At 69.1% G+C, this 57,671-nt stretch carries 24 protein-coding genes (2 of these 24 only partly in view); 13 read left to right on the top strand and 11 right to left on the bottom strand.

The genetic code is table 11. The features are described from left to right. The 6 genes in view from NX1_RS01465 to NX1_RS01440 are tightly spaced (at most 12 nt apart) and all read left to right on the top strand, a layout consistent with a single transcriptional unit that may run on beyond the window. A protein-coding gene (locus NX1_RS01465; protein WP_068052381.1) for an MlaD family protein crosses the window boundary here: on the top strand, positions 1-353 show its 3' portion. Its footprint begins 670 nt before the window's first position; 353 of the gene's 1,023 nt are visible here — the last part of the coding sequence; its start codon lies beyond the left edge, outside the window; it ends in the stop codon at positions 351-353. Next, positions 353-1,363, top strand: a complete 1,011-nt coding sequence (locus NX1_RS01460) for an MCE family protein (RefSeq protein ID WP_068052377.1) — start codon at positions 353-355, stop codon at positions 1,361-1,363. Before NX1_RS01465 ends, NX1_RS01460 begins: the two co-directional genes overlap by 1 nt. Further along, positions 1,363-2,463: an MCE family protein gene (locus NX1_RS01455; protein WP_068052367.1), complete on the top strand. Its 1,101-nt coding sequence runs from the start codon at positions 1,363-1,365 to the stop codon at positions 2,461-2,463. Before NX1_RS01460 ends, NX1_RS01455 begins: the two co-directional genes overlap by 1 nt. Further along, the gene (locus NX1_RS01450; protein WP_068052364.1) at positions 2,460-3,572 is read left to right on the top strand and encodes an MCE family protein; all 1,113 of its coding nucleotides are present in this window, start codon (positions 2,460-2,462) and stop codon (positions 3,570-3,572) included. Before NX1_RS01455 ends, NX1_RS01450 begins: the two co-directional genes overlap by 4 nt. Beyond that, on the top strand, positions 3,569-4,747 hold the full coding sequence (locus NX1_RS01445; RefSeq protein ID WP_068052361.1) for an MCE family protein: 1,179 nt from the start codon (positions 3,569-3,571) through the stop codon (positions 4,745-4,747). Before NX1_RS01450 ends, NX1_RS01445 begins: the two co-directional genes overlap by 4 nt. A 12-nt stretch (positions 4,748-4,759) precedes the next feature. After that, positions 4,760-5,461: an Rv1363c family protein gene (locus tag NX1_RS01440; RefSeq protein ID WP_245668260.1), complete on the top strand. Its 702-nt coding sequence runs from the start codon at positions 4,760-4,762 to the stop codon at positions 5,459-5,461. Between the two features lie 19 nt (positions 5,462-5,480). On the opposite strand, the gene NX1_RS01435 is transcribed toward NX1_RS01440, so the two are convergent. Both NX1_RS01435 and NX1_RS01430 read right to left on the bottom strand, forming a co-directional pair. Further along, the gene (locus NX1_RS01435) at positions 5,481-6,743 is read right to left on the bottom strand and encodes a TetR/AcrR family transcriptional regulator (RefSeq protein WP_068052354.1); all 1,263 of its coding nucleotides are present in this window, start codon (positions 6,741-6,743) and stop codon (positions 5,481-5,483) included. Between the two features lie 188 nt (positions 6,744-6,931). Continuing rightward, a complete protein-coding gene (locus NX1_RS01430; RefSeq protein WP_068052352.1) occupies positions 6,932-8,179 on the bottom strand; it encodes a TetR/AcrR family transcriptional regulator in 1,248 nt (415 codons plus the stop codon). A 467-nt stretch (positions 8,180-8,646) separates the two neighbouring features. On the opposite strand from NX1_RS01430, the gene NX1_RS01425 reads away from it, so the two are divergent. Together NX1_RS01425 and NX1_RS01420 are read left to right on the top strand one after the other, a co-directional pair. Further along, positions 8,647-8,991, top strand: a complete 345-nt coding sequence (locus NX1_RS01425) for a type II toxin-antitoxin system RelE/ParE family toxin (protein WP_245668273.1) — start codon at positions 8,647-8,649, stop codon at positions 8,989-8,991. Between the two features lie 2 nt (positions 8,992-8,993). Next, positions 8,994-9,308, top strand: a complete 315-nt coding sequence (locus NX1_RS01420) for a helix-turn-helix domain-containing protein (protein ID WP_373864850.1) — start codon at positions 8,994-8,996, stop codon at positions 9,306-9,308. A 95-nt stretch (positions 9,309-9,403) separates the two neighbouring features. On the opposite strand, the gene NX1_RS01415 is transcribed toward NX1_RS01420, so the two are convergent. The 6 genes from NX1_RS01415 to NX1_RS01390 are packed head-to-tail and all read right to left on the bottom strand — an operon-like array spanning position 9,404 to position 17,512. Then, a complete protein-coding gene (locus NX1_RS01415) occupies positions 9,404-11,347 on the bottom strand; it encodes an acetoacetate--CoA ligase (protein WP_068052342.1) in 1,944 nt (647 codons plus the stop codon). A gap of 28 nt (positions 11,348-11,375) precedes the next feature. Beyond that, a complete protein-coding gene (locus NX1_RS01410) occupies positions 11,376-12,191 on the bottom strand; it encodes an HpcH/HpaI aldolase/citrate lyase family protein (RefSeq protein ID WP_068052340.1) in 816 nt (271 codons plus the stop codon). Next, positions 12,188-12,670: a MaoC family dehydratase gene (locus tag NX1_RS01405; protein ID WP_068052338.1), complete on the bottom strand. Its 483-nt coding sequence runs from the start codon at positions 12,668-12,670 to the stop codon at positions 12,188-12,190. Before NX1_RS01405 ends, NX1_RS01410 begins: the two co-directional genes overlap by 4 nt. Beyond that, the gene (locus NX1_RS01400) at positions 12,667-13,827 is read right to left on the bottom strand and encodes an acyl-CoA dehydrogenase family protein (protein WP_068052333.1); all 1,161 of its coding nucleotides are present in this window, start codon (positions 13,825-13,827) and stop codon (positions 12,667-12,669) included. The genes NX1_RS01405 and NX1_RS01400 overlap by 4 nt, the downstream gene beginning before the upstream one ends. Next, positions 13,824-15,911: an acetyl/propionyl/methylcrotonyl-CoA carboxylase subunit alpha gene (locus NX1_RS01395; RefSeq protein ID WP_084500858.1), complete on the bottom strand. Its 2,088-nt coding sequence runs from the start codon at positions 15,909-15,911 to the stop codon at positions 13,824-13,826. The genes NX1_RS01400 and NX1_RS01395 overlap by 4 nt, the downstream gene beginning before the upstream one ends. Positions 15,912-15,916: 5 nt before the next feature. After that, entirely contained in the window at positions 15,917-17,512 is a 1,596-nt protein-coding gene (locus NX1_RS01390; RefSeq protein ID WP_068052330.1) for a carboxyl transferase domain-containing protein, read from the bottom strand. Positions 17,513-17,601: 89 nt separating this feature from the next. Here NX1_RS01390 and NX1_RS01385 point away from each other — a divergent pair, with 89 nt between their 5' ends. Then, complete coding sequence (locus NX1_RS01385; protein WP_068052327.1) at positions 17,602-18,204, top strand: SACE_7040 family transcriptional regulator; 603 nt, start codon at positions 17,602-17,604, stop codon at positions 18,202-18,204. A gap of 26 nt (positions 18,205-18,230) precedes the next feature. Here the strand turns inward: NX1_RS01385 and NX1_RS01380 are convergent, their stop codons facing one another. Both NX1_RS01380 and NX1_RS01375 read right to left on the bottom strand, forming a co-directional pair. Then, on the bottom strand, positions 18,231-18,977 hold the full coding sequence (locus NX1_RS01380; RefSeq protein ID WP_068052324.1) for a 3-hydroxybutyrate dehydrogenase: 747 nt from the start codon (positions 18,975-18,977) through the stop codon (positions 18,231-18,233). After that, a complete protein-coding gene (locus NX1_RS01375) occupies positions 18,974-20,338 on the bottom strand; it encodes an MFS transporter (RefSeq protein ID WP_068052867.1) in 1,365 nt (454 codons plus the stop codon). Before NX1_RS01375 ends, NX1_RS01380 begins: the two co-directional genes overlap by 4 nt. A 140-nt stretch (positions 20,339-20,478) precedes the next feature. Here NX1_RS01375 and NX1_RS01370 point away from each other — a divergent pair, with 140 nt between their 5' ends. Continuing rightward, positions 20,479-21,405, top strand: coding sequence for a LysR family transcriptional regulator (locus NX1_RS01370; protein WP_245668259.1), 927 nt, complete (start codon positions 20,479-20,481; stop codon positions 21,403-21,405). Positions 21,406-21,481: 76 nt separating this feature from the next. On the opposite strand, the gene NX1_RS01365 is transcribed toward NX1_RS01370, so the two are convergent. Further along, complete coding sequence (locus NX1_RS01365) at positions 21,482-22,345, bottom strand: RpnC/YadD family protein (protein ID WP_068052317.1); 864 nt, start codon at positions 22,343-22,345, stop codon at positions 21,482-21,484. 211 nt (positions 22,346-22,556) lie between these two features. Here NX1_RS01365 and NX1_RS01360 point away from each other — a divergent pair, with 211 nt between their 5' ends. The 3 genes from NX1_RS01360 to NX1_RS01350 form a co-directional block, all read left to right on the top strand. Beyond that, on the top strand, positions 22,557-22,982 hold the full coding sequence (locus NX1_RS01360) for a PPOX class F420-dependent oxidoreductase (protein ID WP_068052312.1): 426 nt from the start codon (positions 22,557-22,559) through the stop codon (positions 22,980-22,982). A 134-nt stretch (positions 22,983-23,116) separates the two neighbouring features. After that, positions 23,117-23,890, top strand: a complete 774-nt coding sequence (gene cobM / locus NX1_RS01355) for a precorrin-4 C(11)-methyltransferase (RefSeq protein ID WP_068052309.1) — start codon at positions 23,117-23,119, stop codon at positions 23,888-23,890. 675 nt (positions 23,891-24,565) lie between these two features. Continuing rightward, on the top strand, positions 24,566-57,671 hold the 5' portion of the coding sequence (locus NX1_RS01350; RefSeq protein ID WP_068052307.1) for a non-ribosomal peptide synthetase. Its footprint extends 4,127 nt past the window's final position; the window shows 33,106 of its 37,233 coding nt (coding positions 1-33,106); it begins with the start codon at positions 24,566-24,568; its stop codon lies beyond the right edge, outside the window.

Below are 57,671 nucleotides of genomic sequence, written 5' to 3'. Positions count from 1 at the left end.
CGCTGGTCGAGGCGCTCTACGCCGAGGGCGAGTCGCTGAAGCAGTCCGTCGATCTGGTGGCCAACTCGACCGATTCCCTGGTCTCGCTGATCGCGCAGGTGCAGCCCGACCTGGCCAGGGCGCAGGACGACGCGACCACCGGCATCGCCATGCTGCTGCTCAACGGCGCCGCGCTGGACAAGGCCGCGGTGCAGTTCCCCGACCTCCTCAACGCGCTGGCCCGCTTCACCGGATACGGCACGTACGGCAACGCCTACATCTGCCGGTTGGACGTCTCGCTGTGGGGCGTGCTGCTCCCGCCGGGGCTGTTCTCACAGGTCGGCGGCAATTCCCAGTCGGAGGTCTGCCGATGATGGCACGGATTCGGTTGCCGAGGTATTCGAAGAACCGCTACCTCTGGCTCGGCGTGATCGCGGCGGGCTTCGTGGCGCTGCTGCTGGTCGGCTCGAGTGTGGTGTCCGGGGCGCGGCTGGCGGACAAGACGGTCAAGGCCGAGTTCGCCCAGGCGGCGGGGCTGCGGCCGGGCGCGACCGTCGACGTCTCCGGCATCGAGGTCGGTCAGGTGCGCGCGGTCCGGCTGGCCGGCGACAAGGTGGTGGTGGATCTGCGGGTCCGTCGCGACCTGCGGCTCGGACCGGACGCGCGGGCCGCGATCAAGATGTCGACCATCCTGGGCAGGCTGCACATCGAACTCACGCCGGGGGACGGAAAGGGTCTGCCGGACAACGTCATCCGGCTGTCGAACACGTCCGTGCCGTACAACCTCGGCAAGGTGATCCAGGACCCGCAGTACAAGTCGTCGTTCGAGCGGATCGAGCGGATCGACCCGAGCAAGCTGCGCCAAGCGCTGGACGTGCTCGACCAGCAGATGGGCGACTCGCCGCAGCTGACCGTCGCCGCGCTGGACAGCATCGGCGCGCTGGCCAAGGTGATCAACGATCGCCGCGACGAGGTCGACGCGCTGTTGAAGAGCATGGATCAGGTCTCGCAGCTGGTCGCCGACAACCAGAACAGCGTGCTGCTGCTGCTCACCCGTGGCGAGGCGATCGGCAACGCGGTGGCGTTGCGGCAGGACCTGCTGCGGCAGCTGCTCGACAACGTGGCGGCGCTGTCGGCGCTGTTGCAGGAGATGGGCATCGAGAACAACGACCAGCTCGGCCCGCTCATCCAGAACCTGAACACCATGACCGAGGGCCTGGAGAAGAACCGGGAGAACCTGGATCGGCTGTACGAGATCATGCCGGTCGCGGTGCGGCAATTCAACAACGCGCTCGGCAACGGGCCGTACGGCGATGTCTGGGCGCCGTGGATCTTCCCGGACAACTGGCTTTGTTTCGCACAAGCGGTACCGGGGTGCAACTGATGAGGATTCGTGCGGTCTTGAAACTGGTCGCGGTGTGCGTCGCCGCGGCCGTTGGCAGCGGCTGTTCGCTGCTGCCGGAGAGCGTGAGTTCGCTGCCCGACCAATATCTCGGCGAACACCTTCGGATCAGCGCCGATTTCGAGAATGTCGCCGGTCTCTACGCGGGCAACGAGGTGGCCGTTCTCGGTGTTCCGGTCGGCCGGGTCGACACGGTGACCGCCCGTGGCAGCTACGTCGAGGTCACCATGTCCATCGAGAAGGACGTCAAGGTGCCCGCCGACGCCATCGCGGCGCTCGTTTCACCGCAGCTGATTACCAACCGGCACGTTGAGCTGGCCCCCGCCTACACCGGCGACGGGCCGACGCTCGCCGACGGCGCGCACATCCCGCTCGCCCGTACCAGGACGCCGGTCGAATTGGACCGGATCCTGGAGAATTTCGACCAGCTGGGCGCGGCGTTGAAGGGCGACAGCGAGAACGGGCCGATGGCGAGCCGGGTGCTGTTCCCGCTGCTCGAGGGCAACGGCGACCGGCTGCGCGAGACGCTGGACGCGCTCTCCGCTGCCTTCGAGGTGTCGTTCGCCAACAGGGACCAGATCGCCAACACGATCATCAAGCTCAACGAGATCACCCAGGTGATCGCCTCCAACGATCAGACCGTGCGCGATTTCAGCGGCAGACTGACCGAGCTGGTGGCGCTGATGGGGGAGCAGTCACCCGGCCTGCACGCGGTGCTCACCCAGCTCAACGATTTCGTGAACAACACCGCGACGGTGGTCGGGCAGAACCAGGATCAGCTGGCAGGCGCGCTGACCCGTTTCGTCGCGATCACCGAGCAGATGCGCGCCAACGCGCGTCAGCTCACCGAAATCGTCGACGTCACACCGCTGTTCTTCCAGAACATCAGCAACACGATGAGTCGCGAGCACCGCGCCGTCCGACTGCACGGCCTGCTCGACAAGATCGTGCTGGACGGTGAGGCGCTCGCGCTGTTCTGCGAGCGGATTCAGCTGCGGCTCGACGGTTGCCGGACCGGGAAGATCCAGGACATGGGACCGGATTTCGGTCTCACCGCCGCACTGCTGGGGATCGCGAAATGAGGGCGAAGGCGGTGCTGCGACGCACCATCGCGGCCGGGCTGGTCGCCGCGAGCGTCGGCACGGCGACCGGCTGCGCGGTGACCGTGGACAACGTCCCGCTGCCCAAACCCGGCATCGGCGCGCCCGGCTACAAGATCAACGCCGCGTTCCGCGACGCGCTCAATCTGCCCGATCGCGCGCACGTGAAGATCGGCGGCACCGACATCGGCGTCGTCACCGGCATCAGCACCACGAACTTCATCGCCGACGTGGAAATGGAGATCCGCGAGGACATCCGGCTGCCGCGCGGCACCACCGCGGAGCTACGGCAGGCCACCCCGCTCGGCGACATCTTCGTCGCCATGACCCTGCCCGCCGCGCGGGACGGCGCGGAGATGCTGCGTCCAGGCGACACCATCGGCACCGAGCACACCTCGGCGGGCGCCTCGGTGGAGCAGTTGATGGTCTCGATATCCATGCTGCTCAACGGCGGCGGCCTCAATCAGGCCGCCAAGATCACCTCCGAGATGAATTCGATGTTCGCCGGGCGAGCGCCGCAGCTCGCGCATCTGCTGACCGAATTGAGCAGCGCCATCGACGCACTCAACCGCAGGACAGCGGACATCGACAGCGTGCTGTCCGGCGTCAACGTGCTCACCGGCGAATTGGCCGCGCGCAAGGCCGAACTCGGTGAGGCGGCCGACACCTTCCCCGCGCTGCTCGGCCTGTTCGCCGAGAACAACAGGGACATCTCGGCATTGATCAGCAAGGTATCGGTGACGATGGCCGCGCTCGGCGATTTCACCGAGACCACGGGTCCCGAATTCGTCAGCCTTTTCGACAGCATTCAGCGGCTGATGTCCGGATTCACCCAGATGGGGGACGAGCTCGGCCAAGCGCTCGAGCGCTTCGATCGGATGTATCCCTCGATCATGGCCTCCTTCGACGGGCCGAATCTGTCGGTCGCGGCGACGGTTTCGTATCTGAGCGTGGGCGCGCTGACCGATCCGCGCGGCAGCCGGTGGCCGGAAGTGGGCGATGTGCCCGCCTTCATCGGCAGCCTCGCGCAGGTCATCGAGAAGGTGATCGGCAGGCTGAACAGCCCGCCGCGTACGGAGGGCGGCCGATGAGCATCCCACTCTGGAATTATTTGGTACGCGAGCGAATCGCGGTCGCCAATATCGGCCTGGTGCTCGTGCTGATCTTCGGCTCGGCATATCTGGGCGCGCAGGTGCTGCGCTTCGACCCGCTGCCGAACACTTACCTCGTCACCGTGGAATTGCAGACCTCGGGCGGATTGCTGGCCAACAACGACGTCACTCTCCGCGGCACCAGGATCGGGCGGGTGCGCGAGGTCAAGGTTGCGGATATCGGGATAGCGGCCGTCGCCGAAATCCAGTCCTCGGCGCGCGTTCCCGTCGGCGGAACCGTCGCGGTCGGCCGCCTGTCCGCGGCGGGGGAGCAGTACCTGGATTTCCGGCCCGACTCCGACACCGGACCGTATCTCGGCGACGGTGATGTGGTGGCGATGTCGCAGACCAAGGCGCCGGTCTCGGTGCAGTCGGTGCTCGCGAACGTGAGCGGCATGATCGGCGGCATGAACCCGCAGCGGCTCACCGTCATCGTCGACGAGCTGGACAAGGCGCTCGCGGGCGGCCCGGACCGACTGCGCAACATGATCTCCGGCATCAGCAGGGCCATGGCGGGCCTGACCGATCTGCTGCCGCAGACCAGGCAGTTGATCGAGAACCTCGAGATCATCTCGGAGACCACCTCGCACGCCCAGCCCGATCTGACGACGCTCACCACCGGCGCCGGCGCGCTGTTCGAGCAGCTGACCGCCGCCGATCAGGAGGTCAGGCGCTTCCTCGACCTCGCGCCGGGCCAGCTGGCGACGTTGGGCGGCTTCGTCACCGAGACCGAAGATCCCGTGACCAATCTGGTCACGAACTTCGTGGCCATCACCAAGTCGGCGAAGCTGCGCCAGCCCGCCATCGCCGCGCTGTTCCCCGCGCTGCGCGAAGGCGCCGAGGCGATCGGCGTCCCGGCGCACGACGGCGCCTTCCACACCCTCGTCGACCCGTGGCCCCGGCCGACCTGCGACTACGAGACCATCCCTGTCGTCCCGACACTGGCCACCACCGACACCAGGGTGCGGCTCTACAACTACTGCGTCACGAACAACCCGGCGCTCCAGGTGCGCGGTTCGGCGAACGCGCCGCGGCCCAATGTGCCCGACAACGGGTCCGGCCCGCCGCCCGGCGTGACCGGTAACGAACTGTCCCGTCCCGTTCCCGGGCGATAGGAAGGAAAAGCCATGAGTGACAACGATGTCGACAGCGGCGCCGCGTCCGTCGCGGGGGACGACACAGCGGATGAGACGGCCGCGGTGGACGTGAAACCGGCTACGGCGGAGGGCGGGGGAAAAGCGGGGTCGGCCACCGGTGCTGCCGGTGACGCGAAACAAGCTGCGGCGGAGTCGGGTTGGCGCGATCGGCTGCGTCTTCCCGGCGGCGCGAGAGGTGTTGTCGTCGCACGCGCCGCGGTGGCCGTGCTGCTGGGCGGGGCGGTCGCTTCGACCGGCTACTTCTTCGTGCAGAACCGGGACAACGAGGCACTGCTGGAAGCCCACGAGGAGGCCAAGGCGGCCGCTTGCGCGTACGCGCCCGTGCTCGCGAACTACGACGCCAAGAATCTCGACGCCTACTTCGCCGCGGTGCTCGACGGCGCGACCGGCGATTGGAAGAAGCAGTTCGACGACACCAGCCGTGAGCTGAAAGAGGTGCTGACCCAGGGTGAGGTGGTCTCCAAGACCAATGACGTGCAGTGCGCGGTGAAGAGCGGTGACGAGACCTCCGCGGAGGCGATCGTGGTGATCGGCCAGACCATCACCAGCGTCGGCACCCAGGGCAAGCCCGCGCCAGGTCAGCTGTCCATGGTGATGCGGATGGCGAAGGTGGACGGCAAATGGCTGGTGAACAAGGTGAATTCACCACTGGTCCCGGCACCGCATCAGTAGCGCTTCGTCTCGTCCCGGGTCAGCGCGTGGTCGCCGCGGGCCGCCCGAACAGGATGACTTGCATCAGGTGGATCACCCGCGCTCGCGAGCAGATCGGGTTGTCCGGACCCAGCCACTGTCCGAGGTCGACGACGAGTGCGAAGGCGGCGTGTACCAGCACCCGCGACTCGGCGGCGGACAGTTCAGGGCGCACCCCGACGACGAGCTTGGCCCACTCTTCGACGTTGAGCCGCTGGATGTTCCGCAGCACGGTGCGGTCCTCCTGCGGCACGTTGCCGATCTCGGCGTAGTAGACGAAGGTCAGTTCCCGCTCGGCGAAGGATCCGGCCACGTACAGCTCGATCAGCCTGGTCAGGGCGCGCTCGGGGTCACCGTCGGAGGCGGCGATGGCCGGGCCGATGGCGGCCGAAACCCGGTCCGCCGCACGGCGGAACGCGGCGGCCAGGATGTCGCCCTTGCTTCGGTAGAAGCGGTAGACGGCCGAGGAGGCGGGCAGTTTCGCGGCATTGGCGATGTCCTCGACGCTCACGTTGGGATAGCCGCGTTCGTGGAACAGTTCGATGGCGCGCCGCAGCAACAGCTCGTGCTTGAAGCGCAGCGGCACCTCGGCGGCGCCGTCGCTGACGTGCGGCTCGCCGACCGGCGGCAGATCACCGCGCACCACATCCAGGCACGCCGTGCGCAGCAGCTTGGTCAGCGAACGCACCGGAATCGACACGTGGTGATCGGAGATGCTGCCGATGATGCTGAGCGCCGCAGTGGCCAGGACGATGCTGTCCGCGCCCGCCGGCTCGGGCCGCGCCTCCGCGAGCAACCCGCCGACCACTCGGTACGCCTCGATCAACTGGTCGATGAGGACCCGGTAGTCCTCCTCCTCGAGGTAGCGGCTCTGCCACCGCAGCAGGGCCGCGCCGCGGCGGTTGGCGATCGACTTCTCGATGAGCGTGTCGAGAACGTGTTCGAGCCGCAGGCTAGCGGGGGCGTCGGCGAGGTCGTCGGGCAGTTGCACGGCCTCGGCGCAGAGCGCGCTCAGTCGCAAGGCCTCCTCGCGGAACAACGCGTATTTGCTCGGGTAGTGGCGGTACAGCGCGGTGGAGCTGATGTCGAGCCGGGATGCGATCTCTTCCATGCTGACGCCGTGGTACCCCAGTGCGCCGAAGGCCTCGGCGGAGGTCGCCGCGATCTGCGCCCGCCGGTTTCGCGGCCGCCGCCGGATCACCCGGGGCGCGGCGGTCTCACCGCTCGCGCTCTCTCGCGGGGCGCGGCCTTTGTGCGCATCCATGCGGCGATGCTAACCCAAACGAATGCTCGGTAAAGCCGCCTTACTCATGCTGGAATCAAACTGAATGAAAGATCACAAACAATCGGTAACACTAGTGCTACCAAGGACGATTATAACGTTGCGGATCAGAATATTCGGTAACATCAATGGCGCGAGGAAGACCCGCGTCGCATCGCGGGGGAGTGCTCCTAGACCCGTGCGGGACGGCCGAACAGCACGATCTGCATCAGCAGCCGCACCCGATCCTGCGCCGCGAGCGGCTCGCTGCCGAACGAGCGCCCGAGATCGATGACGAGCGCGAAGGCAGCGTGGATGAGGAAGCGCGCCTCGGCGGGTGAGAGCTCGGGACGAACCTCGCGCAGCAGCTTGGCCCACTCCTCGACGCTGAGCCGCTGAATATTGCGCAGCACCGTGCGCTCCTCGGCCGGAACATGCTGGAACTCGGTGAAATACACGAACGTAAGGGCGCGCTCGGTGAACGAGCCCGCGACGTAGTGCTCGATCAGCGTGGTGAGCGCGGCTTCCGGTCCGTCCGAGCTCGCGACCGCCGGACCGATCGCCGCCGACACGCGGTCGGCGGCTCTGCGGAACGCGGCGGCCAGCAGATCGCTCTTGCCACGGTAGAAGCGGTACACCGCCGATGCCGCGGAAAGCCCTGCCGCGCTAGCGATCTCCTCGACGCTCACATTGGGGTAGCCACGCTCGTGGAAGAGCTCGACCGCCTTGTGCAGCAACAGCTCGTGCTTGAACGACTCCGGGATCTCTATCGGAGTCGCGGGTTCCGCGGTCGCCGCCGCGGGCGGCAACTCGGCGCGCACCAGCGACGAGCAAGCCGAGTCGAGAAGCCGGGCAAGGGATTTCGCGGGCAGCGCCGCGTGGTGGTCGGCGATGCTGGTGATGGCGCTGAGCAGGGCGGCGCGCAGCACCCGAACGTCGTTGTCGTCCAATTCGGGACGCAGCCCGCGCAATTCGGTGCCGAGAGCGTCGAGCACGGTGGCCTGCTGTTCGGCCAGCGTCCGCTGATCCTCCGGCTCCAGGTAGCGGCCTTCCCAGCGCACCAGCGTGACGCTCGGGCGGTTCTCGATGGTCGCGCCGATCAGTGCGTCGAGCACCAGGTGCAGGCGCTGCTCCGGAGAGAGTTCGGCGGCGTCGTCGGGCAGCTGGACCGATTCCGTCATCGCCCGGCCCACCCGCAGCAGTTCTTCCCGGAACAGCGCGTACTTGCTCGGATAATGCCGATACAGCGCGGCCGAGCTGATCCCGAGTCCGGAGGCGATGTCCTCCATGCTCACGCCGTGGTAGCCGAGCGCGCCGAAGGCGGCGGCGGACGCCGCGGCGATCTGGGCTCGCCGATTCTTGGGCCTGCGCTTGATCTCCCGTGGTGCCGAGTCGCCGCTGACTGCCTTTCGCGCCGTACGGCGATTGTCGACACTCATGCCGGACATCGTAACGACTCCGCTCGCACGGTGATTTGCCCAGGTCGCGGTACGTCGAACGGGCTGGGTGTCCTCGAGCGCTCGTCGCGGCGGTCGTATCCGTGTGGTCGGCGATACTCGGTCCGCTTCGGGACCACACGGTCCGCCGCTCGGCTCGGCGTGACGACAAGGCGGGATGCGCCGCGCCGCGCCGTTCGGAGCTCGGCGATCGCACGATCCGCACCGGGGGTACCAGTAGTTGGAGTGTATCGATCACCGAACATCGATGAACATACAGCTGTGCTGTGCCTAATAGAGGCAATAACTAGTCGAGAATGTTCGATCACTAAAACTTCCACCGGAGTCGGCGGGTCGTCGATTCGCTGGTCCGGCTTACTGGCGGTTCGGGTGGCGAGGACCCGTGGTTCCACGGGCAATAGAACGTTGAAGTTCTAGAACGTAAGAGGTATATTTTTTATGTGTGGAACGTGACTCTCTTGGCCCCGGTCATCGAGTGGTTCCTCCAATTGGAGGACGACGCGGAAGCGGTTGCGAACGCCATCGACATGTTGGCTGAGCAGGGGCCTACCCTAGGCCGCCCTACCGTGGACCGCATCAAGGGCGCACAGCTACACAACCTGAAGGAGCTCCGACCGGCTGCCACCAACATTCGAATCCTGTTCGCATTCGATCCCGAGCGGCAGGCGATTTTGCTGGTTGCGGGAGACAAGACGGGCAACTGGCAGGGTTGGTACCGGGAGAACATCCCGGTGGCCGAGCAGCGCTACAAAGGCTGGCTGAACGGCGACTACGACGAAGAAGAGGAGGAGTGACCATGGCAATCAAGGCCCAGAGCTGGAATGGGGTGCGTGCCAAGGCCAAGCTTGATCCGGCCAAGGTGCAGCAAGCCCGGCAGCGGGAACTGGATGCCCAGCGGGCCTTCCGCCTCGCTCAAGTGCGCAAGGCCCAGGCTCGCACGCAGGCCGAGATCGCGGAGGTAATGGGCGTAACCCAGACGCGTGTGTCCCGCATCGAGCGCGGGGATATGGCCCATACCGAGATCGGGACGCTGGAGGCCTACGTCGCGGCCATGGGTGGACGGCTCCGTGTGGTGGCCGAGTTCGGGGACGACACGGTCGCTCTGCATTGATGACCGCCGTGGCCTCACGGCTGTAGGCACGGCGGTGCGATTGGACAGAGATTGCCGCTGGATGCGCGCGGCCGACGCGAATACGGAGGTGCGGCTCAGCGCTTGGCCGGGCGGATCGTCGCGTACCAGTCGAGCAGGTCGGGGTCGTCCACGGCGCTACGCTCTACGACGCGCGCGGCCTCGGCGCCCTGGAACAGCTTCTTGATCGGCACCTCGAGCTTCTTGCCGGTGCGGGTGTGCGGAATGCCCGGCGCGACGAGGATCTCGTCCGGCACATGCCGCGGCGATACCTCGGTGCGAATGGTCGAGTTGATGCGTTCGCGCAGTTCGTCGGTCAACTCCGCACCCGGTGCGAGGACGACGAACAGCGGCATCCAGTAGCCGCCGTCGGGCTGTTCCGCGCCGATCACCAGCGCCTCGGTGATCTCGGGCAGCCGCTCGACGGACTGGTAGATGTCCGCGCTGCCCATCCGGATGCCGTGCCTGTTCAAGGTGGAATCCGAACGGCCGTGCACGACGATGCTGCCATGGTCGGTGATGGTGATCCAGTCACCGTGCCGCCAGATGCCGGGGAACATGTCGAAATAGGCGTCGTGGTAGCGCTTTCCGTCCGGGTCGCGCCAGAAACTCACCGGCATGGACGGCATCGGGGCGGTGATGACGAGTTCGCCGACCTCGCCGCGTACCGGCTTGCCCTCCGTGTCGAACGAGTCGAGTGCGACACCGAGGTAGGGGGCCGAGAGCTCGCCCGGCCAGACCGGCACCGTGCGGACGCCGCCGATGAAGGCCGAGACCACGTCGGTACCGCCGCTGATCGAGCCGACCGGAACGTGCTCGCCGACGTTGTCGCGCAACCACAGTGCCGAGGAAGGCGGCAGCGCCGACCCGGTGATGCCGACCATGCGCAGCGCCGCGAGATCGTGATCATCGCGTGGGACGACGCCCGCCTTGATGCATGCCAGCACGTAACCGGGGCTGGTGCCGAGCACGGTGGCCCGCGTCTCGGCCGCGATCCGCCACAGGGCATCCGGCGCGGGATAGGTCGGGCTGCCGTCGTAGGTCACTATCGTGGCGCCGACCAGCAGGCCCGCGATCTGGAAGTTCCACATCATCCAGCTCGGGCTGGTGTACCAGAAGAACGTGTCGTCTTCGCCGATATCCGATTGCAGCGCAACGGCTTTCAGGTGTTCCAGCAGCACGCCGCCGTGGCCGTGCACGATGCCCTTCGGCAGGCCGGTGGTGCCGGAGGAGAAGACGATCCACAGCGGGTGGTCGAAGTCGACCGTCTCGGTTTCGATGACCGCGGCGACATTGTCGGTATTGATCGCCTCGCCCCAGGGCATGGCGCCGGGTACCTCGAGGCCGAGCCGAGAGACCGCGACCGTCGCCCGCAGGGTGCCGAAACCCTCTTGCAGCGCGGCGATATCGGCGCGCTTGTCGTGCGCCTTGCCGCCGAACCGATAGCCGTCGGCGGTCACCAGCACGGCCGGTTCGAGCTGGCCGAGGCGATCCAGGGCGGCCTTCGGCGAGTAGTCCTGCCCGCACGCGCTCCAGATCGCGCCCAGGCTGGCGGTCGCCAGGAAGGCGATCACCGCCTCGGGGATGTTCGGCAGGTAGCCGACCACCCGATCGCCGGGCCGGACGCCCAGTTCGCGCAGGGTGCGCGCGAAGGCGGCGGTGGCGTCGATCAGCTCGACCCAGGACACCTCGCGCGTTGGCGCGTCCTCGCCGACGGCCAGGATCGCGGGCCGGTCGGTGCGGGCCTGGCGCACGATCTGATCCACGTAGTTGAGCCGCGTGCCAGGAAACCATTGCGCGCCGGGCATCTCCGTGCTCGCCAGCACCTCGCCGTCGATATCGCCGAGCTGGAAGTATTCCCACACCGCCCGCCAGAAACCGGCCAGGTCGTCCACCGACCACTGCCACAGCGAGTGATAATCCGACGTCGCGACGCCGGTGCGTGCCGCGACGAACCGCGCGAAATCGGTCACCTTGGCGTCGGCGATGTCCCGTTCGGTGGGCACCCACTGTGGTTGCACCGCAATACCTCCTGGCTCGTGGAGTGGATCAGTTGTCGGCGTGCGCGCGTCGCACGATCTGTTCGGCGTGCCGCAGTACGGGGGCGTCGACCATCCGGCCCTCGAAGGCGAAGACCCCGCGGTGCTTCGGCACCTCGTCGAGTACCCTCCTGGCCCAGGAGATCTCGTCGTCGGACGGTGCGTAGGCCGCGCGGATCACCGGCACCTGGCTCGGATGGATCGCGACCTTGGCGTCGAAACCGACGGCCACCGCATCGTCGGACTCGGCGTGCAGGCCGTCGAGATCGCTGATGTTCAGATACACCGAGTCGAGGGCGAACCTGCCGTAGGCCTTGGCCGCCAGCAGCGCCCTGGAGCGGACGTGCCGCGCCACATCGCGATAGCTGCCGTCGGCGTGCCTGCTCGCGGTGCCGCCGAGACCGGCGATCAAGTCCTCCGCGCCCCACATGACGCCGATCGCGTTGCGCGCGGTGACCGCTCGCTCGATCGCCAGCGCGCCGAGCGGCGATTCCACCAGCGCGATCACCTCGTAGTCCGCCAGCACCGTGATCTGTTCGGCGGACTCGGTTTTCGGCAACATGACGCGGCGGTAACCGGTCTCGGCCAAGGCGGCGAGATCGAGCGCGTGCTCCTCGGTGTCCGCCGCGTTGACTCGCACCACGGTGGTCTCCGGATCGAGGTGGGTGGCGATCAGGGCCGCGCGAGCCGATGGCTTGTCCGCCGCCGCGACGCCGTCCTCCAGGTCGAGGATCACCACGTCGGCGGCCGCGGCTGCCTTCGCGTAGCGCTCGGGCCGGTCGGCGGGGCAGAACAACCAGCCGGGCCCGGCCATCTGCCACGTCATGCCTGCTCCGGCGCCTTGCGGACCAGCGTCTTGCGGGTGGCCGTCGCCACCACCTCGCCGTGCTGGTTGCGGGCGGTGTGGGCGAAGGTCACGATGCCCTCGCCCGGCCGCGACTTGGACTCGCGCTTGTCGAGGATCACGGTCTCGGCGTAGATGGTGTCGCCGTGGAAAAGCGGCTTGGGGAAATTGATCTCGGAGAAGCCGAGATTCGCGACGATGGTCCCCTGGGTCAGCTGCGCCACCGAGAGCCCGACCAGCGTGGACAGCGTGAACATCGAGTTCACCAACCGCTTGTTGAACGGCGGCAGCGCGTCGCTGAAGGCCGCGTCCAGGTGCAGCGCCTGGGTGTTCATGGTCAGCGTGGTGAACAGGACGTTGTCGGCCTCGGTGATGGTGCGACCGGGCCGGTGCTCATAGACGACGTCGGTCTCGAACTCCTCGAACCACAAGCCGCGCTGGACGATTCGACGGTTTGTCACAGGCCCAGCTCCCGTCCGATCAGCATCAGCTGCACCTCCGTCGTGCCCTCGCCGATTTCCAGGATCTTGCTGTCGCGGTAGTGCCTGGCCACAGCGTATTCGTTCATGAAGCCGTTGCCACCGAAGATCTGGGTGGCGTCGCGGGCGTTGTCCATCGCGGCCTCGCTGGCCACCAGCTTGGCGATGGACGCCTGCTTCTTGAACGGCTTGCCGGCGAGCATCAGCGCGGCGGCGTCGTAGTAGGCGGTGCGTGCGGCGTGCGCGCGCGTCTCCATGCGGGCGATCTTGAAGGCGATGGCCTGGTTGCGGCCGATGGCCTGGCCGAACGCGAGCCGCTCCTTGGCGTAGCGCACGCTCTCGTCGACACACCCCTGGGCCGCGCCCACCGACAGCGCGGCGATCGCGATGCGGCCCTCGTCCAGGATGCGCAGAAAGTTGGCGTAGCCGCGGCCGCGCTCGCCGAGCAGGTTCTCAGCGGGGACGCGCACGTCGGTGAGGGTCAGCGGATGGGTGTCGGAGGCGTTCCAGCCGACCTTGTTGTAGGCGGGTTCGGCGACGAAGCCGGGGGTGTCGGTCGGCACGAGGATGGTGGAGATCTCCTTCTTGCCGCCGGTTGTTCCGGTCACCGCGGTCACCGTCACCAGCTTGGTGATGTCGGTGCCGGAGTTGGTGATGAACTGCTTGCGGCCGTTGATGATCCACGTGCCGTCGTCCAGCACGGCCTTCGTCGTGGTGCCGCCCGCGTCGCTGCCCGCGTCCGGTTCGGTGAGGCCGAAGGCGGCCAGCGAACGGCCGCTGGTCAGCTGGGGCAGCCACTCCTGCTTCTGCTTGTCGTCGCCGAAGCGGTAGACCGGCATGGCGCCCAGCGAGACGCCCGCCTCCAGGGTGATGGCCACGCTCTGGTCGACCTTGCCGAGCTCCTCGAGCGCGAGGCACAGCGCGAAGTAGTCGCCGCCCATGCCGCCGTACTCCTCGGGGAACGGCAGGCCGAACAGGCCCATATCGGCCATGCCTGCGACGACCTCGTAGGGGAAGGTGTGGTTCGCGTCGTGCTCGGCGGCCACCGGGGCCACCACCTGCCGGGCGAAATCGCGGACCGTCAGTGCCAGGTCGCGGTAGTCCTCCGGCAGCGTGCCGGTGGAGAGAAAGTCGGTCATACGGAAGTTCCTTCTCGCTCAGAGGTGTTCGTTTCGCCCGCGGCCACGATCCGGGCGAGTGGCTGGTCGAGGCGCACCTGGGCGCCCGGCGTGACCAGCACTTCGACGGTGCCCGCCACCGGCGCGGTGAGCGTGTGCTCCATCTTCATGGCCTCCACGACGACCACGGGCGCGCCCGCCGCCACCGTCGCGCCGGACGCCACCGGGACGGCGATCACCGAACCCGGCATGGGGCTGCGTATCTCGGCGTCGCCGACGTGTTCGCCGCCGCCGCGCACGTTGACTTCGGCGACCTCGCGCAGCACCGAAACGCCCGCGCGACCGGCCACCCACAGCTGTCCGTCGTGCTCGGCCACCCGGTAGTCGCGGCGCACGTCGTCGACGGTCAGCGTGAGCACGCCGTTCTCGGCGGTCCGTGCGGTGAAAGTCGCGGTCAGGGAGCGGGATTCGCCCTCGCCGACGCGGACCTGTGCCGCATCGGGACGGCCCCCGATGTAGACGTGCTCGGTGCGGTCGCCGCCGGCCAGCCGGATCGGGGTCGGCGCGGGAACACCGATCCGCCAGCCGGACGGGATATCCCACGGGCCGGACGCCTCGGCGGGCCAGCGGCGCAGCCAGTGGTAGGCGGCGGCGACCACGAATTCCTCGTCGCGCACCGGTTCGGGACGGAAGTCGCCGACCCTGCGGTCGAGCAGGCCGGTGTCGAGTCGTCCCGCGGCCACGTCCGGGTCGGCCAGCAGGAAGCGCAGGAATTCGATATTGCTGGTCACGCCGAGCAGCACGGTGTCGGCCAGCGCCCGGTCGAGGGCGGCGAGCGCCGCGGCGCGATCGTGGCCGTGCGCGATGACCTTGGACAGCATCGGGTCGTAGTCGCTGCCGACCACGGTGCCGACGCGCAGGCCCGAATCCACCCGCACGCCGGGCCTTTCCGGTTCCACCAGGTCCAGCACCGCGCCGCCGGTGGGCAGGAACCCGCGGCCGGGATCCTCGGCGTAGACGCGGGCCTCGACGGCGTGCCCGGTGAGCCGGATCTCCTCCTGGCGGGCGCCGATCTTCTGACCCGCCGCGACCCGGACCTGGCATTCCACCAGATCCACCCCGGTCACCAGCTCGGTGACCGGATGCTCCACCTGGAGCCGGGTGTTCATCTCCATGAAGAAGAACTCGTCCGGCCGGTCGGCGGAGACGATGAATTCGACCGTGCCCGCGCCGACGTAGTTCACGCTGCGCGCGGTGTTGCAGGCCGCGGCGCCGATGCGCTCCCTGGTGGCCGCGTCCAGCAGCGGCGAGGGCGCCTCCTCGATCACCTTCTGGTGCCTGCGCTGCAAGCTGCATTCGCGCTCGCCCAGGTGCAGCACGTTGCCGTACTGGTCGGCGAGAATCTGCACCTCGATGTGGCGCGGGCGGCTGACGAACCGCTCCAGGAACAGTGTGTCGTCGCCGAACGCCGCGCCGGCCTCGCGCCGGGCGCTGACCAGCGCGTCGGGCAGCAGCGCCGGGTCCTCCACCATGCGCATTCCCTTGCCTCCGCCGCCCGCCGACGGCTTGACCAGCACCGGGTAGCCGATGTCGGCGGCCGCGGCGATCAGCTCGTCGTCGGTGAGGCCGGGCTTGGCGATGCCGGGAACCACCGGCACGTCGAAGGCCGCGACGGTGTTCTTGGCGGCGATCTTGTCGCCCATGATCTCGATGGCGCGGGCGGGCGGGCCGAGGAAGACGATGTTCGCCTCGGCCAGTGCCGCGGCGAAAGCGGCGTTCTCTGAAAGGAATCCGTAGCCGGGGTGCACGGCTTGCGCGCCGGTGCGCACGGCGGCCGCCACGACCTTCTCGATGTCCAGGTAACTTTCGCGCGCGGGCGCCGGGCCGAGACGCACGGCGGTATCCGCCTCGATGACGTGCCTGGCCCCTGCGTCGGCGTCGCTGTAGACGGCGACGGAGCGAATGCCCATGGCGCGCAGGGTGCGGATGACGCGCACCGCGATCTCACCGCGGTTGGCGACGAGCACGGTGTCGAAATCGACAAGTTGAGTTCTGTTCAGGGGGATGGCAGTCGGCGAAGCCGACGGGGTGGGTGAAGGGAGCATTGCGATCACATCCGGAAGACGCCGTAGGAGACGGGTTCGAGCGGCGCCTGCGCGCAGACCGAAAGGGCAAGGCCGAGAATCGTTCTGGTGTCGAGCGGGTCGATGACGCCGTCGTCCCAGAGGCGAGCGGTGGAATAGTACGGGTTGCCCTGGTGCTCGTACTGATCGCGGATCGGCGCCTTGAAAGCCTCTTGGTCCTCCTCGGACCATGGCTGCCCGCTGCTGTCCAGCTGATCGCCGCGGACGGTGGCCAACACCGAGGCGGCCTGCTCGCCGCCCATCACCGAGATGCGCGCGTTCGGCCACATCCACAGGAAGCGCGGCGAATACGCGCGACCGCACATCGAGTAATTGCCCGCGCCGTAGGACCCGCCGATGACGACGGTGAGCTTCGGCACCCGCGCGCAGGCGACCGCGGTCACCATCTTCGCGCCGTGCTTGGCGATGCCGCCCGCCTCGTAGTCGCGTCCGACCATGAAGCCGGTGATGTTCTGCAGGAACAGCAGCGGGATCTTGCGCTTGTCGCACAGCTCGATGAAATGCGCGCCCTTCATGGCGGATTCGCTGAACAGCACGCCGTTGTTGGCGACGATACCCACCGGATGGCCGTGGATGCGCGCGAAGCCGGTGACCAGCGTTTTGCCGTATTCGGCCTTGAACTCGTGGAATCCGCTCTCGCCGTTCGCGCCGCCGTCCACGACGCGGCCGATGACCTCGCGAACGTCGTAGGGCGTGCGCAGGTCGACGGGCACCACGTCGTACAGCTCGGACTCCGGAAGCGCGGGCGGCCTGGAAGCCGTGATCTCCCACGGGCTTTGCGGCCGCGGCCCGAGCGTGGACACGATGCGGCGCACGATGCGCAGCGCGTCTTGGTCGTCCTCGGCCAGGTGGTCGGTGACGCCCGACGTGCGCGAGTGCAGCTCGCCGCCGCCGAGTTCCTCGGCCGTGACCACTTCGCCGGTGGCGGCCTTCACCAGCGGCGGGCCGCCGAGGAAGATCGTGCCCTGGTTCCGCACGATCACCGCCTCGTCGCTCATCGCGGGCACGTACGCGCCGCCCGCGGTGCACGAGCCGAGCACGGCCGCGATCTGCGGGATGCCCTTGGCGCTCATGGTGGCCTGGTTGTAGAAGATGCGGCCGAAGTGCTCGCGGTCGGGGAAGACCTCGTCCTGGCGCGGCAGGAACGCGCCGCCCGAGTCGACCAGGTACAGGCAGGGCAGCTGGTTCTGTAGCGCCACCTCCTGCGCGCGCAGGTGCTTCTTCACCGAGAGCGGGTAGTAGGTGCCGCCCTTGACCGTGGCGTCGTTGGCCACGATGACGCACTCTCGTCCCGACACCCGCCCGATCCCGGCGATCACGCCCGCGCCGGGACACTCGTCGCCGTACATCCCGTTCGCCGCGAGCGGGGAGAGCTCGAGGAACGGGCTGCCCGGATCGAGCAGCTGGTCCACTCGCTCCCGGGGTAGCAGTTTGCCGCGCGCGATATGCCGCTCCCGCGCCTTGGCGGGCCCGCCGAGCGCGGCCGCGGCCAAGCGCGCGCGAAGGTCGCCGGTGAGCGCCTCGTGCGCGGCGCGGTTGCCGACCTCTTGGGTAACCGTCATCACGTCCGCCGTCCAGTTAGTCGCCGATAACTGGAATTCAGGTTAATATCTATTAACCGAGTTGTCCACATCGGGTGAAAGGAGCGGGTGTGACCGGCGCGGAAGCTGTGACACTCACCCGCCGCGAGCAGCTGAAGGCGGAGCGGCGCAAGCAATTGCTGGAGGCGGGAGCCCGGCTGATCGCGGACCGGGGCTTCCTCGGCGTGCGGCTCGACGACCTCGGCGCGGCCGTCGGCATCAGCGGCCCCGCGGTCTACCGGCACTTCCCGAACAAGGAGGCGCTGCTCGTCGAGCTGCTGGTCGGGGTCAGTCAGCGACTGCTCGCGGGCGGCCGGTCGGTGGTGGTCGGCGCGGACTCCGCCGAGGCGGCGCTGGAAGGACTGGTCGACTTCCACCTGGACTTCGCGTTCGGCGAACCCGAACTCATCCGCATCCAGGACCGCGACCTGGACAACGTGCCCGCCGGACCGCGGCGCGAGCTGCGGCGCACCCAGCGCCAGTACGTCGAGGTCTGGGTCGAGGTGCTGCGCAAACTGCACCCCCTGCTGCCCGAGGAGGGGGCGCGGGTGCAGGCGCACGCCGCGTTCGGCCTGCTCAACTCGACCCCGCACAGCGCGCCCCCGGCGACCGCCAGCAAAGCGAGGCCGATCCTGCGCGAGATGGCGCTGCTCGCGCTGAGCCGAACCGCCTGATCGCGCGCCGATCGGCCGTCGCACGCTCATCGAGCGCTCCAGCCTCCGTCCATCGTGTAGGAGGCGCCGGTGACCATGCCGGCGTGCGGTCCGGTGAGCCAGCCGACCAGGGAGGCGACCTCGTCCGGTTCGACGAGGCGCTTGACGGCGCTCTCGGTGAGCATGATCTTCTCGATCACCTGCTGCTCCGGAATACCGTGTGTCCTGGCCTGATCGGCGATCTGCTTGTCCACCAACGGCGTGCGTACATAGCCAGGGTCGACGCAATTGCTGGTCACGCCGTGCGCGCCGCCCTCGAGCGCGGTCACTTTGGACAGTCCTTCCAGCGCGTGTTTCGCCGTCACGTACGCGGCCTTGTACGCCGAGGCGCGCAACCCGTGCACCGACGAGATGTTGACGATGCGCCCGAAACCGTTGCGGTACATGTGCGGGAGCGCAGCGCGAACGAGCAGGAACGGCGCCTCGACCATCAGGGCGAGGAGGTCGCGGAATTCCGCGGGCGGGAAGTCCTCGATCGGGTGAATGCGCTGCACACCGGCGTTGTTCACCAGCACATCCACCTCCAGTCGTAGCTCCTCCAAGGCGGTGACGTCGAGAAGGTCGACGACCCAAGCCTTTCCGCCGATCTCGTTCGCCAGCTTTCGCGCGCCGTCGCCGTCGATGTCGGCCACGGTGACCTCGGCGCCGCGCGCCGCGAGTTCCCGCGCGCACGCCGCGCCGATGCCGCTCGCGCCGCCGGTGACCAGGGCGCGCCGTCCGAACAGGTCGGTCATCGAGCGCTCACCTCGGCGTCGGCCCGGTCGACGGCCTGTAGGTCGAGACCCTTGGTCTCCCTTGCGAAGAGCACGGCGACCGCGGTGACCGCCGCCGCCCCTGCCAGATACCAGGCGATCGGCACCGACGAGCCGAAGCTGTCCAGCAGCCGGACGGCGATGATCGGCGCGAGCGAGCCGGCCACGATGGAGGTGACCTGGTACCCGAGCGACACCCCGGAATACCGCATCCGGGTGGGGAACATCTCCGCCATGATCGCGGGCTGGGCCGCGTACATCAGCGCGTGGAAGACCAGCCCGATGATGATGGCGGACATGATGACCGCGTGGTTCTTGCTGTCCATCATCGGGAAGGCGAAGAAACCCCAGCTGCCCGCGGTGAGCGCGCCCACGAAATACACCGGCCGCCTGCCGAACCGGTCGGACAGGTTCCCGGCCAGCGGGATGGCGGCGAAGTGCACCGCGTGTGCAGCGAGCAACCACCACAGGATGGTCTTGGTGTCCGCGCCGACGTGCACCTTCAGGTAGGTGATGGAGAACGTGACCACCAGGTAGTACATGATGTTCTCGCCGAAGCGCAGACCCATCGCGGTGAAAACGCCTCGGGGATAACGCTTCAGCACTTCCACCACGCTGAACGAGGTGGCCTCGCGCTGTTCCGCATCGCGCTGGGCCTCCAGGAAGATCGGCGCGTCGGTGACCTTGGTGCGAATGTAGTAGCCGACCAGCACGACCACCGCCGACAACCAGAACGCGACTCGCCAGCCCCAGGACAGGAATGCCGCGTCCGACAGCGTCGAGGTCAGCGCGAGCAGCACCACGGTGGCGAGCAGATTGCCCGCGGGCACGCCGGCCTGCGGCCAGCTCGCCCAGAAGCCGCGGCTGCGGTTGGGACTGTGTTCGGCGACGAGCAGCACCGCGCCGCCCCATTCGCCGCCCACCGCGAAGCCTTGGATGAAGCGCAGCGCGACCAGCAGTGCGGGCGCCCAATAGCCGATCTGTCCGAACGTCGGCAGGCAGCCCATCAGGAATGTCGCGGCGCCGACCAGCACCAGGCTGAACTGCAGCAGCTTCTTGCGGCCGTACCGGTCGCCGAAGTGGCCGAAGACGATGCCGCCGAGCGGTCGCGCCGCGAAGCCGACCGCGTACGTGACGAACGCGGCGAGAATCGCGTCCAGGTCGCTGGTGCCCTTGGCGAAGAACACCTTGCTGAAGACCAGCGTGGCGGCGGTGCCGTAGAGGAAGAACTCGTACCATTCGACGACCGTGCCCGCCATCGACGCGGCGACCACCCGCCGTAGTCCGGCCGGCGCCGGACCGGGATCGCTGTCGGTCGCCCGCAAGGTATCGCGCACGCTCATCGAACTCTCCTTCATGACCGGGACCACATCACCCCTCATCTGTGATGCGGCCCACATGTTGTGGCGAGAACGAGTATTCGTGCAGATCTCTGTCGCTCGCAATGCCCAGATGTGCACGACCAATCTGCAATCATGCAGACATGAGCCCGGCTTCTCCTGGATTCGGCCGCCGCCCCAGCGCAGATGACCTGCTGGTGCTGCTCGCGGTTGGCCGGTCCGGTCGTTTCGTGTCCGCCGCCGACGAACTCGGCATCAACCACACCACCATCTCGCGCCGCATCACCGCCTTGGAGAGAACGCTCGGCGGGCGCGTGCTGACCAGGGTGACCGGCGGGTGGGAACTCACCGATCTCGGACGCGACGCGCTGGCGGCGGCCGAAGCCGTCGAATCGGCGGTCAAGTCGCTCACCGCGGACCCGGCGGGCAACCGCACGCTGGAGGGCGTCGTGCGCATCTCGGCGACCGACGGTTTCAGCGCTTACCTCGCCGCGCCCGCCGTGGCGCAGGTGCAGCGCAGGCATCCGAAGATCGCCGTCGAGATCGTGACCGCCACGCGTCGCGCGTCCCAGCAGCGCTCGGGATTGGACATCGAAGTAGTCGTCGGCGAGCCACAAGTGCACCGGGCCAAGGCGATTCGACTCGCCGACTATCGGCTCGGACTGTATGGATCGCGACAGTACTTGCGCGAGAACGGAATACCCGGCGCGATCGAGGACCTCGCCAGGTACCCGCTCGTCTACTTCATCGACTCCATGCTCCAAGTCGACGACCTCGATCTGGCCTCCAGTTTCGCCCCTGCGATGCGCGAATCCGTCTCCTCCACAAACGTTTTCGTGCACGTCGAGGCGACCCGAGCCGCGGCGGGCTTGGGCCTGCTGCCGTGCTTCATGGCCGACCGGCACGACGACCTGGTGCGTGTCCTACGCGACGAGGTTTCGGTACAGCTGGCCTACTGGCTCGTGACGCGGACGGAGACCCTGCGCAGACCGGAAGTCGCGGCGGTGGTGGATGCGATTCGGGAGCGGGCCCGGGAACAGAAGGCGATGTTGCTGGGGGAGGACGGGTAGGGAGGGGTTCTCCATGAATTGTCGAGCCGCCATGACACCACTGCGGCTCAGATGACGATCTACCCGATGCCTCCTCTCATCGGTCTAGAACTTCGCCCAAGCTTTTCGCCGTCGCGGCGCGTTCCACCCAGCTGTTGAGCAGGTCGGCGTCGGTGCACTCGCGGATCCGTGCTTCGGCCTCGTCGGGGACCCGGATGCGCCGCGCCCGCAGCATTGTCAGCAGCGCCCGAGCCTCTCCTGTGGCCTCTCCATCGGCCTTCCCGCGCGCGTAGTACCGCCGTGCGAAATCGCTCTTGTACTCGTACGTGCCGGTCGTCATGAGGCTCTCCAGGAAGTGCCGGGCCGCCACAGGCATGACAGCGGTTACCAGGTCAAGATACATTTCGCCGTTCGGGCCGTCGAGTACGTGCTCGACGAGAGTGGTCAGAATGGCGTCGCGTTCGGGATGCCGCCGATGTGCGATCGCCGACAGGACGGCGAGTTCGGGGTTGTTCGTTGCGGTCGCCGCGTCGGTGACCACCGGGACTTTGTTCGGACTGACCACCAAGGGCCGGAGCGTGCACCCTGGCGCGATGCCGATGGGTCTGCCGCACCGGTCGGCGGTGCGTTCGTTCGGGCACAGCACCAAGAGCGCGGTGCGGCAGCGCAGGCGGGCTCGCAAGGTCGTCAGGTAGACGGGCCAGCTCCAGTGTTTGTCCGGATCCGGTTTCAGCTGGACCTCGATGATGACGGCCAGCACCGGTGACGTTCCGGATGTCAGCACCACGACCGCGTCCGCTCGGTACTCGGTCGGGTCGATGTCCGGGAAGTCGCCGCAATCCAAACGGACGTTGTCGAATTCGGGTAGCGGATCGTCCGACACGTAACCGAGTAGTTCGGCGGCAAGACGCGGTCGGTGCCGGAACAGGTCGATCATTACTTCGTGCAGGACGGTGGGCATGCGCAGAGGCTATAACCGCCCGCCGACAGGGTTTCAGGAGGCTTCATCGGCGGACTTGCCTTGCGGCGGTGTGGATTTCGCAGTATTGCACCGGCGGGGTGAAGTGTCGGTGATTTACACAGGTGTCCACCTCGGTGGGTAGCTGGGGCGTGTCCGGGGAACACGCGTTTCCTTCGGTGAACCTATCGGCGTCGGCGCCTAGGGTGTGGGGATGGCCTCATTGTCGGATCCCAAGGTGCGCGAATTTCTGAGCCATGGCACGCGGACGGGCAAGGTCGCCTTCGTGGCGTCCGATGGTCGTCCCGTTGTCACGCCGGTGTGGTTCTTCGTCGAAGGCGAGGAGATCGTGTTCAACACCGGGAAGGAGACCGCCAAGGGCAAGGCGTTCGTGCGCGACGGCCGGGTTGCCCTGTGCGTCGATCTGGAGGAGCCGCCGTACGCGTCGATCCAGATTCAGGGTGTCGTGACGATGTCGGAGGATCCGGACGAACTGCTGCGCACCGCCACGGTCCTCGGCGGGCGGTACATGGGTGAAGATCGAGCCGAGGAGTTCGGCGAGCGCAACGGCGTTCCCGGCGAACTCGTGGTGCGGTTGCGTCCCACGAAAGTGATCGCCCACTTCGACGCCACCGCCTGACCGGCCGTATCGGTGTCGCGCGGTAACTCTGCGGGGCTCGCCGGGCAGATCGGTGGCGGCCGTGTCCGCGCGGGGGCTGGCCATGGCTCGCTGGGCATGACGGTGGTGCGGAGGCACACCCTAGACTCGCCCGCATGACCGTGCACTTCATCGGGGCCGGGCCGGGCGCCGCGGACCTGCTGACCGTCCGAGCGGTCACCCTCCTGCGCACCTCCCCGGTCTGCCTCTACGCGGGCACCTACCTCGACCCCGAGGTCCTGTCGCACTGCGCGCCCGGCACCGAACTGATCGACACGCAGCGCCTCGACATCGAGCAGATCACCGCCCATCTCGTTCGCGCTCACGAATCCGGCCGCGACGTGGCTCGTCTCTGCTCCGGCGACCCATCCCTCTACTCGGCCCTCACCGAGCAGACCCGCCGCCTCGACACCCACGGCATTCCTTGGGACGTCACCCCCGGCGTCCCCGCCTACGCCGCCGCGGCCGCGCTCCTCGGCGCCGAGCTCACCGTCCCCGAGCTCGTGCAGTCGGTCGTGCTCACCCGCACCCGGGCCCGCTCCACCGCCATGCCGGAATCCGAGGCGCTGGCCAACTTCGCCCACACGGGCGCGACCCTCGTCCTGCACCTGGCCATCACCCGCATCCGGACGCTGGCCGCCGAACTCGTCGCCGATTACGGAGCCGACTGCCCCGTAGCGGTGGTCTACCGGGCAAGTCAACCCGGGCAGCTCGTCCTGCGCGGCACGCTCACCGGCATTGCCGACCAGGTCGAAGCCGCCGACCTGCGGCAGGCAGCCGTCATCCTCGTCGGCCGCGCTTTGACCCCCGCCCTGTCGTGCGCGAGCTCCCACCTGTACGACCCCGGCCGCGACCGTCACTCGATGCCTGACGGATCCGGGCGTCGTTGATCACCGGAACCTGTGTTGAAAAGCCTTGCGGTACTTGGCGATTCACCTCGACGGCGGGACGATTCGAAGCCGGCGCGGCGAAGCCGAACAGGAACCGTACTGGCACAAGAACGTACCGATACCCCGCTAGAGGCTCCCCGGACGGCACCGGTTCCGGCGGAAAACGGCGAAAACTCGGCGCGGACCCCGTCGGTGCTGGTAGAGAAGGCGAAGCGGGCTGTGCGCCACGGCGTATCCGGACCGTGTCGCGGAACGAGCCTCCCGCCGATCGGGTCTCGCGCCGGGAAGGGTCCTGGACGAAACCCCGTCCGAAAACCGTGAGCTGGGTCGCCATGTGACAACCGCTACACCGCGGCCGGCAAACTCGGCCCGAAGGCCCTGCCAGGCGTGATGTTCCGACGCTATGGATCTTGGTTGGTCGCTCAGGGTAGGCGCGGGTAGATTGTTCCGGTGATCAGCGAGAAACATCCCGGCTTTGCCGGTCGGTGGGTAGTGGGCGCGGTCGGGCCCATGTAACAAGATCGGCCGTCTGGACAGATAGTGCCAGTGAACTTTTTTGCTTGATTGATATGAGAACTGAACCCGGGGACGCAGGCGCCACGCTGTGAAAGGTGAGCGTCCTGTCCGGGTGTCGTCGGGGAGCGCTTGCGTGGTGTTCCGGAAGCGAGGTTACGGTTGGACCGGCTGGATTTCGGCGGGAACGGCGAAGCTGGTGGCGAATACTTCCCGCTGTCGCCCGCACAGCTGGGCATCTGGTATGCCCAGCACGTCGATCCGCAGGTGCCGATCAATATCGCGCAGTACGTCGACCTGCGCGGTGACCTCGACGTCGCCGCGCTGGAGCGTGCCAGCCGCGAGGCCGCGCTCGAGCTCGGCTCCGGCTACCTGAAGATCGTCGAGCGCGACGGTCAGCCGTTCCAGACGATCGACACCACGCAGGACTCGACGCTCGAGTACGTCGACCTGCGCGCGGCCGCCGATCCGGAAGCCGCCGCCCTCGAGTGGATGCACGCCGAGTACAGCCGCCCGCTGGACATCGTCGGCGATCGCCTGATCCGTGCCGCCGCCCTGCGGCTCGAGGATTCCCGCTGGTTCTGGTACTCGCGCGCGCACCACATCGCGCTCGACGGCTTCGGCGCGATGACCTTCGTCACCAGGATCGCCGAGCACTACACGGCCGCGGTGAACGGCGTCGAGCCCGCCCCGGCCAAGGCCGCCGATCTGAAGTCGCTGCTCGAGTCGGAGCTCGCCTACCGCGACAGCGCCCGTTTCCAGTCGGACAAGGAGCACTGGGCCGAGCGGGTCGCCGGTCTGGAAGAGGGCTCCAGCCTGGCCGGTCGCTCGGCGCCGCCCGCCCCGGTCAACGGTGTCTCCAGCGCCGCGCTGTCGACCGAGCAGGACGCGCTGCTCGCGGAGGCTGTCGCCCGGCACGACAACTCGCCCGCCGGCCTGCTCATCGCCGGTTTCGCGACCTACCTCGCGCAGCTGACCGGTGTCGAGGACGTGATCCTCAGCCTCCCGGTGACCGCGCGCACCACGGCGACGATGCGCCGCTCCGGCGGTGTGGTCTCCAACATCGTGCCGCTGCGGTTGCGGGTCGGGCACGACACGACAGTCACCGAGCTGCTGAAGTCGGTGACGGTGGAGGTGTCCGGCGCGCTGCGCCACCAGCGCTACCGGCACGAGGACATCCGCCGCGACGCGGCGGGCGACGGCGTGGTGACCACGGAGTTCTTCGGCCCGTGGGTGAACATCATGCTGTTCCACAGCGAGATGAACCTCGGCCCGATGGTCGGCCAGCTGAACCTGCTGTCCACCGGCAGCATCGAGGACCTGGGCGTCAACTTCTACCAGTCGGTGGCGGGTACTCGATCGCACATCGACTTCGAGACCAACCCGAACCTCTACACCGACGACGAGGCGCGCGCCCATCACGGCCGGTTCCTGGAGTTCTTCGAGCGGTTCCTGGCCGCCGACGCCGAGGCGCGGGTCTGGGACCTGCCGGTGACCACGGCCGCGGAGCGTGAGACCACGCTCGTCGAGTGGAACGACGCCGAGCAGGATGTTCCCGACACCACGCTGGCGGCGTTGCTGGACGCGCAGATTCCGCTGAGCCCGGACGCCATCGCCCTGGACTTCGAGGGCCGGACGCTGACCTACGCCGAGTTCGGCGCGCGGGTGAACCGTTTGGCGCGGTTGTTGATCGCCGACGGCGTCGGCCCGGAGTCGCTGGTGGCGCTGGGCATGCGGCGGTCGCTGGAGCTGGTCATCGGCATGCACGCGGTGCTCAAGGCCGGTGGCGCGTATGTGCCGATCGATCCGGATCATCCGGCCGATCGCACGGCCTACATCCTGGAGTCGGCCGATCCGGTGTGCGTGCTGACGGTTTCGCACGACGAGCTGGAGCTGCCGGAGTCGGTGCGGCGGGTGCAGATCGACACCCTGGATGTGTCGGCGTTCTCCGACGCGCCGGTGACCGATGCCGATCGGCTGGCGCCGTTGCGTCCGGCCAACACCGCCTATGTCATCTACACCTCGGGTTCCACGGGCAGGCCCAAGGGTGTGGCGGTCACCCATCACGCGATCGTCAACCAGCAGCTGTGGATGCTCGACGAGTACCGGCTGACCGCCGACGATGTGTACCTGCAGAAGACCGCGACCACGTTCGACGTGTCGCTGTGGGGTTACTTCCTGCCGTTGATGGTCGGCGCGAAGCTGGTCGTCGCCGCACCCGACGGGCATCGCGATCCGCTGTATGTGGCACAGATGATCGAGCGGCACGGCGTGACGGTCACCGACTTCGTGCCATCGATGCTGACGGTGTTCGTCGCGCATGCCACCGCCGAGCAGTGCGCGACGCTGCGCGCGGTGTTCGTGATCGGTGAGGCGCTGCCGCCGGAGACGGCCGCCGGCTTCCGCGCGATCACTTCGGCGGGCCTGCACAACCTCTATGGCCCCACCGAGGCCGCGGTCTCGGTGACGTACTGGGAGGCCACCGCCGCCGACACGGTGACGGTGCCGATCGGCATCCCGGAGTGGAACGTCGAGGTCTACGTGCTGGATTCGCGGCTGCGTCCGGCCGCGATCGGGGCACCGGGTGAGCTGTACCTGGGCGGACGCCAGCTGGCCCGCGGCTACCGCGGCCGCCCCGACCTGACCTCGGATCGGTTCGTGGCCAACCCGTTCGGCACGAACGGTGAGCGCATGTACCGCACCGGCGACCTGGTGCGGTGGAGTCCCGCTGGGACGCTGGAGTACATCGGTCGTACCGACTTCCAGGTGAAGTTCCGCGGTCAGCGGATCGAGCTCGGTGAGATCGAGACGGTGACGTTGGCTCATCCCGCGGTGAGTCAGTCGGCGGTGCTCGTGGTCGATACCGCGACGGGTCAGCAGCTGGTGGCGTATGTGGTGCCCGCGCCGGGTCTGTCGATCGATCCGGTGGAGCTGACGCGCTTCGCGGCCGATCAGCTGCCGAGCTACATGGTGCCCGCCTCGGTGATGGTGCTGGACGCGTTCCCGCTCAACACTTCCGGCAAGCTGGATCGTAAGGCGTTGCCGGAGCCGGTGTTCGCCGCGGACGCCGGGTATCGGGCGCCGCGGACACAGGCCGAGCAGATCGTGGCAGGGATCTTCGCCGACGTGCTGAGCAGGCAGCAGATCGGCATCGACGACAACTTCTTCGATCTGGGCGGCAACTCGCTGGTCGCGACGCAGGTGGTGTCGCGGATCGGTGCGGCGTTCGGCACGCAGATCGGTGTGCGGGCGCTCTTCGAGACTCCGACGGTCGCCGGTATCGCCGCGCGCGCGGAGACCGCGGGCCCCGGTGAGGGTTCGCGTCCGCCGCTGGTGGCCCAGCAGCTGCCCGCGCGGGTGCCGCTGTCGCTGGCACAGCAGCGGATGTGGTTCATCAACCAGTTCGATCCGGCTGCGCCGACCTACAACCTGCCGTTCGTGGTGCGGTTGCGCGGGCGCGTCGACGTCGCGGCGTTGAAGGCCGCGCTCAACGATGTGATGGCGCGCCAGGAATCGCTGCGCACGGTGTTCCCCGAGTCCGGTGACGGCGGCTATCAGCAGGTCGTTCCGGACGACGAGATCAATTTGGCGATCTCGGTGCAGGCGATCGACGAGTCCGAGCTGGCCGGTGTGCTCACCGAGTTCGCCAGCCTGGGCTTCGATGTGGCGCGTGAGTTGCCGATCCGGGTGCGGATCTACCAGGTGACGGGCGGGTCGACCAACGGAACGCCCGATCACGCGGTCGCTTTCGTGGTGCATCACATCGCGGCCGACGGTTTCTCCTTCGGTCCGCTCTCGCGCGATGTGGCCAGCGCGTATCTGGCGCGCGCCGCCGGCGAGGCTCCCGCGTGGGCGCCGCTGCCGGTGCAGTACCAGGACTACAGCATCTGGCAGCGCGAACTGCTCGGCTCCGAGTCCGATCCCGGCTCGATGGCGGCCCGCCAGATCGCCTACTGGCGACGCCAGCTCGGCGGCTTGCCCGACCAGCTCGACCTGCCAACGGATCGGCCGCGTCCGCCGGTGCAGAGCTTCCGCGGCAGCACGGTGCGTTTCGACATCGACGCCGAATTGCACACCGCCCTCACGAGTCTGGCGCGCGCACAGGGCGTCAGCCTCTTCATGGTGGTGCACGCCTCGCTCGCGGTGCTGCTCGGTCGCCTTTCCGGCACCAGCGACATCGCGATCGGCACCCCGATCGCGGGCCGTGGCGAGCAGGCGCTCGACGACCTGATCGGCATGTTCGTCAACACCCTCGTGCTGCGCTCCGACGTGGACAGCGCGCAGCAGTTCACCGACTTCCTCACGCGCACAAGGGAAACCGACCTCGCGGCGTTCGCCTACGCCGACGTGCCTTTCGAGCGACTCGTCGAGGTGCTCAACCCGACCCGCTCGCAGGCCAGGCACCCGCTGTTCCAGGTGATGCTCTCCTTCCAGGAGATGGCGCACGGCGCGCTCGAGCTACCGGGTCTCTCGGTGACCGCCACCGAGCTCGAGGTCGACATCGCCAAGTTCGACCTGCAGTGGACCATCACCGAGGAACGCGGCGGCAACGGCGAGCCCGGCGGCATGACCGCGGCGGTGCAGTTCGCCACCGACATGTTCGACGCGGAGACGGTGACCTCGTTCGCCGAACGCTTCGTGCGCATCCTGCGCAGCGTCGTCGCCGATCCCGCGGTCGTCGTCGGCGAGATCGACGTGCTCGCCGCCGACGAGCGGCTCGCCGTCTCGCGCGACTGGGTGTTCTCCGGCGCGGACGGCGGCACGGGACGCTTCGCCGAGCCCGACGCCACCTTGGTCGCGCTGTTCGATCAGGCGGTCGCCGCCTACCCGGATCGGGTAGCGGCGCGTTTCGGCGCGGAGTCGCTGACCTACGCCGAGCTGGATCGGCGCGCGAATGTGTTGGCGCGCAGGCTGATCGCCGATGGCGCGGGTCCGGAGTCGCTCGTCGCGGTGATCTTGCCGCGCTCGATCGAGCTGGTCGTCGCGCTGCTCGCGGTGGTGAAGACCGGTGCGGGTTACGTGCCGGTGGACCCGACCTATCCGGCGGACCGGATCGCGTACGTGCTGTCGGATTCGCGTCCGACCAGCGTCGTCATCGACTCCTCGGTCGACGTGGCCGTTCCGGACGAACTGCCGACCGTGGTGCTGGACGAATTCGCCTCCGGTGAAACCGATTTCGCCGATACCCCGATCACCGCCGCCGACCGCTCCGCGCCGCTGAACCCCGGCAACGTCGCCTACGTGATCTACACGTCGGGTTCGACGGGTCGTCCGAAGGGTGTGGCGGTCGCGCATCGGAATGTGGTGCGGTTGTTCGCGAATACGGATCGTGATTTCGGTTTCGGTCCGGATGATGTGTGGACGTTGTTCCACTCGTACGCGTTCGACTTCTCGGTGTGGGAGTTGTGGGGTCCTCTGCTGTTCGGCGGCACGGTCGTGGTGGTGGATTACTTCACCTCGCGTTCCCCGGAGCAGTTCCTGGAGCTGCTGCGCGAGGAGCGGGTGACCGTTCTCAACCAGACTCCGTCGGCGTTCTATCAGCTCGCCGAGGCCGACCGCACCGCGGGATCCGACGGCCCGCCGCTGTCGCTGCGTTACGTGGTGTTCGGCGGTGAGGCGCTCGAGCTGCGTCGTTTGTCGGATTGGGTTGCCCGCCACGGCGCTCCGTTGGATGGCCGCTCCGCAAGCTCCGCGGCTGGTTCGCCGGTGCTGGTCAACATGTACGGCATCACCGAGACCACGGTGCACGTGTCCTTCCGTGCGCTGGACGCGGCGACGATCGAAGCGGCTTCCGGCAGCATCGTCGGCCGCGCCATCTCCGGGCTCGGCGTCTACGTCCTGGACAACCGGCTCCAGCCGGTTCCGGTCGGCGTCGTCGGCGAAATGTATGTCGCCGGACCGCAGTTGGCGCGCGGCTACCTCGGCCGTCCCGACCTCACCACGGCCCGCTTCGTGGCCAACCCGCTCGCCGACGCCGCCACCGCGGGCTCGCGCCTGTATCGTTCCGGCGACCTGGCGCGCTGGAACCGTTTCGGCGAACTCGAATACCTCGGCCGCGCCGACGACCAGGTCAAGGTGCGCGGTTTCCGTATCGAGCTCGGCGAGATCGAAGCCGCCGTCCTCGAACAGCCCGGTATCGCGCAGGCCACGGTCATCGTGCGCGAGGACCAGCCCGGCGGCCAGCGCATCGTCGCCTACGTCGTGGCCGAACCCGGCGTTGAGCTCGACCTCGACGAGGTCCGCCGCACCGCATCCGACCGGCTGCCCGCCTACATGGTGCCCTCGGCCTTCATGGCCCTGGACGCGATCCCGCTGACCGTCAACGGCAAGCTGGACCGCCGCGCGCTTCCCGCGCCGGTGTTCGAGGTGCGCGAATTCCGCGCTCCCGCGACGCCGATCGAGGAGATCGTCGCCCAGGTCTTCGCCGACGTGCTCGACCTGCCACGGGTCGGCGTCGACGACGACTTCTTCGATCTCGGCGGCAACTCCCTCATCGCCACCCAGGTCGCCTCCCGCGTCGGCATCGCCCTCGACACCCGCGTCCCGGTGCGCATGCTCTTCGAGGCGCCCACCGTCGCCGCGCTCGCCGCCCGCGTGGAATCGCAGGCAGGCGACGGCGCGCGCAAGGCGCTGGTCGCCCGCGAGCGGCCCGACGAGGTGCCGCTGTCGCTGGCTCAGCAGCGCATGTGGTTCCTCAACCGCTTCGACACCTCCTCGGCGGTCAACAACATCCCGGTCGCCATCCGGCTGTCCGGCGAGCTCGACGTCGCCGCACTCCAGGTCGCGGTCATCGACGTCATCGACCGGCACGAGTCGCTGCGCACCGTCTTCCCGGAGACCGAGGGCGGCCCGGTGCAAGTGGTCCTCGACGCGGCCCAGATCGTGCCCGACCTCACGCCCTACCGGGTGACCGAGGAGACCCTGCTCGACCACCTCATCGATCTGGCCACCATGGCCTTCGACGTGACCAGCGAAGTACCGCTGCACGCACGGCTTTTCGAGATCAGCGAGACCGAGTACGTGCTCGGCATGGTGGTGCACCACATCTCCGCCGACGGCTGGTCGATGGGTCCGCTCTCGCGCGACGTCATCGTCGCGTACGCGGCCCGCACCACGTGGGAAGCGCCGACCTGGGCCGAATTGCCGGTCCAGTACGCCGATTACGCGCTCTGGCAGCGCGAGATCCTCGGCTCGGAGGACGACCCGCGCTCGCTGATCTCCAGCCAGATCAGCTACTGGACCCGCGAGCTCGCCGACCTGCCCGACGAGCTGGTACTTCCGTCCGATCACCCGCGTCCCGCGGTCGCCTCCTACCAGGGCGGCACCTACGCGTTCGTGATCTCCGGCGAAACCCAGCGCGCCCTGGTCGAATTGGGCCGCCGCTACAACGCCTCGCTGTTCATGGTCATGCACAGCGCTCTGGCCGTGCTGTTGGCGCGGGCCAGCGGCACCTCCGACATCGCCATCGGAACGCCGGTCGCAGGCCGCGGTGAGGCCGCGCTCGACGACCTGATCGGCATGTTCGTCAACACCCTTGTGCTGCGCACCGAGGTGAACGGCGCGGGCACCTTCGCCGAGCTGCTCGACCACGCCAGGGACACCGACCTGCAGGCGTTCGCCCACTCCGACGTGCCGTTCGAGCGGCTCGTCGAGGTGCTCAACCCGGCCCGCTCGCAGGCGCGCCACCCGCTGTTCCAGGTGATGCTGGCCTTCCAGAACACCAAGCAGGCCACCCTGCAGTTGCCCGGCCTCTCGGTGCACGGCGTCGACTACGACGCGCGCCTGGCCAAGTTCGACCTGCAGCTGACCCTGCAGGAGACCCAGGACGAGCAGGGCGAGGCCGCGGGCATGTCGGCCGAGTTCTCCTACGCCCTCGACCTTTTCGACGAGTCGACGGTCGCCGGTTTCGCGCGCCGCCTGGACCGCATCCTCGCGGCCGTCATCGCCGACCCGGACGTGCCGATCGGCGACATCGACCTGCTCGCGACCGAGGAGCACGCGCAGGTCCTGGTCGACTGGAACGACACCGCCAACGCGGTGCCCGCGGAGACGCTGGTCTCGCTGTTCGACAAGCAGGCGGCGGCCGGCCCGGACGCCACGGCGCTGGTCTACGAGGACGAACAGCTCACCTACCGTGAGCTCCAAGAGCGCGCCAACCGCATCGCCAGGGAACTGATCGCCTCGGGCGTCGGCCCGGAATCGCTGGTGGCGCTCGCCATGCGGCGTTCGACCGAGCTGGTCGTCGCGATGTACGCGGTGCTCCAGACCGGCGCCGCCTACGTGCCGCTCGATCCTGATCAGCCCGCCGACCGCATCGGCCACATCCTCGACACCGCGCGGCCAAGCCTGGTGCTGACCACTCGCCGCGACGGGTTCGTCACCGACGACGCGGTGGCCTCCCGGTACGTCGAGGATCTGCCCGCTTCCGCGCAGAGCTCCGGCGCGCCGATCACCGACGCCGAGCGGGTCCGCCCGCTGCGGCCGGGGAACACCGCCTACGTCATCTTCACCTCCGGCTCGACCGGTCGGCCGAAGGGCGTCGCGGTCAGCCATGCCGCGATCGTGAACCGCCTGCTGTGGATGCAGCACGAGTACCCGCTCGGCGCCGACGACGCCGTATTGCAGAAGACCCCCGCCACGTTCGACGTGTCGGTGTGGGAGTTCTTCTGGCCCTTGCAGACCGGCGCGAGGCTGGTCGTCGCGAAGCCGGACGGCCATCGCGACCCGGTCTATCTCGCGCGGATCATCGCCGAAAAAGGCATCACCACGGCGCACTTCGTGCCGTCGATGCTCTCGGTGTTCGTCTCGACGCTGGGCAACTCGGCACCGGGCGAGGAGAACGGCGACACCGCGGCACTGCCCGACTCGCGTCTGCGTCAGGTTTTCGCCTCGGGTGAGGCGTTGCCCGCGCCGACCGCGCAGCGGTTGCGTGAGCTGACCGGTGCGCGTCTGCACAATCTGTACGGCCCGACCGAGGCGGCGGTCGACGTGACCTATCACGAGGTCGTCGATGCCGATGAGGTGTCGGTGCCGATCGGTCGTCCGGTGTGGAATACCCAGCTCTATGTGTTGGATTCGCGGTTGCACCCGGTCGCTCCCGGTATCGCGGGTGAGTTGTATCTGGCGGGTGATCAGCTCGCGTTGGGGTACTTGGGTCGCAGCGACCTGACGTCCGACCGTTTCGTGGCCAACCCCTACGGCCCGTCTGGTTCGCGGATGTATCGCACGGGTGACTTGGTCGCCTGGACCGAGCAGGGTGAGCTGGAGTATCTGGGCCGCACGGACTTCCAGGTGAAGTTGCGTGGTCTGCGTATCGAGCTGGGTGAGATCGAGGCGGCGTTGCTGGCGCAGCCGGGTGTCGCGCAGTCGGTGGTCGTGGTGCGTTCGGACCAGCACGCCGGTGATCAGCTGGTGGGTTACGTTGTCGCCGAGGCGGATTCCGTCATCGACGCGACGATGGTGAAGGCGGGTCTCGCCGCGTCCCTGCCCGGGTACATGGTGCCTGCGGCGCTGGTCGTGGTGGACGCGTTCCCGGTCAACGCCTCCGGCAAGCTGGATCGCAAGGCGCTGCCCGCACCGGTTTTCGAGGCCAAGACTTTCCGCGCGCCGTCCACGCCGATCGAGGAGATCGTCGCGGACATCTTCGCCGATCTGCTCGGCGTCGCCCGAGTCGGCGTCGACGACGATTTCTTCGAGCTCGGCGGCAACTCGCTGGTCGCCACCCAGGTCGCGGCGCGACTGAGCAAGGCGCTGGACGCCGAGGTCGGCGTGCGCACGCTCTTCGAAGCGCCCACCGTCGGCGCGCTGGCCGCCCGGGTCGAATCGCACGCCGGCACCGGCGTGCGCCAAGCGCTCAGCGCCCGCACCCGCCCGGAGTATCCGCCGCTGTCGCTCGCCCAGCAGCGCATGTGGTTCCTCAACCGCTTCGACCTCGGCACCGAGCCGGGCGCGGCGGCGGGCACCTACAACATCCCGGCCGCCGTCCGGCTGCGCGGCCTGCTGGATCTGAGCGCGCTGCGCGGTGCGCTCGGCGACGTGATCGCGCGGCACGAGTCGCTGCGCACCGTGTACCCGTCGCAGGAGGGCGTCCCCTACCAGCGGGTGCTCCCGTCCATCCATGCCATCCCGGAGCTGGACCTCGTCGAGCTCGCCGAGACCGAGATGTATGGCGCGCTCTACGAATTCGTGAACCGCGGTTTCGACGTCACCGCCGAACCGCCGGTGCGCCTTCGCATCTACGAAGTGGGCGAGCGCGACTACGTGCTCGCGGTCGTGGTGCACCACATCGCCGCCGACGGCTTCTCGATGCGGCCGCTGGTGCGCGACCTGATGACCGCCTACGTGGCGCGCACCTCGAATTCCGAGCCCGGCTGGCCGCCGCTGGCCGTCCAGTACGTCGATTTCGCGCTCTGGCAGCGTGAAACCCTCGGCGACGAGGACGATCCCACCTCGCTCATCTCCGAGCAGCTCGACTACTGGCGCGAGGCGCTGGCCGATCTGCCCGACGAGCTGCGCCTGCCCGGTAAGCCGCGCCCGACCGTGGCCTCCTACGAGGCGGGCACGCACCGCTTCCGTGTGCCGGGCGAGCTGATCGACGAGCTGAACCGGGTCGCGCACGCGAACGGCACCACGCTGTTCATGGTGGTGCACAGCGCCTTCGCGACGCTGCTCTCGCGCCTGTCCGGCGCCGACGACATCGCCATCGGCATCCCGGTGGCGGGCCGCGGCGAGCAGGCGCTCGACGACCTCGTCGGCATGTTCGTCAACACCCTGGTGCTGCGCACCCAGATCGACACCGCCGCTTCGTTCACCGATCTGCTCGCTCAGGTCAGGGAACGCGACCTGCAGGCGTTCGCGCACGCGGACGTGCCGTTCGAGCGGCTGGTCGAGGTGCTCAACCCGGCTCGCTCGCAGGCGCGGCACCCGCTGTTCCAGGTGATGCTCTCGTTCCAGAACATGGGCCGCACGTCGCTGGAGCTGCCGGGCCTCACGGTGTCCGAACTCGGCATCGATCAGCCGACGGCCAAGTTCGACATGCAGCTCACGCTGAGCGAGGTGCCGGGTGGCGCGTCCGAGATGGACGCCGAACTCGTCTACGCCACCGACCTTTTCGACGTCGCCTTCGCCGGCGCTTTCGGCGCCCGGTTCCTGCGCGTGCTGCGCGGGATCGCCGCCGCGCCGTCGACCGCGATCGGTGACATCGAGCTGCTCGACGCCGCCGAGCGCGCGCTGGTGCTGAAGCAGTGGAACGACACCGAATTCGCGGTGGACGCGGCGCTCGCCTCGCCCGTTGGCGACGACGCGGCCACGCTGGTCGCGCTGTTCGAGGCGCAGGTCGCGCGCACTCCCGACGCGATCGCGCTCACCTTCGAGGGGACGAGTCTGTCCTACGCCGAGTTCGCGAGCCGGGTGCACCGCCTCGCCCGCTGGCTCAAGCAGAACGGCGTCGGCCCGGAATCGTATGTGGCCCTCGGCATGCGCCGCTCGCTCGACCTGCTGGTCGGCATGTACGCGGTCTCCGCCGCCGGTGGCGCGTACGTGCCGCTCGACCCGGACAACCCGGTCGAGCGCATCGAGCACATCCTCGAGACCGCGGGCCCCGTCTGCGTGCTGACCTCCGGCGCGGATCTCGGCGTCGCGCTGGCGCGCCAGGTGCGCATCGACGAGCTGGATCTGTCGGCCTACTCCGACGAGCCGCTCACCGACGCCGACCGGCACCGGCCGCTGCGCACCGGCAACACCGCGTACGTGATCTTCACGTCGGGTTCCACCGGTCGTCCCAAGGGCGTCGCGGTCTCGCACGCCGCGATCGTCAACCGCCTGGTGTGGGGCCACGCCCAGTACGGCCTCGCCGCCGACGACGTGGTCCTGCAGAAGACCCCGGCGACGTTCGACGTGTCGGTGTGGGAGTTCTTCTGGCCCTTGCAGGTCGGTGCGCGCCTGGTGATCGCCAAGCCGGACGGTCACCGCGACCCGGCCTACCTCGCGCAGCTCATCATCGACGAGCAGATCACCACGGCGCACTTCGTGCCGTCGATGATGTCGCTGTTCGTCGTGGAGCCGCGCGCGGCCGAATGCACCGGTCTGCGCAACGTCTTCGCCTCCGGCGAGGGCCTGCCCGCGGTCACCGCGCAGCGCCTGCGCGAGCTGACCGGCGCGCGCCTGCACAACCTGTACGGCCCGACCGAGGCGGGCGTCGAGGTGACCTTCCACGAGGTCACCGCCGCCGACACCGTCACCGTGCCGATCGGCGCCCCGGTGTTCAACACCCAGGTGTACGTGCTGGATTCGCGCCTGCGGCCGGTGCCGGTCGGCGTGCCCGGCGAGCTGTATCTGGCGGGCGCGCAGCTGGCCTACGGCTACGTCACCCGTCCCGATCTGACCACCGAGCGCTTCGTCGCCGACCCGTTCGGCCACGGCGTGCGCATGTACCGCACCGGCGACCTGGTGGCCTGGACGCCCGCCGGTGAGCTGGAGTACTTGGGCCGCACGGACTTCCAGGTGAAGCTGCGCGGTCTGCGCATCGAGCTGGGCGAGATCGAGGGCGCGCTGACCGCGCTGGGCGAGGTCTCCCAGTCGGTGGTCGTGGTGCGCACCGACGAGCGCACCGGCGACCAGTTGGTGGCCTACCTCATCGCGCAGCCCGGCACCGCCATCGATATCGAGCGGGTGAAGTCCGCGCTCGCCACGCAGCTGCCCGCCTACATGGTGCCGGCGGCCTTCGTGGTGCTCGACGCGTTCCCGCTGAACACCTCGGGCAAGCTGGACCGCAAGGCGCTGCCGGAGCCGACGTTCGAGGCGAAGGTCTTCCAGGCGCCGGTCACCCCGGTGCAGCAGATCGTGGCCAGCGCGTTCGCCGACGTGCTCGGCATCGAGCGGGTCGGCTTGGACGACGACTTCTTCGGCCTCGGCGGCAACTCGCTGGTCGCGACCCAGGTCGCGGCGAGGCTCGGCGAGGCGCTGGACACCCAGATCCCGCTGCGCACCCTGTTCGAGGCGTCCACGGTCGCCGCGCTGGCCGCCAAGGTGGAGTCGGCGACGGGCTCGGGCGCCAAGGCGCCGCTGGTCGCGCAGCCGCGGCCCGAGCTGGTGCCGCTCTCGCTGGCGCAGCAGCGGATGTGGTTCCTCAACCGCTTCGACAACCGCACCGCGGTGAACAACATCCCGGTCGCCATCCGGTTGACCGGCAGGCTCGACGCCGTCGCGCTGCAGGCCGCGATCCGCGACGTGATCGCGCGCCATGAGGCGCTGCGCACCGTCTACCCGGAGGTGGAGGGCGAGGGCTACCAGCGCGTCCTGCCCGCCGACGAGGTGCGTTTCGACCTGGCGACCGAGTGGGTGCCGAGCACCGAACTGCCTTCGCGCATAGTCGAACTGGCGAGCGTGCACTTCGACGTGACTAGCGAGATCCCGTTCCGCGCGGACCTGCTCACGGTCGACGAACGCAGCCACGTCGTGGTGCTCGTCATGCACCACATCAGCGCCGACGGCTTCTCGCTGCGTCCGCTGCTGCGCGACGTGGTGGTGGCCTACACCGAGCGCGCGGGCGGGGAAGCGCCCGGCTGGGCGCCGCTCGAGGTGCAGTACGCCGATTACACGCTGTGGCAGCGCGCGGTGCTCGGTTCCGAAGACGACCCGGAGTCGGTGGCGGCAAAGCAGATCGCCTACTGGACCGAGCAGCTGCGGGATCTGCCCGATCAGATCGAGTTGCCCGCCGACCGGCCGCGTCCCGAGGTTGCCTCGAATGCCGGTGGGTTGCACGCGTTCTACGTGGACGCAGAGCTGCATCGCGCGCTCGAGGAGGTGGCGCGCGCGCACGGCGTGACGTTGTTCATGGTCGTGCACGCGGCGTTGGCGACGTGGGCGGCGCGGCTGTCCAACGGCACCGATATCGCGATCGGCACGCCGATCGCGGGCCGCGGTGAGCGCGCGCTGGACGATCTGGTCGGCATGTTCGTCAACACGCTGGTGTTGCGCAACGAGATCGATCTCGGCGGCAAGTTCAGCGATCTGCTCGAGCAGGTGCGTCGCACGGACCTGGCGGCGTTCGCGAACGCCGACGTGCCGTTCGAGCGGCTGGTGGATGTGCTGAGCCCGGCGCGTTCGCAGGCGCATCATCCGCTGTTCCAGGTGGGTCTGACCTTCGAGGCCGCCTCGGCCGCCGACATGGGCACCGTCGCGTTGCCCGGCTTGAACCTCGATGTCGTCGAATTCGACGCGGGGACCGCGAAGTTCGATGTGCAGCTGACCGTTGGCGAGTCCCGCGACGGTGGGCTCGCGCTGTCCTGGAATTACGCCAGCGAGCTGTTCGACGCTGAGACGGTGTCCTCGTTCGCCGATCGGTTGGTGCGGATTCTGCGCGCCGTGGCCGAGGACCCGGCCGTGGTCGTCGGTGATATCGATCTGCTGGGTGAGGCCGAGCGGCTCGATGTTTCACAGCGCTGGGCATCGGCGGGCGCGGACGCCGGTGTCGGCCGGTTCGCTGAGACCGGGGTGACGCTGGTCGAGTTGTTCGATCAGATGGTCACCGCGCATCCGCATCGGATCGCGGCGCGTTTCGGTGGAGACTCCCTGAGCTACTCGGAGCTCGATCGGCGCGCGAATGTGCTGGCGCGCAGGCTGATCGCCGATGGCGCGGGGCCGGAGTCGCTGGTCGCGGTGATCCTGCCGCGCTCGCTGGATCTGGTGGTCGCGCTGCTGGCGGTGGTGAAGACCGGTGCGGGTTATGTGCCGGTCGATCCGACCTATCCGGCGGACCGGATCGCGTACGTGCTGTCGGACTCGCGTCCGACAAGCGTGGTGCTCGACTCCACGGTCGAGGTCGAGATCCCGGCGGGTCTGCCCTCTGTGGTGCTCGACGGATTCGCGGTGGAGACCGGCAATGTGGTCGACGCCGACGACGCGCCCGTCACCGACGCCGATCGCCGTGCCGCGCTGACCCCGGACCATGTCGCCTACGTGATCTACACGTCGGGTTCGACGGGTCGTCCGAAGGGTGTGGCGGTCGCGCATCGGAATGTGGTGCGGTTGTTCGCGAATACGGATCGTGATTTCGGTTTCGGTCCGGATGATGTGTGGACGTTGTTCCACTCGTACGCGTTCGACTTCTCGGTGTGGGAGTTGTGGGGTCCTCTGCTGTTCGGCGGCACGGTCGTGGTGGTGGATTACTTCACCTCGCGTTCCCCGGAGCAGTTCCTGGAACTGCTGCGCGACGAGCGCGTGACGGTGCTGAACCAGACCCCGTCGGCGTTCTACCAATTGGCCGAAGCCGACCGCAATGCCGCCGCGGACGCCGCGCCGCTGTCGCTGCGTTACGTGGTGTTCGGCGGTGAGGCGCTCGAGCTGCGTCGTTTGTCGGATTGGGTTGCCCGCCACGGCGCTCCGTTGGATGGCCGCTCCGCAAGCTCCGCGGCTGGTTCGCCGGTGCTGGTCAACATGTACGGCATCACCGAGACCACGGTGCACGTGTCCTTCCGTGCGCTGGACGCGGCGACCATCGAAGCCGCTTCCGGCAGCATCGTCGGCCGCGCGATCGCGGGACTGAAGGTGTACGTGCTCGACAACCGGCTGCGCCCCGTGGCGGTCGGTGTCGCCGGCGAAATGTATGTCGCCGGACCGCAGTTGGCGCGCGGCTACCTCGGCCGCCCCGACCTGACCGCCGCGCGTTTCGTGGCCAACCCGCTGGCGAACCCGAATGATTCGGGTTCGCGCCTGTACCGCTCCGGCGACCTGGCGCGCTGGAACCGTTTCGGTGAGCTGGAGTACCTGGGTCGCGCCGACGATCAGGTCAAGGTGCGCGGTTTCCGTATCGAGCTGGGCGAGATCGAGGCCGCGGTGCTGGCCCAGCCGGGTATCGCGCAGGCCGCGGTCATCGTGCGCGAGGACCAGCCGGGCGATCAGCGGATCGTGGCCTACGTCGTCGCCGAACCCGATGTGGTTCCCGACCTCGACGTGGTGCGTTCCGGTGCGGCCGAGCGGTTGCCGTCCTACATGGTGCCTTCCGCGCTGGTGCGCCTGGAATGGATCCCGCTGACCGTCAACGGCAAGCTGGACCGTCGCGCGCTGCCCGCGCCCGCCGCCCAGGCCAGGGCGTTCCGCGCCCCGGTGACGCCGGTGCAGGAGACGGTGGCCGCGGTGTTCGCCGAGGTGCTCGACCTGCCGAGGGTCGGCGTCGACGACGACTTCTTCGATCTCGGCGGCAACTCGCTCATCGCCACCAGGGTGGTGTCCAGGATCGGCGCGGCGCTCGGTACCTCGGTGCCGGTGCGCACGCTGTTCGAGGCGTCCACGGTGGAAGCCCTCGCCGCCCGGGTGGAATCGCACACCGGCGGCGACGGTCGCGCACCGCTGGTCGCGCGCAAGCGCGCCGCCGACGAACTGGTGCCGCTGTCCTACGCGCAGCAGCGCATGTGGTTCCTCAACAAGTACGACACCTCCTCGGCCGCCTACAACCTGCCGATCGCGATCCGGATGTCCGGCGCGCTCGACATCGAGGCGCTGCGGCTGGCGGTGGCCGACGTGGTGCGCAGGCACGAATCGCTGCGCACCCGCTACCCCGAGCACGGCGGCACGCCGGTGCAGGTGATCGTCCCCGCCGAGGAGATCGCGCTCGATCTGCACCCGGTCGCGGTGCCGCCCGCCGAGCTGATCGCCGCGGTGACCGGGTTCGTCACCGCGGGATTCGATGTGGCCGAACAGGTTCCGCTGCGCACCCGGCTGTACGCCGCGGGCCGGGACGAGCACGTGCTCGTCGTGGTCGTGCACCACATCGCCGCCGACGGCTTCTCCATGGGTCCGCTGACCCGCGACGTCATGCTGGCCTACACGGCGCGCACCCAGGACAGCGCGCCCGGCTGGTCGCCGCTCGCGGTGCAGTACGCCGATTTCGCGGTCTGGCAGCGCGAGGTCCTCGGTTCCGAAGACGACGCGGACTCGCTGCTCGCCCGTCAGGTGGCCTACTGGCAGCGCGCACTGGACGGCGTGCCGGACGAACTGGCGCTGCCGACCGACCGCCCGCGTCCCGCGGTCGCCTCGCACCGCGGTGCGACGCTGCACCACCAGCTGCCCGGCGAGCTGATCGCCGCGCTCGACGAGATCGCCCGCGGCAGCGGCGCTTCGCTGTTCATGGTCATGCACAGCGCGCTCGCGGTGCTGCTGGCCAGGCTCTCCGGCGGCGACGACATCGCGGTCGGCACGCCGATCGCGGGGCGCGGCGAGCAGGCGCTCGACGACCTCGTCGGCATGTTCGTCAACACCCTGGTGCTGCGCACCGGCATCGACAACGGCGAATCCTTCACCGACCTGCTCGCCCGCGTCCGCAAGACCGACCTCGACGCATACGGCAATGCCGATGTGCCGTTCGAGCGCCTGGTCGAGCTGCTCGCGCCGGAGCGGTCGCAGGCGCGCAACCCGCTGTTCCAGGTGATGCTGGCCTTCCAGAACCTGGAGCGGACCGCGCTCGAGCTGCCCGGTCTCTCGGTGTCCGCGCTCGATCTCGAAGAGAACGTCGCCCGTGTCGACCTGCAGTTCACGCTGTCGGAAACCGGTTCCAACGGCATGACACTGGCGCTCACCTATGCCACCGAACTCTTCGACGCCGAGTCGGCGGCGCTGCTCGCGCAGCGTTTCGAGCGGCTGCTCGCGGCCGTTGTCGCGACGCCCGATCGCGCTGTCGGTGATATCGCGCTGCTGGACGAGGTCGAGGTCGCTTGGGCACTGCGCGGCTGGAATGACACCGCGCGGGAGATCGGTTCGGCGGCAACTCTGGTCGAGCTGTTCGCGGCGCAGGCGCAGGCTACGCCGGATTCGGTGGCGATTGTCGATCCGGCCGACGGTAGTTCGCTGACCTATGCGGAGTTCGGTGCTCGCGTGCACCGGTTGGCGCGCAGGCTGATCGAGGCCGGTGTCGGTCCAGAAAGCCTTGTCGCGCTTGGGTTGCGGCGTTCGGTCGACTTCGTGATCGCCGCGTACGCGGTGCATGAGGCCGGTGGTGGTTATGTGCCCCTGGATCTGGATCAGCCTGCCGAGCGGGTGAACTATGTCCTCGAGTCGGCGGCACCGGTCTGTGTGCTGACGACCGCGCGTGATGGCTTCGATGGTGTGGAGCTGCCAACGCTGTCGATCGACGAGCTGGATTTGTCCGGCTACTCCGCCGAGCCGGTGTCGGCTGCTGAGCGGATCGCGCCGTTGCGTCCGTCGAACCCGGCGTATGTCATTTTCACCTCTGGTTCGACCGGTCGCCCCAAGGGGGTGGCGGTGCCGCATTCGGCGGTGGTGAATCAGATTCGCTGGATTACTGGCGAATATGGCATCGATGCCGAAGACGTGGTGCTGTTCAAGACCCCCGCGACGTTCGATGTGTCGGTGTGGGAGTTGTTCGGTCCGCTGTCCACCGGTGGCCGCATGGTGGTCGCCAGCCCGGATGGCCATCGGGATCCGCAGTATCTGGTGGATGTGATCGCGGCGGAGCGGGTCACCATGACCTCGTTCGTGCCGTCCATGCTGACCGTGTTCGCGGGTTACGTCGATACCGCGGGTCTCAGCGTCGAACTGGGTTCGTTGCGCCTGCTGTTCATCGCCGGTGAGGCGTTCACCTCGGATGCGGTTCGAGCGATCCGCAAGGTGTCCGGGGTAGGGCTGTACAACCTGTACGGCCCCACTGAATTCACTGTGCACGCCACTCACGGCCCGGTCGCGTCCGCGGTCGAGGGCGCGGTGCCGATCGGTCTGCCGGTGTGGAATGCCCAGGCGTACGTGCTTGATTCGCGCCTGCATCCGGTCGCACCGGGTGTTGCGGGTGAGCTCTATCTCGCGGGCGCTCAGCTGGCACGTGGCTACTTCGGTCGTACGGATTTGACCGCGGATCGCTTTGTGGCTAACCCATTCGGCACAGGGGAGCGCATGTACCGCACGGGTGACCTGGTCACCCGGGATGCCGATGGTGCGATCGTCTACGTCGGCCGCACCGACTTCCAGGTGAAGTTGCGTGGTCTGCGTATCGAGCTCGGTGAGATCGAAACCGCCCTGACCGCGCACGATTCGGTTTCCCAAGCGGTCGCGCTGGTGCGCTCGGACGCGCATATCGGCGATCAGCTCGTCGGCTATGTGGTGCCCGTCAACGGCACCGTCGTCGATCTCGACGATCTGCGCACCCATTTGGCCGCGCACCTGCCGTCGTACATGGTGCCGTCGGCCATCGTGGGGCTCGACGCCATGCCGCTGAGCCCGAACGGCAAGCTGGACCGCAAGGCGCTGCCCGAGCCGGTGTTCGCGACCGAGGTCGTGTTCCGCGCCGCGCGCACGCCGGTCGAGCAGATCATCGCCGAGGTGTTCGCCGAGGTGCTCGGCGTGCAGCGGGTCGGCGTCGACGACTCCTTCTTCGCGCTCGGCGGCGACAGCATCGTCTCGATCCAGCTGGTCTCGCGCGCCAAGGCGCGCGGCGTGGTGTTCACGCCGCGGCACGTGTTCGAGCAGAAGACCGTCGCGGGCCTGGCCGCGGTGGCCGAGACCGCCGACGCGGCGGCTCCCGCTGTCGCCGCGCTCGCCGAATTGCCCGGCGCCGGTGTCGGTCCCATGCCGCTCACCCCGGTGGTGCGGTTCATGGCCGAGCGCCCCGGTTCCTTCGGCCGGTTCAACCAGACCCTCGCGCTGGAGTTGCCGCTCGGCATCGACCGCGCGGGCATCGCGACGACCGTCGGCGCGGTGATCGACCGGCACGACATGCTGCGCTCGCGGCTCTACCGCGACGGCGACGACTGGGCGGTGCAGACCGCCGAGCCGGGCGACATCGACGTGGACGCGCTGATCGAGCGGGTCGAGTTCCCGGCCGCGGCGACCGACGCCGAACTGCTCGACATCGCCTCGGCCGCATTGGATTCCGCGCTGGACCGGCTCGACCCCGCGGCCGGTGTCGTGGTTCGGTTCGTGTGGCTCGACCCGGCCGGCGGCGGCCGGATGGGCCGTCTGATCGTGGTCGCCCACCACCTGGTGGTGGACGGCGTCTCGTGGCGCATCCTGGTGCCGGACTTCGTCGCGGCCTGGGGCCAGCTGACCGCGGGCCAGCGGCCCGAGCTGGTGGCTCCCGCGACCTCGATGCGAGCCTGGGCGCACGCGCTGGAGCGCGAGGCCGAAAGCCCGTCGCGGGTCGCCGAACTCGACTACTGGCGCGCGGTGACCGACACTCCGGATCCGCTGCTGACCGCGCGTCCGATGGACCCCGCTGTCGATGTCTCCGGCGCGATCGAGAAGGTTCAGGTCGAGGTCTCCGCCGAGGTCACCAAGGCGCTGCTCACCACGGTGCCCGCGCTGTTCCACGGCGGCGTGAACGACGGCCTGCTCACCGCGCTCGCGCTGGCGACCGCGAGGTGGCGGTCGGGCCGGGCCGGCGCGCGCACCGACGACGCGCTGCTGATCCGCCTGGAAGGCCACGGCCGCGAGGAAGACGTCGTCCCCGGCGCCGACCTGTCCCGCACGGTCGGCTGGTTCACCGCCATCTTCCCGGTGCGGCTCGACCTGACCGGCGTCGACATGGACGCCGCGCTCGCGGGCGGCGTCGAGCTGTCCAAGGCCGTGAAGGCGGTCAAGGAACAGCTGCTCGCCGTCCCGGACAAGGGCATCGGCTACGGCCTGCTGCGCTACCTCAACCGGCGCACGGCCGGCGAGTTGCCCGCACAATTGCCCGGCCAGGTGAGCTTCAACTACCTCGGCCGCGTCTCCGACAGCGACGTGCCCGAGGCGTTGCGCGGCTTCGGCTGGACCCCGGCGCCGGAACTCGGCGCGCTCGGCGGCGCCTACGACGCCGACATGCCCGCCATGGCCCCGCTGGACGTCAACGCGATCGTGGTGGGCGACAAGCTCACCGCGAACATCGGCTTCCCGGCCACCCTGCTCGACGCCGCCGAGGTGCGCGAGTTCGCCGAGCTGTGGACCACCGCGCTGGAAGCAGTTGCCCGGCACGCGAATTCGACCGGAGCGGGCGGGCACACGCCGTCCGACTTCGCCCTGGTGCGCGCGAGCCAGCGCGACATCGAGGTCTGGGAGCGGCGCTTCCCAGCGCTGGCCGACGTGTGGCCGCTGTCCGCACTGCAGGCGGGTCTGCTCTTCCACGCCCGCCTGGCCGCGAGCTCGGTGGACGTCTACACCGCGCAGGCAGTGCTCACCCTCACCGGCCGGGTCGACGCGGCCCGGCTGCGGGCCGCCGCGCAGGCGCTGGTCGACCGCTACGAGAACCTGCGCACCGCGTTCGTCAGCGACAACGACGGCAACCCCGTGCAGGTGGTGCTCGACAGCGTGCGGGTCGCGTGGGCCGAGCACGACCGGATCGCGACCGGTTCGGCCGCCGACCTGATCGAGGCCGACCGCATGCGCCGGTTCGACCTCGACGCGCCGCCGCTGATCCGCTTCACGCTGATCCAGGTGGAAGACCACCGCTGGCAGTTCGTGGTGTCCAACCACCACATCCTGCTCGACGGCTGGTCGATGCCGCTGCTCATGCGCGACCTGCTCGTGCTCTACGCGGTGCACGCCGACGCCACCGCGCTGCCCGCCGTGCGCTCTTACCGCCACTTCCTGGATTGGACCGCGCGCCAGGATCATTCGGCCTCGCTGGCCGCCTGGTCGGCGGCGCTGCGCGGGGTGAGCGAGCCGACGCTGCTCGCCCGCCCCGACGCCGGTCGCGAGATCACCGCGCTGTCCGGCGAGTACCTGTTCGACCTCGACGAGGCGGCGACCGCGCGGCTCACCGCGCTGGCGAGTTCGCTCGGCGTCACCCCGAACACGGTGCTCCAGGTGGCCTGGGGCATCCTGGTCGGCCGCACGACCGGCGCCGATGACGTGCTGTTCGGCACCACGGTCTCCGGCCGCCCGGCCCAGCTGGCCGGCGTGGAATCCATGGTGGGTCTGTTCATCAACACTGTTCCGGTGCGGGTGCGCTTCGATCCCGCGGAGTCGGCGCGCGACCTGCTGGTCCGCACCCAGGGCGAGCAGGCCGACCTGCTCGACCACCACTACATCGGGCTGGCCGACATCCAGTCCGCCGCAGGCGTCGGCGCGCTGTTCGACACCCTCGTGGTGTTCGAGTCGTACCCGGTGGACGCCGAGGGCATCCGCGCCCAGGCCGCCGACATCGACGGCATGGCGGTGGCCGACCTGGAGGCCGCCGACGCCACGCATTACCCGCTGACGCTGATCGCGCAGCTGGATTCGCGCCTGCGCATCCGCGCCGGCTACCTGCGCGACCTGTTCGACGAGCAGACCGTGCGCCGCATCGCCGACCGCCTGGTCCGGGTGCTCGCCGCCGTCACCGCCGATCCCGGCGTGGCCGTCGGCGATATCGAGCTGCTCGACACCGCCGAGCGCGAGCTCGTGGTGTCCGGCTGGAACGAGACCGCGCACGAGGTCGACGCGGCGGCGACGCTGGTGTCGAAGTTCGAAGCGCAGCTGGCCGAGACGCCCGCGGCGACCGCGCTGACCTTCGAGGGGACGAGTCTGTCCTACGACGAGTTCGCGGGACGGGTCTATCGCCTGGCGCGCTGGCTCATCGAACGCGGCGTCGGCCCGGAGTCCGCGGTGGCGCTCGGCATGCGGCGCTCGATCGACCTGGTCGTCGGCATGTACGCCGTCACCGTCGCGGGCGGCGCGTACGTGCCGCTCGATCCGGATCACCCGGCCGAGCGCACGGAATACATTCTCGCCACGGCAGATCCGGTGTGTGTGCTGACTTCGGGCAGCGATCTGGAGATCGACACCGCGCAGGTGCGCATCGATCTGCTCGACCTGTCCGGTGTGTCCGAGGCGCCGGTGACCGATGCCGAGCGTCGTGCCCCGCTGCGTCCGTCGAACACCGCGTACGTGATCTTCACGTCGGGTTCGACCGGTCGCCCGAAGGGTGTGGCGGTCTCGCACGAGGCGATCGTGAACCGCTTGGTGTGGATGCAGTCCGAGTACGGGCTCACCGAGTCCGACGCGGTGCTACAGAAGACGCCCGCCACGTTCGACGTGTCGGTATGGGAGTTCTTCTGGCCCTTGCAGATCGGCGCGCGCTTGGTGGTCGCCAAGCCGGACGGTCACCGCGATCCGGCGTACCTGGCCGAGGTCATCGCGACCGAGCGGATCACGGTCACCCACTTCGTGCCGTCCATGCTCGCGGTGTTCGTCGCCGACGCGGCCGCGGCCCGCTGCGACGCGCTGCGCATGGTGTTCGCCTCCGGTGAGGCGTTGCCGCCCAAGCCCGCGCACCGCCTGCGCGAGCTGACCGGGGCCGAGCTGCACAACCTGTACGGCCCGACCGAGGCCGCGGTCGACGTCACCTACCACCGGGTGACCGAGGCCGACACCGACACCGTGCCGATCGGCGCACCGGTGTTCAACACCCAGGTGTACGTGCTGGATTCGCGGCTGCGCCCGGCGCCGGTCGGCGTCGCGGGTGAGCTGTACCTGGCAGGCGTCCAGCTGGCGCGCGGCTACGTGGCGCGGCCGGATCTGACCGCCGACCGTTTCGTGGCCAACCCGTTCGCCGACGGACAGCGCATGTACCGCACCGGCGACCTGGTGGCCTGGAACGCCGACGGCGAGCTGGAATACCTGGGCCGGACCGACTTCCAGGTGAAGCTGCGCGGTCTGCGCATCGAACTGGGCGAGATCGAGTCGGCGCTCACCGCGCTGGACGAGATCGCGCAGTCGGTGGTCATGGTGCGCGGCGATCAGCGCACCGGGGATCAGCTGGTGGCCTACGTCGTGGCCGCGCCGAACGCGCGCGTCGACGGCGACGTGGTGCGCGAGGACCTCGGCAGGCAGCTGCCCGCCTACATGGTGCCCGCGGTGGTCGTCGTGCTCGACGAGTTCCCGCTCAACGCCTCCGGCAAGCTGGACCGCAAGGCGCTGCCCGCGCCGGTGTTCGAGGCCGCGGTGTTCCGCGCGCCGACCACGCCGGTGGAGGAGATCGTCGCGCGCACCTTCGCCGACGTGCTCGGCCTCGATCGGGTCGGCCTGGACGACGACTTCTTCGCGCTCGGCGGCAACTCGCTCACCGCCACCCAGGTGGCAGCGCGGCTGTCCGCGGCGCTGGAGACCGATCTCGGGGTCCGCGAGCTGTTCGAGGCCTCGACCGTGGCGGCCCTCGCGGCCCGCACCGAGTCGAAGGCGGGCGCGGGCGGAAGGGCGGCGCTCACCCCGCAGCGGCGGCCGGAGCGGGTGCCGCTCTCGCTGGCGCAGCAGCGCATGTGGTTCCTCAACCGGTTCAACATGGGCGGCAACGCCGCCGAGCACAGCGCGGCGGCCGCGGCCGACAACATCCCGGCCGCGGTGCGGCTCTCGGGTCTGCTCGACCGGCAGGCATTGCAGGTCGCGGTGGCCGACGTGCTGGCACGCCACGAGTCGCTGCGCACCTACTACCCGGAGATCGGCGGCGTCGGCTACCAGCAGATCGTCCCGACCGGGCAGGTGATCCCGGATCTCTCGCCGATCGACATCACCGAAGACGAACTGCCGCAGCGCCTTTCCGAGGTCGTGCTGACCGCGTTCGACGTCACCGCCGAGGTGCCGTTCCGGGCCAGCCTGTTCGAGATCAGTCCCACCGAGCATGTGCTCGCGCTCGTGGTGCACCACATCTCGGCCGACGGCTTCTCCATGGGGCCGCTGACCAGGGACGTGATGATCGCCTACAGCGCCCGCGTCGACGGCGAGGAGCCCGCGTGGCGTCCGCTCGACGTGCAGTACGCCGATTACGCGCTGTGGCAGCGCGCGGTGCTCGGAGCCGAGGACGACCCGGACTCGCTGGTCTCCGGTCAAATCGAGTTCTGGAAGAACGAATTGTCCGGGCTGGTCGAGCAATTGGACCTGCCCGCCGATCGCCCGCGGCCCGCGACCGCGTCCAACCGCGGCGACACGGTGGCCTTCACCGTGGACGCCGAGGTGCACGCGGCGCTGCGCGCACTGGCGCAGCAGCACAATTCGACGCTGTTCATGGTCGTGCACGCCGCGCTCGCGGTGCTGCTCTCGCGCTTGTCCGGCACCCCGGACATCGCCATCGGCACCCCGATCGCGGGCCGTGGCGAACGCGCGCTCGACGACCTGATCGGCATGTTCGTCAACACCCTGGTGCTGCGCACGGAGATCGAGCCCGGTGTCGCGTTCGAGGAACTGCTGCGCACCGTGCGCCGGGTGGACGTGGACGCGTTCGGCCACGCCGACGTGCCGTTCGAGCGCCTCGTCGAGGTGCTCGACCCGGTGCGTTCGCCGGGCAGGCACCCCCTGTTCCAGGTCGGCCTGACCTTCCAGAACACCGCGCCGACCGTGCTGGAACTGCCCGGGCTGACCGTGTCCGGCGTCGACATGACGGTGCCGCTGGCCAAGTTCGACCTGCAGCTGACGCTGGAGGAGAAGCTCGGCGCCGACGGCGGCCCGCAGGGCATGTCGGCCGAATTCAGCTTCGCCACCGACCTTTTCGATGCGGCCACGGTGCGCGCGTTCGCGGATCGCCTGCTGCGCGTGCTCGGCGCGGTCTCGGCCGACGCGGGCGTGGTGGTCGGCGACATCGACCTGCTCGCCCCCGGCGAGCGCGAAATGGTGCTGCGCGAATGGAACACCGAGGGCGTCGACGCGCCCGCGGTCACCCTGGTCGACCTGATCAGCGCCCAGGCGCGGCGTCGACCGGAAGCCCCCGCGGTGCGTTTCGGTGCGACCACCGTCTCCTTCGGCGAGTTCCAGCGCGCGGCCAACCGGATCGCGCGCGCGCTCATCGAGCTCGGCGTCGGGCCGGAATCGAAGGTGGCGGTCGCGGTCTCGCGTACCGAGGAACTGCCGATCGCGCTGTACGCGGTGCTGCTGACCGGCGCGGCGTACGTGCCGATCGACACCACCTACCCCGTCCAGCGGCTCGAGTTCACCCTCGCCGATGCCGCGCCGGTGTGCGTGCTGACCACCGCGGCGGACGCGGACGCCGTTCCGGCGGGCGAGATTCCGCTGCTGCTGTTGGAGCAGACCGCGGCGCAGTCCGACGCGCCGGTGACCGACGCCGATCGCGTCCGGCCGCTGCGCCAGGACAACCTCGCCTACGTCATCTACACCTCCGGTTCCACCGGTGTGCCCAAGGGCGTCGGCGTCTCGCACCGCAACGCGGTCGAGTTGTTCGCGAACACCCAGCCGCTGTTCGGCTTCGACGAGTCCGACGTGTGGACGCTGTTCCACTCGTTCGCCTTCGACTTCTCGGTCTGGGAACTGTGGTGCGCGCTGGCCTACGGCGGTTCGGTGGTCGTGGTCGACTACCTCACCTCGCGTTCGCCGGAGCTGTTCCGCGAGTTGCTCGTTCGCGACCGGGTCACCGTGCTGAACCAGACGCCGTCGGCGTTCTACCAGCTGGTGGAGGCCGATCGAGCGGCGGGCGCCGCCGACGACGACGGCGAATTCGCGCTGCGCCACGTGATCTTCGGCGGTGAAGCGCTCGATCTGCGCCAGCTGCGGCGCTGGTACGAGCGCCATCCGGCGGACGCGCCGCGCCTGGTGAACATGTACGGCATCACCGAGACCACGGTGCACGTGTCGTTCCTCGCCCTGGACGAGCAGGACGTCGACAACCCGGCCAGCGTCATCGGCCGCGCGTTGCCCGGCCTGAGCGCCTTCGTGCTCGACAACCGGCTGGCCCCCGCGCCGGTGGGTGTCGCGGGCGAAATCTATGTGACCGGTGCGCAGCTGGCGCGCGGCTACCTCGGCAGGCCCGGCCTCGCCGCGAGCCGGTTCGTCGCCAACCCCTTCGGGGAGCCCGGTTCCCGGATGTACCGCTCCGGTGACGTCGGCCGCTGGTTCGGCGACGGCGACGCGGCCAACCTGGAGTACGCGGGCCGCAGCGACCAGCAGGTGCAGCTGCGCGGCTTCCGTATCGAGCTCGGGGAGATCGAGTCGGCGCTGATGCGCTGCGACGGCGTACGCCAAGCGGTGGTGCTGGTCCGCGCCGACGAGCACGCGGGCGATCGCTTGGTCGGTTACGTGGTGCCGGAGACCGGCGTCGCCATCGAACCGGCCGCGCTGCGCGACGCGGTCGCCGAATTCCTGACCGCTTACATGGTTCCGGACGCCTTCGTGGTGCTGGACACGCTGCCGCTCACCACGAACGGCAAGCTGGACCGGCGCGCGCTGCCGGAGCCGGAGTTCGTCAGCACCGCGGCCTTCCGCGCGCCGAGCACCCCGATCGAGCAGGCCGTCGCCACGGTCTTCACCGATCTGCTCGGTGTCGACGAGGTCGGTCTGGACGACGACTTCTTCGCGCTGGGCGGTAACTCGCTGCTGGCCACCCGGGTGGTCGCGCGGATCAACGAGGCGGTCGACGCCGATCTCGCGGTGCGCGAGCTGTTCGAGGCGCCGACGGTGGCCGCGCTCGCGGCGCGCGCCGCGGCGAAGGCGGGCAGCGGACGGCGCCGCGAACTGGTCGCCGGGCCGCGTCCGGAACGGATTCCGCTGTCGCTGGCGCAGCAGCGGATGTGGTTCCTCAACCGCTTCGACAACCAGACCGCGGTCAACAACATCCCGCTCGCGGTGCGGCTCACCGGCGCGCTCGACACCGACGCGCTGCGCAGGGCGGTCGCCGACGTGGTCGACCGGCACGAGGTGCTGCGCACCGTGTACCCGGAGACCGCCGACGGCCAGGGTGTGCAGGTCGTGCTGCCCGCAGGCCAGGAGAACCTGGACCTGACCCCGATCGTGGTGTCGGAGACCGAGGTTCAGGAGCGCGTCAGCGAGCTGATGCTCACCGGATTCGACGTCACCGCCGCGGTGCCGGTGCGCGCCGCGCTGTTCCGCATCGCCGGTTCGATGGACGGCTCTCAGCCGGACACCCACGTGTTGGTGTTCGTGGTGCACCACGTCTCCGGCGACGGCTGGTCGGTCGGCCCGCTGGCCCGCGACGTGATGATCGCCTACGCGGCGCGCTCGCGCGGCGAGGCGCCGGGCTGGGCGCCGCTGCCGGTGCAGTACGCCGACTACGCGCTCTGGCAGCGCGAGACGCTGGGCTCCGAGGACGACGCGGACTCGCTGATCGCGGCGCAGGTCGCGTACTGGTCGCAGAACCTCGCCGGCCTGCCCGACCAGCTCGACCTGCCGTCGGACCGCAAGCGTCCCGCCGTCGCGTCGAACCGCGGCGGTGTGTACGAGTTCGAGCTCCCGGCCGAGCTCGCACAGGCGGGCGAGGCACTTGCCCGCGAACACGGCGCGAGCCTGTTCATGGTGGTGCACGCGGCGTTCGCCGCGCTGCTCTCGCGCCTGTCCGGCAGCGACGACGTCGCCATCGGCACCGTGGTAGCGGGCCGTGGCGAGGCCGTGCTCGACGACGCCATCGGCATGTTCGTCAACACCCTGGTGCTGCGCAGCGCCGTCGACCCGGCCCAGCCGTTCGCCGAACTGCTCACCAGGACGAGGGAAGCCGACCTCGCCGCGTTCGGGCACGCCGACCTGCCCTTCGAGCGGCTCGTCGAGCTGCTGAACCCGGCGCGTTCGCAGGCGCGGCACCCGCTGTTCCAGGTGATGCTCTCGTTCCAGAACACCGGCGAGACCACCTTCGAGCTGCCCGGCCTCGAGGTCTCCGGCGTGCCGCTGGACGTGGTGACCGCGAAGTTCGATCTGCACCTGAACTTCACCGGCACCGCCGCCGACGGCATGAAGGCCGAGATCGCCTACGCCGCCGACATGTTCGACAAGGCCACGGTGGCCTCGTTCGCCGATCGCCTGATCCGCATGCTGGACGCGGTGATCGCCGATCCCGCGGTGCAGATCGGCGACGTCGACCTGCTCGACGCCGGCGAGCGCACCACCGTGGTGCAGACCTGGAACGCCACGGCGCGCCGGGTCGACCGCGACGCGACCCTGGTGTCGATGTTCGAGGCGCAGGCGGCGCTGACGCCGGACGCGACGGCGCTGACCTTCGAGGGAGCGAGTCTTTCCTACGCCGAGTTCGCCTCTCGCGCACACCGTTTGGCGCGGCGCCTGATCGCCTCCGGCGTCGGGCCCGACTCGCTCGTCGCGCTCGGCATGCGTCGCTCGCTGGAGCTGGTCGTCGGCATGTACGCGGTGAGCATCGCGGGCGGCGCCTATGTGCCGCTGGATCCGGATCACCCGGCCGACCGCACCCGCTACGTGCTGGATCTGGCCGACCCGGTGTGCGTGCTCACCACCTCGCGGGACGGCTTCGACGCGGGCGCGGTCACCGCGCTCGAGATCGACACGCTCGACCTGTCGACCTACGACGACACCCCCGTATCGGACACGGAACGTCGTGCCCCGCTGCGTCCTTCGAACACCGCGTACGTGATCTTCACGTCGGGTTCGACCGGTCGCCCGAAGGGTGTGGCGGTCTCGCACGAGGCGATTGTGAACCGCTTGGTGTGGATGCAGTCCGAGTACGGGCTGGACGGCACCGACGTGGTGTTGCAGAAGACCCCCGCGACCTTCGACGTGTCGGTGTGGGAGTTCTTCTGGCCCTTGCAGATCGGCGCGCGCTTGGTGGTCGCCAAGCCGGACGGTCACCGCGATCCCGGCTACCTGGTCGAGGTGATCAAGCGCGAGCGGGTCACCACAGCGCACTTCGTGCCGTCGATGATGTCGGTGTTCGTCGCCGAGGAGCGCGCGGACGAATGCACCAGCCTGCGCAACGTCTTCGCCTCCGGCGAGGCGCTGCCCGCGGTGACGGCGCAGCGTTTGCAGGAACTGACCGGTGCGCGCCTGCACAACCTGTACGGCCCGACCGAGGCCGCGGTCGACGTGACCTATCACGAGGTCACCGAGGACGACACGGTGTCGGTGCCGATCGGCGCGCCGGTGTTCAACACCCGCGTGTACGTGCTGGATTCGCGCCTGCATCCGGTGCCGGTCGGCGTCGCGGGTGAGCTGTACCTGGCCGGTATCCAGCTGGCGCGCGGCTACGTCGCGCGGCCGGATCTGACCTCGGATCGGTTCGTGGCCAACCCGTTCGCCGCAGGCGAGCGGATGTACCGCACCGGCGACCTGGTCAAGTGGGTTCCCGCATCGCGAAGCGATTCGATGGGGGGCGGTGGCCGGGCGACTGGTGGGCCCAAGAACGGCGAGCTGGAATACCTGGGCCGCACCGACTTCCAGGTGAAGCTGCGCGGTCTGCGCATCGAGCTCGGCGAGATCGAGGCCGCGCTCACCGCGCTGGACGCGATCGCCCAGGCCGTCGTCGTCGTTCGCTCGGACGAGCGTCTCGGTGACCAGCTGGTCGGCTACGTCATCGCGACCGCCGGTCAGGCGATCGACGTCGAGTCCGTGCGGACCGAGCTGGGCGGCGAGTTGCCCGCGTACATGGTGCCCTCGGCGTTCGTGGTGCTCGACGAGTTCCCGCTGAACGCCTCCGGCAAGCTGGACCGCAAGGCGCTGCCTGCGCCGGTGTTCGAGGTCAAGGCGTTCCGCGCGCCCTCGACGCCGATCGAGGAGATCGTGGCGGGCACCTTCGGCGACGTGCTCGGCGTTGCCCGCGTCGGCCTGGACGACGACTTCTTCGAGCTGGGCGGTAACTCGCTGGTCGCCACCCAGGTGACCGCGCGCCTCGGCGCGGCGCTCGACACCCAGCTCACGGTGCGTGACCTGTTCGAGGCGTCCACCGTGGCCGCGCTGTCGACCAGGGTCGAGCGCATCGCCGGGTCCGGCCGGTCGCGTCCGGAACTCACCGCGGCGCAGCGGCCGGAGCGTATTCCGCTCTCGCCCGCGCAGGCGCGGTACTGGTTCCTCAACCAGTTCGACACGGCCACCTCGGCGGTGGACAACATCCCGCTGGCCGTCCGGCTCTCCGGCGCGCTCGACGTGCGCACGCTGGAGCAGGCGATCGGCGACGTGTTCGCCCGCCACGAGGTGCTGCGCACCGTCTACCCGAGCTCGGCGGACGGTCCGCACCAGGTGATCCTGCCGGCGAACCTGCCGCAGCTGGACCCGGTCCAGATCGACGAGTCGGAGCTGATCGAGCGGGTCATCGCGTTCGCCATGACCACCTTCGACGTCACCACCGAGGTGCCGCTGGCCGTCGCGCTGTTCCGCATCTCCGAGCAGGAGCACGTGATCGCGTTCGTCGTGCACCACGTGTCGGCGGACGGCGCGTCGATGGGCCCGCTGGCCCGCGACCTGATGGCCGCCTACGTGGCCAGGGTCGGCGGCGACGCACCGCAGTGGACGCCGCTGCCGGTGCAGTACGCCGACTACGCGCTGTGGCAGCGCGCGGTGCTCGGCTCGGAGGACGATCCGGAGTCGGTGGCCGCACGTCAGGTCGCCTACTGGAAGTCCGCGCTCGCCGGGCTGCCCGATCAGCTGGAGCTGCCCGCGGACCGGCCGCGCCCGCCCGCGCAGTCGTTCCACGGCAAGGCGCTGCGCTTCGAGCTCTCGCCGCGGCGGCACGCCGAGCTGGCCGAGCTGGCCCGCGCCAACAACGCCTCGCTGTTCATGGTCGTGCACGCGGCGCTCGCGGTGCTGCTCGCGCGGCTGTCCGGCACCGAGGACATCGCGGTCGGGACGCCGATCGCCGGTCGCGGTGAGCGCGAACTCGACGATCTGATCGGCATGTTCGTGAACACGCTGGTGTTCCGCACCGCGGTGCAGCCGGGCGACCGCTTCGCCGACCTGCTCGCCGACGTGCGCGAACGCGACCTGGAGGCGTTCGCCAACGCGGACGTTCCGTTCGAGCGCCTCGTCGAGGTGCTGAACCCGGAGCGCTCCACCGCGCGCAACCCGCTGTTCCAGGTCGGCCTGTCCTTCCAGAACTTGGCCGAGACCACGTTGACGCTGCCCGGGCTCCAGGTGAGCGCGGTCAACTTCAACTCGCAGCTGGCCAAGACCGACCTGCACGTGACGCTCTATGACCGGTACGCCGACGACGGCACCCCGGCCGAGATCATCACCGAATTCGGTTACGCCACCGACCTGTTCGACGAGGCAACGGTCCAGGGCTTCGCGGACCGGTTCGTGCGGGTGCTGGACGCGGTGATCGCCGACGTGACGGTGCCGGTGGGCGAGATCGACCTGCTGGCCGACACCGAGAGCGAACGGATCCTCCGCACCTGGAACAACACCGCGCACGCGGTGGACACCGACGCCACGCTCGTGTCGCTGCTCGACACCGCCGTGGCCGAGGCCGCGGCGGGCACGGTCGCGCTGGTCGGCGACGCCGCTTCCGGTGAACGGACGCAGCTGACCTATGCCGAGCTGGATGCTCGGGTGAACCAGTTGGCGCGGTACCTGATCGGTCGCGGTGTGCGTCCTGAGGATCGGGTGGCGTTGGCGATTCGCCGGTCGACGGACCTGGTGATCGCGATGTACGCGGTCGCCAAGGCCGGTGCGGCGTACGTGCCGATCGATCCGGATCAGCCGGTGGATCGTGTCGACTACATCCTCGGCACGGCCGCGCCGGTGTGCGTGCTGACCACGGCCAGGGACGCGTTCGAGACCGCCGCGGCGCAGACCGTCGCGATCGACGAGCTGGATCTGTCCGCTCACTCGGATGCGCCCATCGCGGCCGACGAGCGCAATGGTGTTCTGGTCGCGGCGAATACGGCGTATGTGATCTTCACGTCGGGTTCGACGGGTCAGCCCAAGGGTGTGGCGGTGCCGCACGGGGCGATCGTGAACCAGTTGCTGTGGAAGACGGCGAAGTTCGACCTCGACAGCGAGAACGTGGTGCTGCTGAAGACGGCCGCGACCTTCGACCTGTCGGTGTGGGAGTTCTGGTCGGCCGCGGTGAGCGGCGGTCGCCTGGTGATCGCCACCGCCGACGGTCACCGCGACCCCGCGTACCTGAACGAGCTGATGCGCTCGACCGGTGTGACCACGTTGCACGTGGTTCCGTCGATGCTGGACGCGCTGCTCACCGAATCCGATGGACGCATGCCGAATTCGCTGCGCCGCGTCCTCGCCATCGGCGAGGCGCTGCCCGCGGCGACCGCGCAGAAGTTCCGGCGCGCCAACGCGGCCGGGCTGTACAACCTGTACGGCCCGACCGAGGCGGCGGTGTCGATCACCAACCACGCCGTCACGGTGGCCGACGAGTTCTCCGTCTCGATCGGCGCGCCGGAGTGGAACAGCCAGGTCTACGTGCTGGATTCGCGCCTGCGCCCGGTTCCGGTCGGCGTCTCCGGCGAGTTGTACCTGGCCGGTGCGCAATTGGCGCGCGGCTACTTCGCCCGACCCGACCTGTCCGCGGAACGGTTCGTCGCCAACCCGTTCGGCGAGCCGGGCGCGCGGATGTACCGCACCGGTGACCTGGTCGCCTGGAGCGCGGGCGGTGAGC

It is taken from the genome of Nocardia xishanensis NBRC 101358, from assembly GCF_001613365.1.
GTDB lineage: Bacteria > Actinomycetota > Actinomycetes > Mycobacteriales > Mycobacteriaceae > Nocardia > Nocardia xishanensis.
Note: the sequence above shows the minus strand (reverse complement) of the source record. Positions and strands in the feature narration are given on the sequence as shown.

Coding starts and splice junctions, on each gene's coding strand:
- NX1_RS01460 (WP_068052377.1), top strand. CDS start 353: ATGGCACGGATTCGGTTGCCGAGGTATTCGAAGAACCGCTACCTCTGG.
- NX1_RS01455 (WP_068052367.1), top strand. CDS start 1,363: ATGAGGATTCGTGCGGTCTTGAAACTGGTCGCGGTGTGCGTCGCCGCG.
- NX1_RS01450 (WP_068052364.1), top strand. CDS start 2,460: ATGAGGGCGAAGGCGGTGCTGCGACGCACCATCGCGGCCGGGCTGGTC.
- NX1_RS01445 (WP_068052361.1), top strand. CDS start 3,569: ATGAGCATCCCACTCTGGAATTATTTGGTACGCGAGCGAATCGCGGTC.
- NX1_RS01440 (WP_245668260.1), top strand. CDS start 4,760: ATGAGTGACAACGATGTCGACAGCGGCGCCGCGTCCGTCGCGGGGGAC.
- NX1_RS01435 (WP_068052354.1), bottom strand. CDS start 6,743: ATGGATGCGCACAAAGGCCGCGCCCCGCGAGAGAGCGCGAGCGGTGAG.
- NX1_RS01430 (WP_068052352.1), bottom strand. CDS start 8,179: ATGAGTGTCGACAATCGCCGTACGGCGCGAAAGGCAGTCAGCGGCGAC.
- NX1_RS01420 (WP_373864850.1), top strand. CDS start 8,994: ATGGCAATCAAGGCCCAGAGCTGGAATGGGGTGCGTGCCAAGGCCAAG.
- NX1_RS01410 (WP_068052340.1), bottom strand. CDS start 12,191: ATGACGTGGCAGATGGCCGGGCCCGGCTGGTTGTTCTGCCCCGCCGAC.
- NX1_RS01400 (WP_068052333.1), bottom strand. CDS start 13,827: ATGACCGACTTTCTCTCCACCGGCACGCTGCCGGAGGACTACCGCGAC.
- NX1_RS01395 (WP_084500858.1), bottom strand. CDS start 15,911: ATGCTCCCTTCACCCACCCCGTCGGCTTCGCCGACTGCCATCCCCCTG.
- NX1_RS01390 (WP_068052330.1), bottom strand. CDS start 17,512: ATGACGGTTACCCAAGAGGTCGGCAACCGCGCCGCGCACGAGGCGCTC.
- NX1_RS01380 (WP_068052324.1), bottom strand. CDS start 18,977: ATGACCGACCTGTTCGGACGGCGCGCCCTGGTCACCGGCGGCGCGAGC.
- NX1_RS01375 (WP_068052867.1), bottom strand. CDS start 20,338: ATGAGCGTGCGCGATACCTTGCGGGCGACCGACAGCGATCCCGGTCCG.
- NX1_RS01370 (WP_245668259.1), top strand. CDS start 20,479: ATGAGCCCGGCTTCTCCTGGATTCGGCCGCCGCCCCAGCGCAGATGAC.
- NX1_RS01365 (WP_068052317.1), bottom strand. CDS start 22,345: ATGCCCACCGTCCTGCACGAAGTAATGATCGACCTGTTCCGGCACCGA.
- NX1_RS01360 (WP_068052312.1), top strand. CDS start 22,557: ATGGCCTCATTGTCGGATCCCAAGGTGCGCGAATTTCTGAGCCATGGC.
- cobM (WP_068052309.1), top strand. CDS start 23,117: ATGACCGTGCACTTCATCGGGGCCGGGCCGGGCGCCGCGGACCTGCTG.